Annotated in this window: 48 protein-coding genes and 2 pseudogenes (2 of these 50 cut by a window edge); 28 read left to right on the top strand and 22 right to left on the bottom strand. The window is 38.7% G+C overall.

Annotated features, from left to right (window positions below):
• The 3 genes from I6F45_RS10775 to I6F45_RS10785 form a co-directional block, all read right to left on the bottom strand.
• Positions 1-507 carry the start of a TonB-dependent receptor gene (locus I6F45_RS10775; RefSeq protein WP_197160440.1) on the bottom strand. The gene continues 1,638 nt to the left of window position 1, outside the view, so 507 of the gene's 2,145 nt are visible here — the first part of the coding sequence; the start codon lies at positions 505-507; its stop codon lies off the left edge, out of view.
• Positions 508-579: 72 nt separating this feature from the next.
• The gene (locus tag I6F45_RS10780) at positions 580-1,650 is read right to left on the bottom strand and encodes a PepSY-associated TM helix domain-containing protein (RefSeq protein ID WP_165728418.1); all 1,071 of its coding nucleotides are present in this window, start codon (positions 1,648-1,650) and stop codon (positions 580-582) included.
• A 57-nt stretch (positions 1,651-1,707) separates the two neighbouring features.
• Entirely contained in the window at positions 1,708-2,583 is an 876-nt protein-coding gene (locus tag I6F45_RS10785; protein ID WP_165728417.1) for a cation diffusion facilitator family transporter, read from the bottom strand.
• Between the two features lie 252 nt (positions 2,584-2,835).
• Here I6F45_RS10785 and I6F45_RS10790 point away from each other — a divergent pair, with 252 nt between their 5' ends.
• The 8 genes from I6F45_RS10790 (at position 2,836) to I6F45_RS10825 (ending at position 13,059) form a co-directional block, all read left to right on the top strand.
• A complete protein-coding gene (locus I6F45_RS10790) occupies positions 2,836-7,599 on the top strand; it encodes a PAS domain-containing protein (protein ID WP_197160442.1) in 4,764 nt (1,587 codons plus the stop codon).
• A gap of 12 nt (positions 7,600-7,611) precedes the next feature.
• Positions 7,612-8,094, top strand: coding sequence for a GNAT family N-acetyltransferase (locus I6F45_RS10795; RefSeq protein WP_197119907.1), 483 nt, complete (start codon positions 7,612-7,614; stop codon positions 8,092-8,094).
• 80 nt (positions 8,095-8,174) lie between these two features.
• The gene (locus tag I6F45_RS10800; protein ID WP_197160444.1) at positions 8,175-8,681 is read left to right on the top strand and encodes a hypothetical protein; all 507 of its coding nucleotides are present in this window, start codon (positions 8,175-8,177) and stop codon (positions 8,679-8,681) included.
• A gap of 15 nt (positions 8,682-8,696) precedes the next feature.
• Positions 8,697-9,347 carry a superoxide dismutase gene (locus tag I6F45_RS10805; protein WP_197160445.1) on the top strand — a complete coding sequence of 217 codons (651 nt, stop codon included), beginning with the start codon at positions 8,697-8,699 and terminating at the stop codon, positions 9,345-9,347.
• 35 nt (positions 9,348-9,382) lie between these two features.
• On the top strand, positions 9,383-10,735 hold the full coding sequence (locus I6F45_RS10810; RefSeq protein WP_197160446.1) for a DNA-3-methyladenine glycosylase 2 family protein: 1,353 nt from the start codon (positions 9,383-9,385) through the stop codon (positions 10,733-10,735).
• Positions 10,735-11,205 (top strand): methylated-DNA--[protein]-cysteine S-methyltransferase, encoded by a 471-nt coding sequence (locus I6F45_RS10815; RefSeq protein ID WP_197160448.1) that lies wholly within the window; start codon positions 10,735-10,737, stop codon positions 11,203-11,205. The genes I6F45_RS10810 and I6F45_RS10815 overlap by 1 nt, the downstream gene beginning before the upstream one ends.
• 75 nt (positions 11,206-11,280) lie before the next feature.
• Complete coding sequence (locus tag I6F45_RS10820) at positions 11,281-12,123, top strand: amino acid ABC transporter substrate-binding protein (RefSeq protein ID WP_165740471.1); 843 nt, start codon at positions 11,281-11,283, stop codon at positions 12,121-12,123.
• Positions 12,124-12,465: 342 nt separating this feature from the next.
• Positions 12,466-13,059: a thymidine kinase gene (locus tag I6F45_RS10825; RefSeq protein WP_007582344.1), complete on the top strand. Its 594-nt coding sequence runs from the start codon at positions 12,466-12,468 to the stop codon at positions 13,057-13,059.
• On the opposite strand, the gene ltaE is transcribed toward I6F45_RS10825, so the two are convergent.
• Together ltaE and rlmF are read right to left on the bottom strand one after the other, a co-directional pair.
• The gene (ltaE, locus tag I6F45_RS10830; protein WP_197160450.1) at positions 13,033-14,037 is read right to left on the bottom strand and encodes a low-specificity L-threonine aldolase; all 1,005 of its coding nucleotides are present in this window, start codon (positions 14,035-14,037) and stop codon (positions 13,033-13,035) included. The genes I6F45_RS10825 and ltaE overlap by 27 nt on opposite strands.
• Before the next feature lie 40 nt (positions 14,038-14,077).
• Positions 14,078-15,010, bottom strand: coding sequence for a 23S rRNA (adenine(1618)-N(6))-methyltransferase RlmF (gene rlmF, locus I6F45_RS10835; RefSeq protein WP_197160452.1), 933 nt, complete (start codon positions 15,008-15,010; stop codon positions 14,078-14,080).
• Positions 15,011-15,138: 128 nt separating this feature from the next.
• Here rlmF and I6F45_RS10840 point away from each other — a divergent pair, with 128 nt between their 5' ends.
• Positions 15,139-16,050, top strand: a complete 912-nt coding sequence (locus tag I6F45_RS10840; RefSeq protein WP_197160454.1) for an alpha/beta fold hydrolase — start codon at positions 15,139-15,141, stop codon at positions 16,048-16,050.
• On the opposite strand, the gene I6F45_RS10845 is transcribed toward I6F45_RS10840, so the two are convergent.
• The 3 genes from I6F45_RS10845 to I6F45_RS10855 all read right to left on the bottom strand — a co-directional run bounded on the left by I6F45_RS10845 (position 16,037) and on the right by I6F45_RS10855 (position 20,625).
• Positions 16,037-17,470 (bottom strand): tetratricopeptide repeat-containing sulfotransferase family protein, encoded by a 1,434-nt coding sequence (locus I6F45_RS10845; protein ID WP_197160456.1) that lies wholly within the window; start codon positions 17,468-17,470, stop codon positions 16,037-16,039. The genes I6F45_RS10840 and I6F45_RS10845 overlap by 14 nt on opposite strands.
• Positions 17,471-17,560: 90 nt before the next feature.
• Complete coding sequence (locus I6F45_RS10850; protein ID WP_010553992.1) at positions 17,561-20,143, bottom strand: TonB-dependent receptor plug domain-containing protein; 2,583 nt, start codon at positions 20,141-20,143, stop codon at positions 17,561-17,563.
• Positions 20,144-20,454: 311 nt separating this feature from the next.
• Positions 20,455-20,625 carry an oxidoreductase-like domain-containing protein gene (locus I6F45_RS10855; RefSeq protein WP_010553991.1) on the bottom strand — a complete coding sequence of 57 codons (171 nt, stop codon included), beginning with the start codon at positions 20,623-20,625 and terminating at the stop codon, positions 20,455-20,457.
• 112 nt (positions 20,626-20,737) lie between these two features.
• On the opposite strand from I6F45_RS10855, the gene I6F45_RS10860 reads away from it, so the two are divergent.
• Complete coding sequence (locus I6F45_RS10860; RefSeq protein WP_007582356.1) at positions 20,738-21,160, top strand: hypothetical protein; 423 nt, start codon at positions 20,738-20,740, stop codon at positions 21,158-21,160.
• Positions 21,161-21,247: 87 nt separating this feature from the next.
• Positions 21,248-22,612, top strand: coding sequence for a leucyl aminopeptidase family protein (locus I6F45_RS10865; protein WP_010553989.1), 1,365 nt, complete (start codon positions 21,248-21,250; stop codon positions 22,610-22,612).
• A gap of 38 nt (positions 22,613-22,650) precedes the next feature.
• Here the strand turns inward: I6F45_RS10865 and gloA2 are convergent, their stop codons facing one another.
• Together gloA2 and I6F45_RS10875 are read right to left on the bottom strand one after the other, a co-directional pair.
• Entirely contained in the window at positions 22,651-23,037 is a 387-nt protein-coding gene (gene gloA2, locus I6F45_RS10870; RefSeq protein WP_197160458.1) for an SMU1112c/YaeR family gloxylase I-like metalloprotein, read from the bottom strand.
• Between the two features lie 70 nt (positions 23,038-23,107).
• A complete protein-coding gene (locus tag I6F45_RS10875) occupies positions 23,108-24,187 on the bottom strand; it encodes a ketoacyl-ACP synthase III (RefSeq protein WP_008133848.1) in 1,080 nt (359 codons plus the stop codon).
• Between the two features lie 153 nt (positions 24,188-24,340).
• On the opposite strand from I6F45_RS10875, the gene I6F45_RS10880 reads away from it, so the two are divergent.
• The 6 genes from I6F45_RS10880 (at position 24,341) to I6F45_RS10905 (ending at position 28,719) form a co-directional block, all read left to right on the top strand.
• The gene (locus I6F45_RS10880; RefSeq protein WP_197160460.1) at positions 24,341-25,648 is read left to right on the top strand and encodes a metal-dependent hydrolase family protein; all 1,308 of its coding nucleotides are present in this window, start codon (positions 24,341-24,343) and stop codon (positions 25,646-25,648) included.
• Between the two features lie 8 nt (positions 25,649-25,656).
• The gene (locus I6F45_RS10885) at positions 25,657-26,061 is read left to right on the top strand and encodes a nuclear transport factor 2 family protein (RefSeq protein ID WP_197160462.1); all 405 of its coding nucleotides are present in this window, start codon (positions 25,657-25,659) and stop codon (positions 26,059-26,061) included.
• Between the two features lie 61 nt (positions 26,062-26,122).
• On the top strand, positions 26,123-27,364 hold the full coding sequence (locus I6F45_RS10890; protein WP_197160502.1) for a sensor histidine kinase: 1,242 nt from the start codon (positions 26,123-26,125) through the stop codon (positions 27,362-27,364).
• Positions 27,361-27,888, top strand: a complete 528-nt coding sequence (locus I6F45_RS10895) for a response regulator transcription factor (RefSeq protein ID WP_197160464.1) — start codon at positions 27,361-27,363, stop codon at positions 27,886-27,888. The genes I6F45_RS10890 and I6F45_RS10895 overlap by 4 nt, the downstream gene beginning before the upstream one ends.
• Positions 27,889-27,915: 27 nt before the next feature.
• Positions 27,916-28,338, top strand: a complete 423-nt coding sequence (locus I6F45_RS10900) for a thiol-disulfide oxidoreductase DCC family protein (RefSeq protein WP_197160466.1) — start codon at positions 27,916-27,918, stop codon at positions 28,336-28,338.
• A gap of 102 nt (positions 28,339-28,440) precedes the next feature.
• Entirely contained in the window at positions 28,441-28,719 is a 279-nt protein-coding gene (locus I6F45_RS10905) for a peptidylprolyl isomerase (protein WP_008171402.1), read from the top strand.
• Between the two features lie 526 nt (positions 28,720-29,245).
• Here I6F45_RS10905 and I6F45_RS10910 read toward each other — a convergent pair.
• On the bottom strand, positions 29,246-32,203 hold the full coding sequence (locus I6F45_RS10910) for an NACHT domain-containing protein (protein WP_197160468.1): 2,958 nt from the start codon (positions 32,201-32,203) through the stop codon (positions 29,246-29,248).
• Positions 32,204-32,336: 133 nt separating this feature from the next.
• A pseudogene (locus I6F45_RS10915) lies at positions 32,337-32,474 on the bottom strand (IS4 family transposase); the annotation flags it as partial.
• Between the two features lie 148 nt (positions 32,475-32,622).
• Between I6F45_RS10915 and I6F45_RS21615 the strand changes: the two are divergent.
• Together I6F45_RS21615 and I6F45_RS10920 are read left to right on the top strand one after the other, a co-directional pair.
• Positions 32,623-32,941, top strand: a pseudogene (locus I6F45_RS21615) (hypothetical protein); the annotation flags it as partial.
• 144 nt (positions 32,942-33,085) lie between these two features.
• On the top strand, positions 33,086-33,565 hold the full coding sequence (locus tag I6F45_RS10920; protein WP_197160470.1) for a hypothetical protein: 480 nt from the start codon (positions 33,086-33,088) through the stop codon (positions 33,563-33,565).
• A gap of 562 nt (positions 33,566-34,127) precedes the next feature.
• On the opposite strand, the gene I6F45_RS10925 is transcribed toward I6F45_RS10920, so the two are convergent.
• The 5 genes from I6F45_RS10925 to I6F45_RS10945 form a co-directional block, all read right to left on the bottom strand.
• Positions 34,128-34,793 carry a DsbA family oxidoreductase gene (locus tag I6F45_RS10925; protein WP_197160471.1) on the bottom strand — a complete coding sequence of 222 codons (666 nt, stop codon included), beginning with the start codon at positions 34,791-34,793 and terminating at the stop codon, positions 34,128-34,130.
• Between the two features lie 121 nt (positions 34,794-34,914).
• Positions 34,915-36,135, bottom strand: coding sequence for a M24 family metallopeptidase (locus I6F45_RS10930; RefSeq protein ID WP_197160472.1), 1,221 nt, complete (start codon positions 36,133-36,135; stop codon positions 34,915-34,917).
• A 73-nt stretch (positions 36,136-36,208) separates the two neighbouring features.
• Entirely contained in the window at positions 36,209-36,820 is a 612-nt protein-coding gene (locus tag I6F45_RS10935; protein WP_165728372.1) for a flavin reductase family protein, read from the bottom strand.
• Between the two features lie 9 nt (positions 36,821-36,829).
• Complete coding sequence (locus I6F45_RS10940) at positions 36,830-37,552, bottom strand: SDR family NAD(P)-dependent oxidoreductase (RefSeq protein WP_197160473.1); 723 nt, start codon at positions 37,550-37,552, stop codon at positions 36,830-36,832.
• A complete protein-coding gene (locus tag I6F45_RS10945) occupies positions 37,549-37,947 on the bottom strand; it encodes a thiol-disulfide oxidoreductase DCC family protein (RefSeq protein WP_197139333.1) in 399 nt (132 codons plus the stop codon). Before I6F45_RS10945 ends, I6F45_RS10940 begins: the two co-directional genes overlap by 4 nt.
• Before the next feature lie 120 nt (positions 37,948-38,067).
• Here I6F45_RS10945 and ppc point away from each other — a divergent pair, with 120 nt between their 5' ends.
• A complete protein-coding gene (gene ppc, locus I6F45_RS10950) occupies positions 38,068-40,713 on the top strand; it encodes a phosphoenolpyruvate carboxylase (protein WP_197160474.1) in 2,646 nt (881 codons plus the stop codon).
• A 159-nt stretch (positions 40,714-40,872) separates the two neighbouring features.
• Positions 40,873-41,799 (top strand): cytidine deaminase, encoded by a 927-nt coding sequence (gene cdd, locus I6F45_RS10955; protein ID WP_197160475.1) that lies wholly within the window; start codon positions 40,873-40,875, stop codon positions 41,797-41,799.
• Between the two features lie 185 nt (positions 41,800-41,984).
• On the opposite strand, the gene udp is transcribed toward cdd, so the two are convergent.
• Positions 41,985-42,740 carry a uridine phosphorylase gene (gene udp / locus I6F45_RS10960; RefSeq protein WP_007582384.1) on the bottom strand — a complete coding sequence of 252 codons (756 nt, stop codon included), beginning with the start codon at positions 42,738-42,740 and terminating at the stop codon, positions 41,985-41,987.
• A gap of 464 nt (positions 42,741-43,204) precedes the next feature.
• Between udp and I6F45_RS10965 the strand changes: the two genes are divergently transcribed.
• The 7 genes from I6F45_RS10965 to I6F45_RS10995 all read left to right on the top strand — a co-directional run bounded on the left by I6F45_RS10965 (position 43,205) and on the right by I6F45_RS10995 (position 53,328).
• Positions 43,205-44,314: an arginase family protein gene (locus tag I6F45_RS10965; protein ID WP_166420019.1), complete on the top strand. Its 1,110-nt coding sequence runs from the start codon at positions 43,205-43,207 to the stop codon at positions 44,312-44,314.
• Between the two features lie 129 nt (positions 44,315-44,443).
• Positions 44,444-45,133 carry a transporter substrate-binding domain-containing protein gene (locus I6F45_RS10970; RefSeq protein ID WP_197160476.1) on the top strand — a complete coding sequence of 230 codons (690 nt, stop codon included), beginning with the start codon at positions 44,444-44,446 and terminating at the stop codon, positions 45,131-45,133.
• Positions 45,134-45,282: 149 nt separating this feature from the next.
• Complete coding sequence (locus I6F45_RS10975) at positions 45,283-46,584, top strand: hemolysin family protein (protein WP_007582388.1); 1,302 nt, start codon at positions 45,283-45,285, stop codon at positions 46,582-46,584.
• 289 nt (positions 46,585-46,873) lie between these two features.
• A complete protein-coding gene (locus I6F45_RS10980; protein WP_010553970.1) occupies positions 46,874-48,043 on the top strand; it encodes an efflux RND transporter periplasmic adaptor subunit in 1,170 nt (389 codons plus the stop codon).
• A 12-nt stretch (positions 48,044-48,055) separates the two neighbouring features.
• Complete coding sequence (locus I6F45_RS10985) at positions 48,056-51,190, top strand: efflux RND transporter permease subunit (RefSeq protein ID WP_007582390.1); 3,135 nt, start codon at positions 48,056-48,058, stop codon at positions 51,188-51,190.
• Positions 51,187-52,605: an efflux transporter outer membrane subunit gene (locus tag I6F45_RS10990; protein ID WP_197160478.1), complete on the top strand. Its 1,419-nt coding sequence runs from the start codon at positions 51,187-51,189 to the stop codon at positions 52,603-52,605. Before I6F45_RS10985 ends, I6F45_RS10990 begins: the two co-directional genes overlap by 4 nt.
• Positions 52,606-52,701: 96 nt before the next feature.
• Positions 52,702-53,328 carry a TetR/AcrR family transcriptional regulator gene (locus I6F45_RS10995; RefSeq protein ID WP_007582392.1) on the top strand — a complete coding sequence of 209 codons (627 nt, stop codon included), beginning with the start codon at positions 52,702-52,704 and terminating at the stop codon, positions 53,326-53,328.
• Between the two features lie 66 nt (positions 53,329-53,394).
• Here the strand turns inward: I6F45_RS10995 and I6F45_RS11000 are convergent, their stop codons facing one another.
• The 4 genes in view from I6F45_RS11000 to I6F45_RS11015 are tightly spaced (at most 53 nt apart) and all read right to left on the bottom strand, a layout consistent with a single transcriptional unit that may run on beyond the window.
• A complete protein-coding gene (locus tag I6F45_RS11000) occupies positions 53,395-54,507 on the bottom strand; it encodes a HupE/UreJ family protein (protein ID WP_007582393.1) in 1,113 nt (370 codons plus the stop codon).
• Positions 54,504-55,529, bottom strand: coding sequence for a hypothetical protein (locus I6F45_RS11005; RefSeq protein WP_197160480.1), 1,026 nt, complete (start codon positions 55,527-55,529; stop codon positions 54,504-54,506). The genes I6F45_RS11000 and I6F45_RS11005 overlap by 4 nt, the downstream gene beginning before the upstream one ends.
• A gap of 53 nt (positions 55,530-55,582) precedes the next feature.
• Positions 55,583-56,092 (bottom strand): Ig-like domain-containing protein, encoded by a 510-nt coding sequence (locus I6F45_RS11010; protein ID WP_024607522.1) that lies wholly within the window; start codon positions 56,090-56,092, stop codon positions 55,583-55,585.
• Between the two features lie 11 nt (positions 56,093-56,103).
• On the bottom strand, positions 56,104-57,671 hold the 3' portion of the coding sequence (locus I6F45_RS11015) for a DUF4331 domain-containing protein (protein WP_197160482.1). 25 nt of this gene lie beyond the right edge of the window; only the last 1,568 of its 1,593 coding nucleotides appear in the window; the start codon falls outside the window, past its right edge; the stop codon is at positions 56,104-56,106.

A 57,671-nucleotide genomic window follows, 5' to 3' on the forward strand; every position in this document is an offset into this window, starting at 1 on the left:
ACTAATCTCCCCTTCAGGCTTACCATCACTGCGAGCCTGTTTTGTTATGTAGTTAATAATGCCACCTGAGGCACCATTACCATAAATAGACGTTGCGCCTTTTATGACTTCAATGCGCGCTATGGCACTTGCATCAAGCGTTTTTACGCCTAAAGAGCCATTACGAAGAGGGGTTGATTGCGGTACGCCATCAATCATTATTAATGGCGCGCGGCCGCGTAGTGTTTGTCCTGAATTACTTGAACTGCCGGTATCGGGAGCTAGCCCTGGAACCATTTGCGCGAGTAAGCTTCCCAGTTCTGAGCTTACTTTTAAATGCTGTTGTATTTGTTGCTGATTTATAACGGTAATCGAGGCAGGTACTTCGTCTATGCTTTCTGATATGCGGCTGCCAGATACAATGACATGCTCTAACTGATCAGAAGTGTATTCATTTTTATTATTTTCATTTGCTAACGTGTTAGTACTTATTGCAACAGCAATAAGGCAAAGCGAAGTTTTTAACATAGGGTGTCTTAGTTGATAATAGTTCCCGTAATGGTAATTATTATCAACTAATGACGCAAGTGTTAATGAGATTTATTTCCATTTATGGCGTTTTAACCAAAAATACACACCGCTTACAATAAAAAATGCGAGTGAAAGGGCTATTAATAACCATAAAAACTGCACAATAGGGCCTGCAAAATCACCAATGTGAAACTTATACTTAAAGTTCCATGTTTGTGTTGTGAAGTTGGTTTTACTGGCGTCAAATGAGTTTAATACTTTACCAGTAAATGGGTTAGTCCAAACCCAGCTGTAAGCGTGGCTTTCGCCAGGGTTTTGCATTCTCAGTGCTATTGCTTCGTCGGCTTTTTTAGGTAAATAAATTCTATATACTTTGCCATCTGGAAATACGTTCTCTGCATTTTTAATTGCTTTGTTATAGTCTAAAGTAGCCTGAGAGGGCTGTATTATTTTCGGTGCTTTAGGCCTTTGTTCTACTTTATTAAACGTTACAAATTCTAATACCGATTGAGTTTGTGTTTTCCAATTAAATGCCATGCCAGTAAAGGCAATAAGTACCAGCGGTATAAAAAAGTAAACACCCAGTACGGTATGTAATTGATACATGAGCACTCTAAATTTGGCTTTTGGTTTTATAGCTAAACGCTTAATTCTGTTTTTAGGTTTTACCCATAAATAAAAGCCGAGTAATACATTTATTAAAAGTAGCAATGCACACACCGACATCCAATTTCTAAAGGTTTTTTCACCCTCACTGTCTTCAAACAACAGCCAACGATGTAATCCCATAGCAAACCCATAAATCGTATCGGTTGATTCATAGACGTTTAGCACTCTCCCTGAGTAGGGATCAACACTGGCGTAGTATTTATTAGCTAACCTAAATTGCCATGCGGCGTTTGGCGCTTGTTCGGGCATAAAAAAGGTGATTTTTTGCTTAGTTTGAGCTTGTACATTTTGTATAAGCTCATCGTAAGGCATTAAATTTGCTTGTGGTGTTACTTGCCATTTTGCGGGTTCTATTAAGTGCTGTATGTCTTTTGCATAAATCATAACAGCACCGGTTAAGCTCACTATTAATAAAAATAGTCCGCTAATAAGGGCAAGGCCTAAATGAATTCTACGTAACCAAAGTTTCAAAAACGGTATCTCATTATGAGTTAATGGCAATATTGTAAATGATAATACGAGCTGTTTTCAATTAAATAGTTGTGTATTTGGTTGGATTTCTATTATGCAGTTTTCGATATTAAAATTGTCGTGTAAAAAGCTTTTTACGGCTGGCAAATCAATTGCTTGCTGAGTGCTAATAACAAGCTCGCAGTAGTTTTCTTTATCGTCTAGTTGCCAAAGCTTAATACTGGTTACAGATTCGATATTAAATTCACTACCAATAGCATGTGATATAGCATGTGTGTCGATGTTATTGGGTGCTGCTTGCATTAAAATTTTGCAGCTTTGCTTTAATAGTAAAATGCCATGATAAATTACATAGATAGAAATAAGTACAGTGGCAATTAAATCGACAATGTACCATTGGTATAAAATAATTAAGGTGCCCGCAATAATTACCACAATAGACGCCATTGCATCAGATACGTTATGGATAAAAGCCGCCTTTATATTTATGCTGTGATTTGCACCTGCTCGGTAGGTTAAAAATGCGGTTGCTAAATCGATTACCAATGCTATTGCTGCCACCCACACAACTATCCAGCCATTAATTGGTTGAGGGTTTAAATAGCTCGAAATGGCTTCAAAAATTAAATACACGCCAATTAATATTAATGTACTGCTATTAAAAAGTGTGGCGAGTATTTCTGCGCGTTTATAGCCAAAGTGATGAGTGCCGTCAGCAGGTTTATTACCAACTTTACGTGCAACCAAGGCTATAAATATAGCGGCAGCATCACTTAAATTATGAAGGGCATCGGCTATAAGTGACAAACTGCCCGAAAATATCCCGCCAATAACTTGGGCTACGGTTAGCAATACATTAATAACCACAGCAACGGTGAGTTGTTTATTGCTTTGGTTTTCGTCTACATGACTATGTGAGTGATCGTGCGCCATAATGCTCTCAAATGCTTTGATTGAATATTGCTTATATCATGGGTGATTTAAAACAGCTACAGGAGTTATAGTGTAAATGAACGCAATTGTAAGTTAGTAATAAAGACGTACTTTTTTTGAATGCGCGAATTTAAGATTGTAACGCTAAATGTCGATTTTTTAAGGAGTTTACAGCTCAAAACTTGCGTCTTTATATATTTAGTGCATTAATGTAAGTAATATTAAATGATTAAAAGCTGCTGGGTATTAAGCATGGACAAAGGTTTAAACTTTGGTGAATTAACAGGTAAAGGACAATCTGTTCGAAGTAAGTTAATTATAACCTTTATAATTATAGCCTTAGGGCCACTTTGTATACTTACTTGGTTTAGTCTTGAACACGTAAATCGCACCCTTAAACAAAATGCAGACACTGAACTAAACGAGCTTAATAATATAGGCAAGCAATTTGCTGATATTTGGTTTGCGGACCATGTTAAAGACTTATATTTGCTTAGGACACAGCTTGATATTAGCCCTGCTAAAAAGCAAAAATTAATCAGTCAATTTGTTGAGCAGTACGACTTTGTTAATAATGTAGAGCTTATTGATGTAGACCTCGTTAATTCACTCCCCAAATCCCCCTTTTTTAATGTTATTAAAGACCAACGTTTTAACGACATTCGTTCTGGTATTAAAAATACAGGAGAAATTCAATTTCAGTCAATGACTGTCTCAGGGCGTGAGTATCATATTATTGGTTTACCGGTATTAAATGGCGAAAATAAGTTACAAACCATATTGCTCGCAGATATAAATTTAAACGGCTTATTGAATAATCTAAGTAAAATACACACAGCTAATAAAGACATAACATTTTATGTTATGCACAATAATAAAATTCAAAAAAGTAATAATACAGACGATGCCCAACCACTATTTTTCTCTCAGAATGGCTCACCAATACAACGTGTTTTTTCTTATAGTAATAAAGATGAAGCCACTTTATATGGGTATATTAATTCTTTAGAGTTTTTAAATGAATCTGGTTGGCAATTACTTGTATCAAAACCAAAAGACGTTGCATTGCAAGGATCTAATTATTATAAGCAGCTCGCTATATTAACAAATATGGGGGCATTACTACTTATATTAACGTCGTCGTGGTGGTTTGGTCGTCGGCTTTCTCGTCCTTTAATTAACTTAGCTAAAATTGTTGAAAACATTACCAAAGGTGATGTGGTTAAAGTGCCAATAATAAACGACAGCATAGAGTTTAATCAGCTTTCATTAGGCCTGCGTAAGTTAGTGGCCGTAAAAGCAGAACAGCAAAGCATACTGCAAAAACAACGCTCTGCACTTCAAATTGCATTAAAACAATTAGCTGAGCAAAAAAGCGCATTAGATGAACATGCCATTGTTGCAGTAACTGATCTGCATGGCACCATTACTTTTGTAAATAAGAAATTTTGCGAAATTAGTGGCTATGATGAATATGAATTAATAGGTCAAAACCATCGTATTTTAAATTCAGGAAAGCACGAAAAAGAATTTTTTAAAAATATGTATAAAACCCTCAAACGCGGAGATGTATGGAACGGGCAAATATGCAATAAAGCGAAGCATGGTGGTTTTTATTGGGTAGATACGACCATTGCGCCATTTTTAGATGAAAGCGGTAAACCGCAAAGCTATATTGCTATTCGTACCGATATGACATTTCTTAAACTGCAAGAACTAGAACTTGAGCAGCATAAAACACAGTTGCAGTTAGTGATAGATACAACTGCTGTAGGTATTTGGGATTGGTATATTGATACTAACGTAGCTGTTTTAAATAACCGTTGGGCTGAAATTATAGGGTATAAACTGAGTGAAATAGAGCCTTGTACAATACAAACTTGGTATAAATTTATTCACCCAGAGGATTTAATTGAATCAGACTTAAAGCTAAAAGCGCACTTTGCTGGTGAAACAGATTACTACGAAAGTGAAGCGCGTATGAAGCATAAAAATGGCCACTGGGTGTGGGTGCTTGATACAGCTAAAGTGGTTGAATGGAATAGTGATGGTTCGCCTAAGCGAATGATAGGTACTCACTTAGATATCTCAGATAAAAAAGCAACTGAACTTGAACTGCAAGGAAGCCGAGATAGATTTGCATCTTTGGTATCAAATATACCGGGTATTATTTATCGGTGTAAATTTGATGATAAATTAAGCACACTTTATATGAGTGAGCAAGCAAGTGAGATAACAGGCTATTCACCTGATGAGTTGATAGGCAATGATGCTCTAAGCTTTTTTGATTTAATATGCGAAGACGATTCTAAAAAAATAAAAGCTGAAATTTTACGCTGTGCCAGTGCTAAGCAGTCATGGTCTGTTGAGTATAGAATTACAGCTCGCGATGGCTCTTTGCATTGGGTAAATGAAAAAGGCCAAGCAATTTACGATGAAACTGGTAACGTTTTGTATTTAGATGGATTTATTTTAGATATTACAGAGCGATACAATACGCAATTAAAAATAAATCGTCAGCAAAGCTTGCTAGAGTCAATGAGTAAGCAAGGGCAGATTGGTGCATGGGAAATTGACTTAGAAGCACATACTCTTTATTGGTCTGATGAAGTTAAAGTTATCCACGAAGTACCAGAGGGATTTGAGCCGAGGATAGATACCGCAATTGATTTTTATAAACCAGGAGTGCACCGAGATACTATAAATACTTTGTTTGAATGCGCAGTAACATTAGGTGAAAGCTGGAGTGTTGAACTTATTATTTTAACCTATGCTGGGCAAGAACGCTGGGTTAAATCGATGGGGCAAACAGAGTTTAAAGATGGTAAATGTGTGCGTGTTTTTGGCTCATTTCAAAGTATTGACGCACATAAACGCCTTGAACTCGAAAGCGAAAAAGCAAACCGCTATAACAAAAATTTAGCCGCGCTTACAGTCGCACCTGAAGTGCAAAATAGTGATGTAGAGCAAGTTAAAAAGCTAGCGGTTAAATCTATGTGTGAAGTGCTAAATATTGCACGTGCGTCGGTATGGATTTTTAACGAACAACGAGACGTGATGGCGTGTCATAGCTTATATATAGATGGGCTAGGGTTTGTAGATACAGATGCTGTTTTAACTGCTAAAGACTATCCTGCATATTATAACGCCATTTATGAGCAAAACTTAGTGGCTATTGATGATGTTTATACTCATCCGGCAACTGTTGATTTTATAGAAGCGTATGCAAAACCACTCAATATTAAATCAATACTTGATGCAGTTATAGCAACAGGCGATGGTAATTTAGGTATTTTATGTGCTGAAACTGTTGGCGAGCACCACTATTGGACGCAAAGTGAAGAAACGTATCTTCGATCATTAGCTACTTTAGTGGGAAGTACTTTAATTTCTCAGCAACGTAAAGTAATCAGTGAGGAGCTTAAAGTAGCGCTTGTAAAAGCAGAAGATGCAGCCATTGCCAAGAGCCAATTTTTAGCAACCATGAGTCACGAAATAAGAACGCCAATGAATGGTGTACTCGGTATGCTAGAGCTTGTTCAATTAGAGTCATTACCTAAACCAATAGAAACTAAAGTCGATATAGCCAAAACAAGTGCACATTCTTTATTGGGTGTCATTAACGATATTTTAGATTTCTCTAAAGCTGAAGCGGGTAAAATTGAGCTTGAAGAAATTAACTTTAATGCCCGCGATTTAATTGGTGAAGTTGCTGCCGCGCAAGCATTTACAGCTCAAGACAAAGGGATTGAAATAATTTTAGATTTGGTTGCACTTGAACCTTCGCAGTTATGCGGTGATCCTGGGCGAATTCGCCAAGTACTTACTAATTTACTAAGTAACGCCGTTAAGTTTACGAGTAAAGGCGAGGTTGTTGTAAGTGCGAAAGTTAATAAAGTGGCTCAAGGCTTAGAATTTATTGTCAGTATAAAAGACTCAGGTATAGGGATCAGTTTAGAAAAACAGCAGCAATTATTTACTCCGTTTTCTCAAGTAGATGCATCAACAACGCGTGAATACGGGGGCAGTGGCTTAGGGCTGGCTATTTGTAAGCAGCTTTGTGAGCTAATGGGTGGGGCAATTTCTCTTAGTAGTGAAGCCGGCGAAGGAAGTACCTTTACTGCCACTATAATGCTGACCCCTGGCGATCAAAAAGAGCGTTATATTCCTAATATTAATATGAAAGAGTTAACGGTTTTAGTTGTTGATGATAACGAAACAAATCGGATAGTAATTTTACAACAGCTTGAGCATTGGGGCGCTAAGGTTGCGCTTGCATGCGATGCACATCAAGCACTTGATATGTGCGCGCAGCAATATGAAAGCAAAAATTGTATGTACGATATTGCAGTGCTTGATATGCAAATGCCAGGAATGGACGGCATAGAGCTTTGTAAAGCACTAAAAGCACATGCACATTATAAATCAATGCCACTTGTAATGATGACTAGTATTGCTGGTATGGAAGGCGCTCAGCGTTATTCTGACGCTGGCTTTCAGGCATATTTTCCTAAACCTGTGACCACTGCCGATTTAATTTCTGCACTGTCGGTTATAACGAGTAATGATGCAGGCGAGACACTTCCACTTGTTACGTCAGGCTATATTTCGTCACTTAAAAAAGAAAAGGTGCAGGAATCTGCCCAAATACTACTTGTAGAAGATAATCCCATTAACCAACAGGTGGCTAAATTAATGCTCAAAAAGCTTAATTGTGACGTTACGATTGCCGGGAATGGTCAATTGGCAATTGATATATTAAAAGCGCATGATTCAGGATTCTTTAAGCTTGTACTTATGGATTGCCAAATGCCAGTTTTGGATGGCTTTGGGGCAACTGCAGCTATACGCGAAGGGGTCGCGGGTGAGCAGCACAAAAATATAAAAATTATTGCCATCACTGCTAATGCAATGGACTCCGATAAAGAGCGCTGTATAACTGCTGGAATGGATGATTACTTGAGTAAACCTATTCAATTAGATATTTTAAAAGATAAATTAGAGCTGTATATTTAAGGTCAAAATACAATGAGTAAACCCGTTATAATACGTGATGCAAAACCAAGTGACGCAAAAACAATTTTGCACTTTATTACCGAACTTGCCACATACGAAAAAGAACCTGATGCGGTAAAAACAGATGAACAAGCAATTCTAGATACTTTGTTTAGCGAAGGATCAACCGCGCACAGCATAATTTGTTTAGAAGGCGATGAGCCAATTGGTTTTGCAGTATATTTTTATAATTACTCTACCTGGTTAGGTAAAAATGGCCTGTACCTAGAAGATTTATATGTAAGCCCTGATAGTCGTGGCAATGGTGCAGGCAAAGCCATTATGAAGCACTTAGCTAATAATGCGATTAGTAATAACTGTGGCCGTTTTGAATGGGTGGTCCTTGATTGGAATAAACCCGCTATCGATTTTTACAATAGCATTGGTGCAAAGCCACAAAACGAATGGATTATATATCGCTTAACAGGGCAGGAATTATTAGATTTCGCTAAATAGTTAATGAAAATCATTTGCATTTGCGTTGTTGGGTGTGTAAGTTAAATACACACTCAATAATTAAATGTGCAGATGATTATATGATCTCAAGTCAAAAACAGCCCCAGCCAGATCTACTCTATCTTGAACAAGCATTAAGCCCTTGGCAGTCGAACATAATGCAAGGTAATTATGCATTTGAACAAGGTGCTTTACTCGAAGCACGCGATAAATACTTATTAGCCCAAACACTCGCAGATCATCTCCTTCAGCAGTTTTTATACGCTCAGATTAATAATAATGCCATTCATGCTATTGAGCATTGTATACCCGCACTTGTTGTTGCTTCACATAATTTAGCTGATACCTATATTGCTATGCAACAGCCTGAAAATGCATGTAAATGGTTATGCGAAGTACACTTAACACTCTCTTCATTAATTAAGCATACTCATTACGATATACAAAAAGTGAGTAAGCATCATTACATTAAAACTTCCTCTGAACTTGTATCATTTGCAAGACGCTATCATTTTTTACCTGAGCTAATAGAGCAAGTGAATTTTTGCTTATGCTCTAAAGACTCAACAAACAGCCTGCTACATTAAAATAAGGAGTAATTTATGGCGTTTACCTTGCCAGCACTTAATTATGAATACGATGCGCTTGAGCCTCATTTAGACAGCAAAACTATGCATATTCACCACACTTTGCATCATCAAACGTATATCAATAAAGCCAATGCTGCTTTAGCAGATACTGTATATGCAACCGCAAATGCTGAAAAATTACTTAAGGGAATAAACAGCCTGCCTAGTAATTTGCAAAAAGCAGTACAAGAGCATGTAGGAGGGCATTTTAATCACAGCTTATTTTGGCAGATAATGAGCCCACAAGGAGGAGGTGAACCTGAAGGTATTGTGGCCCAAGCTATAAATGAGCAACTCGGCGGTTTTGATGAATTTAAAGAGGAATTTACAGCCGCTGCAATTAGCCAATTTGGTAGTGGCTGGGCGTGGTTATGCGTCATGCCAGATGAAAAGCTGATTGTACAAAATAGCGCTAATCAAGATTGCCCTTTAATGCAAGGGAATATCCCTATTTTGGGACTTGATGTATGGGAACATGCCTATTACTTGAAGTATCAAAATAAGCGCCCTGAGTATATCGCTGCTTTTTATAATGTAATTAATTGGACTGAAGTTGAAAAGCGCTACTTAGCTGCTATTAGTAGAGTTCCGAATATGGCTAGTAAAGTGAGTTTTTTTCTATAAGCTAGACTCTATTAGGTTATTTTACAGAGCCGCTTATGGACAATTCACATTGGCAAAAAGCACGTCAGAGCCGCGATCCACGTTTTGACGGGCTTTTTTATGTTGCTGTTAAAAGTACGGGCATATATTGCAGACCAATATGCCCAGCTCCTACCGCACACGAAAAAAACGTCACGTATTATCAGTTTGCACATAATGCAGCCCAAGCTGGGTTTAGGCCATGTATACGATGCAGACCCGATAGCGCACCAGGCAGCGCTGCTTGGCAGGGTACAAAAACCACAGCTCTGAGAGCTAAGCAATTAATTGATCAGCACGATGAGCACGACTGCGAAAAATTAGCAGCTCGTTTAGGTATAAGCAGTCGTTATTTAAGACAGTTGTTTAAGCAGTATTTTGGCGTGTCGATTACGCAATACCGATTATTTAACCAGTGTCACTTTGCTAAAAAGCTGATTCAAGAAACACATTTACCTCTTACCGAAATAGCATTTGCCGCTGGCTTTAAAAGCATTAGGCGCTTTAATGATGCATTTTTACAGCAGTTAAATATAGCTCCCTCGAAGCTGCGCAGTGGCGATAAAAAACCAACGTCAAAACTCACTTTAACCCTGCCATTTAGGCCGCCTTATAATTGGCCTGCTTTGCAGGGCTTTTTACAACGGCGCTTGATAAAACCAATGGAGTGGATAACACAAACGAGCTACGGACGTACTTTTGCAAGTGAGGAATATAAAGGAAGCTTTACCGCTGAATTTATAGCGAGTAAAAACCACTTTAGTGTATCTATCAATATAGACAATACGGTGTACTTACAACCCGTTATAAATAATATACGCCGTGTGCTTGATTTAGATGCCGATATTAATTTAATTGAAACGCATTTAAGCGCCAATATTAACAATGCGTTTACAGTGTGTGAAGGGCTCAGACTTCCAGGGATTTGGTCAAGTTTTGAAGCCGGTATAAGGGCGGTACTCGGACAACAAGTGAGTGTTACTGCGGCGCATAATTTAGTAACAAAGTTAGTTGATGAATTAGGCGAAAAAGAGGGCGGTGTTATTTACTTCCCTACGGCTAAAATTGTCGCTAATAGTGATTTTGCATTTTTTAAAATGCCACAAGCACGCAAAAATGCGCTACACAACTTAGCCCAGTTTTGTGCTTTAAACTCCGAAAACGACGATTTAGACGAATGGCTTAATTTAAAGGGAATTGGTCCTTGGACAGTAAATTATGCAAAGTTGCGAGGGCAAAGCCAGCCCGATATATTACTTGATGGCGACTTAGGTGTTAAAAAAGCTCAAGCGGCGGCAAACCCTTTCGTACCTGCTAACAGCGCTCCTTTTCGCTCTTACTTAACTTTTCAACTTTGGCAGCAATTATAATGATCATTCAAACATCCATTTCGAGCCCTATAGACGACATAATTATTCAAGCGACCGAGAAAGGCGTGAGTTACGTTGGGTTTTATCCACCAGTTGAACACCCTCATACGCCATTTGAGCAAGTCGCTAACAAGGCGGTGCTTATTTGTGCTGCGCAGTTAAATGAGTACTTTGCAAAAAAACGCACTACTTTTGATGTACCACTTGATACAAACGATACAGCATTTCAACAAAGCGTATGGCAAGCACTATTAACGGTGCCTTTTGGGCAATCACAAACATACGGCTATATTGCAAACCAACTCAATAACCCAAAAGCAGTGAGGGCAGTAGGTGCTGCGAATGGTAAAAATCCGATTAGCATTATAGTGCCTTGCCACCGAATTATTGGCGCAAATGCAAAGTTAACGGGCTATGCTGGTGGGCTTGATAGGAAACTTTGGTTGCTGAAACACGAAGGATTAATGTAAATTAATTTAACGAATATTTTGTATGTTTAGTTCTACATACTACACTGTAGATTTAGTTTATAAATAAAAATCACTATGAAAATTAGAACGTTACTTTATATTTTTGTTTTGAAGTGTATTGTTTTTTGCGATGGCGTTACGGCCAAAGAATTACTTTTTTGTTATGAAGATAAAAATGCAGCACCACTATTTTTAGGTGTTGATAAGGCTATACCTATTGATCAACCTGATGCCTCAGTTGAGGTTTTAAGTTTATTAGATAAAGCGATTGATGGTGTTGAGATTAAGTTTGTTAGAAAACCATGGCGTAGATGCTTAAGCGATTTAGAATTTAATCGAGTTAATGCTGTTATTGCCAGTTACCGCAAAGGACGAGAAAACCTTGCTGTTTACCCTGTTGATCAGCAAGGTAAGTTACAAGATGACTATGCAGTAAGTGAATTTAGTAGCTGCCTTATAGGGCGTTATAAATTTCATAAAGAATGGGAGACTCGCGAAGTATTTCAAAATAAAGCATTTACGATAGCTATTCCTAATGGCTATGGACTAAATAGCGCGTTGAAAGAAGAACCATTTTTTATTCATAATACGTTTTCTAAAAGCAAAGCTTTTGAGTTGCTAGATAAGGGCGTGGTGCAGGCGAGCGTTGATATATGCCAAGTTGATGGTTTAAAAGTGTCGAGTTATCCGTATAAAGGTAATAACGTTAAACCGATTTACCCACCGTACGAAACAAGCCATGGTTATCTTATTTTTTCAAAACAATTCTACGAAGAAAATAACGCTCTAAGCTTGCAAATGTGGCAGTGGTTATCAAAATTTGAAAGTGCACCTATCTATATTAAATATTTACAAACACTTAGGGCCTGTTTATCTTTCGAGGTTGAATTTGCAGCAGACTGTTTGGTATTTAGGTAAGGCAGAGCCTATATATGTGGTTATTCCCCATAAATAGGCGATAACGCAGCATAAATGCCAAACATGCGCTGCCCGAAGGGTTCTGCCTAGGGGCAATTTACTCTTTGTTGCCTACATGGATGTAGGTAAGGGGCGTGAGCAGGACGCGGAAGCTTTGCTCGGTTTTTACTTAGCCCGCTAGGTTACAAACCTCACGCCGCGATTAAATAGCCCCTAGGTTGAACAAATTTTAATCCTGAAAGGTCAGCAGGCCCTAATAACCTCGTTAAATTCGCGTTTGTAAATTGGTATTAATTTAATATTAAGGTAGCATAAGCGCACTTTTTATAAAATGGCACTGCAATGGCTCAATTATACTTTTACTACTCTGCAATGAATGCAGGTAAATCAACCACGTTATTACAATCTGCATTTAATTATAAAGAACGTGGCATGGAACCTGTGATCCTTACTGCTGCCATTGATGATAGACAAGGCGTGGGTAAAGTATCGTCTCGTATTGGCTTGCAAGCAGATGCGCATGTATTTGATGCTAGCAAAGATGTTTTTGATCTTATTCAATCACTCAACAATGATAAAAAACGCCATTGTGTATTAGTTGACGAGTGCCAATTTTTATCAAAAGAACAAGTAATGCAATTAACCGATGTGGTTGATGAATTAGGTATACCGGTATTGTGTTATGGCTTGCGTAACGACTTTAGAGGCGAGCTATTTATAGGGTCGCAATATTTGCTTGCGTGGGCTGATAAGTTAGTTGAGCTTAAAACTGTATGCCACTGTGGACGTAAAGCAAACCATGTACTGCGTACCGATGAAAATGGTGAAGCAATAGCCGATGGTAACCAAGTAGAAATTGGCGGCAATGACCGATATGTTTCGGTATGCCGCAAACATTATAAAGCCGCGTTAAATATGGGCCGACAAAGCATTTAAAAATGTATCAATATCTTCGCGCGTAATATCTAAATGCGTCACTAGCCTAAGCTGCTTGCTTGGGCTAAATAGTATACCTTGTTGTTTAAGTGCCTCAGCAATCTCTTCAATGTTTATACTGCTAGTGTATGTTGCGTAAACCATATTAGTGGTGTTACTCATATCTACAGTAAAGCCACTGATTTCACTTAATTGTTGAGCCAAATAACGTGCATTTGCATGATCGTCTTTTAAGCGCTCTACATTGTGCTCAAGTGCAAACTGCCCGGCAGCTGCAAGCATTCCGGCTTGGCGCATACCGCCACCAAGTACTTTTCTCCATCGTCTTGCTTTATTAATAAGTGCTGGTGAGCCTAATAATAAAGAGCCTACGGGCGCCCCCAAACCTTTAGATAAACAAATAGAAATTGAGTCAAAGTGCTTTGTGATTTCAGTGATATCAATATTTAGCTCAACAGCGGCATTAAAAGCACGTGCGCCGTCTAAGTGCAGCGCTAAATTATGCGTATTAACAAAGTCACGAGCTTGGGCTAAGTACTCAAGCGGGAGCACTTTTCCGCCTATGGTATTTTCTAAGCTAAGTAATCGCGTGTTTGCAAAATGGCAATCGTCTGGTTTTATTGCTGCAGCTATTTTACTGAAGGGGATGCTACCATCGGCTTCATTTTCAATAGGCTGTGGTTGCACGGACCCTAAAACAGCTGCGCCGCCGCCCTCAAACTTATAATTGTGAGCATTTTGGCCACATATGTATTCGTCACCTCGCTCACAATGCGCCATTATTGCAAGTAAGTTGGCTTGTGTACCTGAGCTACAATAAAGAGCAGCTTCAAAGTTAAAACGCTCACACGCATAAGCTTCTAGCTGGTTAACGCTTTCATCATCACCGTATACATCGTCACCAACCGGTGCGCTGTACATAATATCGCGCATTTCTTTTGTTGGTTTTGTAACTGTATCAGAGCGAAAATCTATCATGATTGCCTTATCCTTTTTATTGTTTTTAATAAAATTGGTACTAAGCCAGCTCGCTACAAATTTGTTCACGAGTTTCTTTATCAAAGTAGCTCCATGCAATAAAGCGGCTAATTTTTTGACCTTGTGCCATATCAACTATTTTATATTGTGCTATTGGGTGGGCTTTTAATACTTCTTCAAGGGCTGCAATATTATCTTTTTTAGAGACTAACGACGTAAACCACAGTACTTGCTCTGCAAAGTCTTCGCTCTCTTTAATCATGTTAGAGATAAACTGTACTTCACCGCCTTCACACCATAATTCATTATTATGACCACCAAAATTAAGCGTGCTACTGGGGGTTTTTCCTAGGTTTTTCCATTTACGTTCACTGCCTTTACTTGCCTCTTCTTCACTTGCATGAAACGGAGGGTTGCAGAGCGTTAAATGGTATAAATCTTTTTGATTTACAACGCCTTTAAAAATATGTGATGCGTTTTTTTGTTGTTTTAGGGTTATTTTTAAACTATTAAACTGAGCAATTTGCTTTGCTATTTTTACCGAAGCTGCATCAATATCAGTCCCTGTAAAATGCCACTTATATTCACTTGTACCAGTAAGCGGATAAACTAAGTTAGCGCCAGTGCCAATATCAAGCACTTTAATTTGCTTACCTAAAGGTATTTGTTGTTGATTATCATCACTTAATAAGTCAGCTAAGTAATGAATGTAGTCAACACGCCCAGGTATAGGTGGACATAAATTGTGCTCAGGAATATCCCAAAAATCAATATTATAATGTGCTTTTAAAAGAGCTTGATTGAGTGTTTTAACGGCTTTGTTATCACTAAAATCAATACTTTTAGTACCTGCAGGTGTGGTTATAACAAAAGGCAGTAGAGCAGGGTGCTCTGTTGTTAATAAATCGAAGTCGTACCCATTTTTATGTAGGTTACGAGGATGTAATTTTGAACGTGTATTATTTTCTTTCATGGCTTCATTTTAACAACAGATATAATGTGGTGATTGTAACAAATGCAGGTGGGTAAAGTGCAGACATTTCCTTTGGTATATCGAATATTACTGGTAGGATGAGTTGAAAATAATAAAAAGGAACCGCAGTGGCCATTTCTCAGCAATCAATAATTATTACTTTAGCTGATCAACAAACCCTCCATTTACGCCGTATTAGCGATGATAATCAGCAAGGGCCTGTTGTATTTTTTATGCATGGGGCTATAGAAAACGGTAAAATTTTTTACACGCACTCTAATAAAGGGCTCGCACCATTTTTAGCTGAGCATGGATATTGTTGTTATGTTGCTGATTTACGGGGCCGAGGTGATAGTAAACCGGTTATTTCAAGTGACGCTAAGTACGGGCAAACGGAGGCTATTTTAGAAGATATCCCTGCTTTTATTAATCAAATAGAGTTGATTGAAGGTAAAAAGCCCGATTATTGGGTCGCTCATTCTTGGGGCGGGGTATTAATGAATAGTGCGTTTGCACGTTTTCCTGAATATATTAACGATGTAAAAGCATGTGTGTATTTTGGCTCTAAACGCTCTTTATTTAATAACCATCCTCAAAAATTATTACAAGCCAATTTGATTTGGTACTTTATGGCGCCTTTGCTCGCTAAAAAACACGGTTATTTAAATGCAAAAGGCTATAAGTGGGGAAGCGATAACGAAACTCAAAAGTCGCATTATCAAAGTATGCAATGGGCTAAAAAGAAGCCATGGATAGACTCTGATGATCATTTTAATTATGCAAAAGCGCTAAACAGACTGCATTTACCGCCAACGCTTCATATTTCTGCAGTAAAAGATAAAGCATTAGCACAGTCAATCGATATTCAAAAATTTATGGACGAATCTGGGCCTGGCATTCAAAAAATGCAAATTTACGGTCGTAAACACGGACATAATTTTGATTACGACCATATTAATATGCTTACCCACCCAAGTGCGCGTGATGATCAATTTAAAGATTTACTTAATTGGTTTAGAGCGCATTCTAATTCTCATTAAGTAACTTTAGAAGAGGTGTTTTGTAGCGCTCCCACTTAGCGATTGCTGTGTTATTAATAGGCTGGCGAATAGCATGCTTACTCAACGTGGTTACTGGTTTTTTATGCTTATAAAACGCTAAACAGCGCTGTTCAAAATGACAGTTTAAAAAACCAAGTAACTGCGTTAGCTGCTCTTTTGGGTTGCTCACTAAATCTTCGTAACTGACATCATAAATTGGCATACTTTTAAAGGAGTACCAATGGCTCATCAGTTTTTCATACACACTATGGTAAAGCTTAAACTCAGGTAGTGAGCAAAAATAAGGCTCGTTTTCGGCAAAGTAATTAGTGAAAATAGAAAACGCAGTAGCATTAAAGTTGCGACTTAAGTTTATAAATTTGGCATTTGGAAATAGGATATATATTAGTCCGAGCGACTGATAATTACTCGGCAGTTTATTTATTATAAAAGGTCTGATGGGCGATGCTGTTTTTAATGTTGCGATATAAAGCTCGCGGGCTTTTTTGATTAAGTCAGGCGTTAAATGCGCTAAACATTGCGGGTAAGCAACTCCCGTTTTTTGCTCGATAAAAGCAACCGCGTTATTACTAATACTCGTACTTTCTCCTAGGCTCGAAAACTGACTATGGCTTGCCAACATTTGCTCCAGGAGGGTAGAGCCACTACGAGGCATACCAATAATAAATACAGGTGTAATATTACCTGTAAATTTTTTATCGGCAGAGGCAATAAATTCCTCGGTGTTGTATTTTATTATTTCATCGTAAAAAGGGATTAAATCTTTAGTGTTAAATTCACTTAATTTTCTTTGTAATTTATTTGCCAATATAAAATAATTAAATGCTTGCTCGGTATCTTCAAGTGCATCGTAACTGTTTGCTAATGCGTAGTAACACACCATTTTTAAACGTAAATTGCTCGTTTGAGTTAGTAAGTGGTGCAAATTACTTACATAATTATGCTCTTTATCAAACCGGCCTAACTGCACAAGTTCAAATAAAATATAAGCTGTTACAGGGTATACCCCAATACTGAGTGCATGAGCAAAGGTTGTATGGGCTTTATCTAACTCGCCATGTGTTAAATAGTGCTGTGCTAAGTAATAATGAGGCTCTGGGTTATGACTTGCTAATTTTTTTGCGTATTCGAGCACCGTTAACGCATCGTTTGGCGAATTAACACCGTTAAATGCATCAGCAAGGGCATGTAATGGTTCAAGCATATGAGGCATGCGCTCACACGCTTTTTGGAGTAAGTACACGGCAGCGTCATAACGCTCTAATCGTAGGGCAATTCTGCCTAAGCCAAATAAAGCTTCACCATTTTCGGGATTACTATTTAATAGCGTTTTAAAATGAAACTCAGCTTCTTTGAGTTTATTTTGTTGAAATAATTGGTTGGCTTTATTAAGTAACATAGTTAGACATTATTATTATTTTTATTAACTATAAAATTAAAAAGGCGAAATGTCTTTAACATTTCGCCTTTGGTTCTTCATGAAAATAGTTTAAAAAGTATATGTTGCTTTAGCGTAGTAAAAGCCACCGTTAATACCAAACGGAGATGTTTCGTAGAACTGACCACCCCAGTTGTTATTAGGGATACCCGTTGCATCTGCAAAATCAAGTTTTTCAGCATCTTGGTCGAATAAGTTTTGAGCGCCTACAGAGAAGCTAACTGATTCATTTAAGAAGTAAGTTACTTCAGCATCAATAGTGACTGCAGCATCTGCTGTTTTAGCTGTTGCATCATAATCAACGTGAACACCTTGGTATTCGCCGTAGTAGTTTGCACGAGCAAATGCAGAAACTGATTCCCATTGTTGAGACAATGTGAACGTTGCACGATGGTTAGGTAAATCTTCTTCTAAGCGTTTAACTTTAAACGCACCTGTAATCTCACTAAATTGAGTTACTTCAGTATCATTCCAGTTATAAGCAAGACTAAATGTAGAGCTACCGCCCATTAGTTCAGCAGTATAGTTTGCAACTAAATCGATACCTTGAGTTGTTGTATCAAAGTCATTTGTAAAAAAGCTTACCTGAGCAAGACCTTGTACATTAGGAACTCCAGCGGCTGTAAGTGTATCTTTATCTGCTTGGCTTAAGTTGATTTTATCTGATTGGCTAATACGGTCATCTACTTGAATGTTGTAGTAATCAAGCGTTAAAAATAACTCGCCGATTGTGTATACAGCACCAAGTGTATAGCTTTGTGATTCTTCCGGCTCAAGCTCTGTACCACCTAATTGCACTGCAATAGGGTTTGTTGGTGGAAGAAGCGCTGAATCTTGTAATACACCGCTGTCTAAGCTTGTTTGTACGTTACTTACGTTAGCTTGACCAACTGTAGGTGCACGGAAACCGCTACTTACAGAACCACGAATATTTAAATCTTCAGTTAAATGGTATTGAGCCATTACCTTGTAGTTAGTTGTAGTACCAAAGCTGTCGTAGTCTTCAAAGCGAAGCGCTACGCCCATTAAAAAGTCTTCAGTAAAGGGTGCTTCAACATCAACATACGCTGCATAGTTACGACGAGAAAACTCACCTGCTTGTGATGGTTTAAAACCAGGGAAGCCGTTAGAGCCAATACCAAAACCTTGTGCTGTTAAAGGGCCTGCTGTGTAAGATTCTTCATCACCAGAAATGATAGTGAATGTTTCTTCATGCCATTCAAAACCACCGGCAATGTTTACATCATAAGCTAAACCAAAGTCGACACCCTTTGATAAATCAAAGTTAAAGTTTTTCTCTAGCTGTTCATATTTACCCGGACTGAAGTCACGTGGCGTATCCGCACCTAAAGAAGCATTAACCGTGTCATAGATGAAGTAACGTGATTCATTTAAACCCACAGTACCGCTTAAGTCATAGTAAGTATCTTTTAAGAAACCACCAGTGAATCGCCCTTTAGTACCAATAGTTAAAGACGTATCAGTAATGTTGCCGCCAAAGTTAGGTGTAAAGCCACCTGGAAGCGTTTCGTTAAAGGCAAAACAATCTGGGTTGTTCGCTACACCATTTATATAAGCAGGATCATCTAATACGTTGCCATCTGTTATTGCAATAGTAGGACAGTTAGCGCTCATATCAGGTGTTAAATCTGCAACAAGTAGTGTTTCGCCACCATCATTTGAGTAAACGCCAGAACGTGTTTGCGGGTTACGGTAGTAAAAGCCACCACGTACATCACGTTCAGAGTAATTACCAAACATGTAAAATTCAGAATCGTTTGTTAGCTCTAAACCTACGTTACCAAAAATTGTAATATCGTCGTTTACTTCTGGTGCGCCCCATACTTGTGCAAGAGAAGATACATCAGGAACACCGGCCGCTGAAAGTGCTGCGGCATCGGCACGTTGAACTGAACGGCTTGTTGCATCAGCTGTTTTATATTGAAAGCTTAAGTTAGCAAAGCCATTGTCGGTAAACGGTAAACCCACGTTACCCGACACTTGTGTTGTATCGCCGTCGCCTTCATAAAATTGACCATGGCGGATTTCTAATTTACCACCTTCAGAAGCGTCTTTTAGTTGGAAGTTCATTACACCGGCAATCGCATCAGAACCATACTGAGCTGCTGCGCCATCACGAAGTACTTCTACTTGTTTAATAGCAATGCTTGGAATAACTGAAATATCTGCGCCTTGCGCGCCATCGTTAATACCACCGCCTAAAAATGCAATTACAGAAGCACGATGACGACGTTTGCCGTTTAAAAGAACCAATGTGCTGTCTGATGGTAAACCACGTAAGTTAGCTGGGCGAACAAGAGAGGCCGCATCACTAATAGGATTTTGATGTACGTTAAAAGATGGCACGGCACCTTTTAAAAGCTCAAGCATGTCGGTATTGCCTGATCTTTCTAATTCTTCGCCGCCAATAATATCGATTGGAACTGGTGAGTCACCGATTGAACGTGGAGCTGAGCGCGTACCTACTACGGCAATTTTCTCTACGTTTTTATTTACTTTAGTTTGCTGTTGCTCGTCTGCTGCAATAGCAGAACCCGAAAAAAACAACCCTGCAGTGGTTGTAGCTAAAGCAAATTTGATTGCTTGGTTTAGCGCATTATTTTTTAATTTCATTCTAATTTTCCCCAGTTAGAATAATTCTTATTTTTGATGCTAATTTCACATCATTTATTTTTAACTTAATTTTTTGTTTCACATAAGTTTGAGGGTTTAGCTCAAAAGCCTAATCAATTAAGCTTACTTTTTGTGAAGTCCTATTTACAGACTATAGGTAAAAAACGGGAAGGGCAATTACTAATTAACCATTTGATAACAAAAAGATTCAATTTAAGAAAAAAATGCAACAATGGTGCAAAGTAAAGCTAAAATGAACTAAATAAGTGCAAATAGGGTTGTTGAGAGGAAAATTAATGCGTTATCAGTATTTAAATGTTATTTATTTGTTTCTTTTTGGTGGGGTTTTCAATGTTTTGTGCACATCGCCAAGTTGCTAATTTTTCTTTATATTCATCCCACACGCAGGGGCAGCAACTGCCACCACCACAACATTCATCAGATTTTGGTTTTTCAGGTTTTTGCGGTAGTTGGTTTGTCATATTCAGTGTTGTTGTATGTATTTAATACTAATTTGGTGCAAAGGATAAGTTAAAGGATGTTGTAAGTAAATTATTCTTTGTGAACCCGTGCTGCTGTGTGAAAATAAAAGTTATGCGATTATATAAAGTTATTCACCGTGCACCTTGGCGGGTAGTTAAAATTAGTAAAAAACGCCAACAGCTGCGTTTTCGCCGTGCTATGGTGGCGCTTAAAATTGCACTTGCGCAAGAAAAACAAGAAACCAAAGAAATGCTCTCTATTTATAGGCGCTACACTCAAGGCCAAACAAGTAAAGAGGAGTTAAAACGCGCCAATGAACAGTTTGTTGATATTTTAAAAGGGTTAGGGCTCGGTGTGTTTGCAGTATTACCTTTTGCCCCGCTTACAATTCCTTTAGTTGTTAAATTAGGGAGTTTAGTGGGAGTTGATGTACTGCCAAGTTCGTTTAATATGAACAAATCTATTAAAGAACTTGATGCTAAAATAGATCAAGAAAATCAAAAGCAAGAATCCAAAAATAGCTTAAAAAAGTAGCTAAAATCCCTTCAAATTAGCGATACCTTTTAGGTGCGCTTATTGATATGCTCTTAAGTACCATTTTTATATTATATGAGCTTTTTAATGAGTGCATTACTACGTCATACATCTTCTGGTATTCCTTTATCTTTTATTCTTAAAAACGAATTATCTGACTGGCAAGCACAGCAGCCTGCATTTATACAAAATTGGTTAACTAATACAGGTTTCGAAAAGCAAGGTGTTGCTTTAATCCCTGATGCTAAAACGGGCGAGTTAAGCCAGGTATTTTGTTTAATGCAAAGTAGCGATGATTTTTGGGCTGCGGGTAATTTAGCAAATACACTTCCTACTGGTACTTATCAAATTCAAGGTGAGAGCGCTTTTGTAGAGCAAGTTGCTTTAGGGTTTGTGCTTGGTGGTTACGAATTTAGTGAATATAAAGAAAAACCAACAGCAAAAGCGCAATTAGCCATTAGCGATAAAGCGTTGTTTGAGCGTATTAGCCAACAAGCTGATGCTATTACACTTGCACGTGATTTAGTTAATACGCCAGCGGTAGATATGATGCCGCAACATTTATCGCAAGTAATGGAAGATTTAGCTGCAACTTACAATGGCGAATTTTCACAGTGGATTGGCGATGAGTTACTAGAGCAAAACTACCCGACTATTCACATGGTGGGTCGTGCAAGCGAAAATAAACCGCGTTTACTCGATTTAAAATGGGGTGCAACAGATGCTCCATTAATTACACTAGTAGGTAAGGGCGTATGTTTTGACTCAGGTGGACTTGATTTAAAACCAAGCTCTGGCATGCGTAACATGAAAAAGGACATGGGCGGTGCCGCGCATGTTATTGCTCTAGCACAGCTTATTATGGCAGCTAACTTACCAATTAGATTACGAGTGCTTGTACCCGCTGTTGAAAATGCGGTATCGCGTAACGCGTTTCGTCCAGGCGATGTTGTTAAAACACGCAAAGGCATTATGGTCGAAATTGATAATACAGACGCAGAAGGGCGCTTAGTATTGTGTGATGCATTAAGCGAAGCACAAAACGATAATCCTGAGCTAATTATTGATTTTGCTACCCTTACGGGTGCATGTCGTGTTGCCTTAGGCACGGAGCTTCCGGGCTTTTTCTCAACAGAGCGCGATGTAGCAAATGGTATTATTGATGCAGGTTTAAGCGTACATGACCCTGTTTGGCAACTTCCGTTGTTTGAGCAATATAAAAGCTTACTAAAAAGTGATGTAGCCGATATGGCAAATTGCGCAAGTACACCGTTTGGTGGTGCTATTACTGCGGCGCTTTACTTAAAAGAATTTGTTGAGCCAACAACACCGTGGGTACACTTTGATGTAATGGCGTGGAACTTACGTGCATTACCAGGTCGTCCAACGGGTGGTGAAGCATTAGGTATTCGTGCTGTATTTAACTACTTACAAAATCGTTTTAATAAATAAGTTTTTGATTCAATAGTAAGAACTTGAGCTTATGAGTTTTAAACCTCATAAAGCTCAAGTGGCAAGTTATCTGGATCGGCAAAAAAGGTAAACTTTTTGCCGGTTATTTCATCCACTCTAATATCCTCAACGTTTACTTCGCACGACTCTAAATACGTTTTTGCAATCTGTACATCCGCTACCTTAAAAGCTAAATGTCTTAAGCCGTGTGCTTCGGGATAGCTTGGTCTTGCGGGCGCTCCATCAAACGAAAATAGCTCTATTTGGCTACCATCTGGCATGGCTAAATCTAATTTATATGAATTACGATCAGCTCTAAAGTGCTCATTAATAACGTTAAGTTTAAGTACATTGCTATAAAAGTGTTTAGAACGTGCATAGTCACTGCAAATAATGGCAGCGTGGTGAATACCTAAAAGTTTCAAATTTAATTCCTTAAAAAGCAAAAACGCACTTAATTAAGTGCGTTTTATATGTGACTTATTACATGTTGTGTTAGCTTGGCTGCGCTTCTTTACATGCTTTAACTGCCGGTGCTACAAGTTCTAAACCGGTTTTATCACATGGCGGTAAAGCGGCATCGCTTACACTAATAGGCGTTACGCGTTCGCCCCATTTTATGTAACTTGCAGCCCAGGTAAGGCCTGCACCAAATGCAGCAGACATAATGTTTGAATGCGGTTTAATTAACCCTTGCTCAACGGCTTCACATAACGCAATAGCAATCGTAGCAGCAGAGGTATTACCATACTCACCAATGTTAACCATTACTTTTTCGTCAGGTACTTTTAAACGATGCTGAATAGCTTGAATAATACGTAAGTTAGCTTGGTGTGGAACGAGTACATTAATGTCATCAAGGCTCAAATCGGCTTGTTTAAGTACATCGTCGCACGCTTCGCTCATGCCTTTGACAGCACGTTTGAAAATTTCACGACCTTCAAATAATAAATCAGATGGACCAATTGGCTCATATTTATTTAAATCACTACCAAAGTTAGTGATGTGTAAAATATCGCGGTCTTCACTGTCGCAACCAGTTTTGGTTGCTAGTAAACCAGCTGGCGTATCTGCCGCTTCAAGTACGACAGCACCTGCGCCATCGCCAAATAAAACAGCGCTGTCGCGACGTGCCCAGTTTACATACCAGGTCATACGCTCAGCGGCAATGACCACTGCTTTTTTGATCATACCCGCTTGAATTTGTGCTGTAGCAGCTTGCAATGCATATAAAAAGCCCGAACATGCCGCGTTTGTATCCATTGCGGCAGCGCCTGTTGCACCAATATTTTTTTGCACTTGTGAGGCGGTATTTGCCACAACAGTAGAAGGTGTACAAGTGGCTAATATAACTAAATCAATATCTTTAGGGTCAACGCCTGCGCACGCAATAGCATGCTTAGCTGCAACGGTTGCCAGCTCGGCGGTACTTACATGGCTCACTCGGCGAGATTTAATGCCAGTACGCGTGGTTATCCACTCGTCGGTGGTATCAACTATTTCACTAATTTCATCGTTGCTAATGCTTGCTGGTGGAATGCATTTACCCCAACCAGTGATATGTGCGTAAGGCATAGTATGTTCTCTTAAGGTGGTCTGACATGTATTACTAATGGGTGAGTTATACCAAAAAACGGCTTTCAAGACTAGTTTATAGCATGTTTTGTATCGTAAATATTAGCAATTACAGGTTATTTAGGGTAATGCTAGTATAAAAAAGGAGCAAGTATGAAAACAACACTAATAACAACATTCACTTCAATAACGCTGGCATTAATAACAAATGGAGCATTTGCTCAACAGCATAAAATTATTTATGCGGGCAGTTTACTTACATCCGAGGATCAAAAAGTAAAAACAGAGCAAACGCTAGTCATAACAGATAATACAATAACAGCCATTAAAAACGGCTACCTCACAAAAGCAGAACTTAACCTACCTGACGCCGATATTATCAATCTTAAAAATCAATTTGTAATGCCTGGTCTTATTGATATGCATGTTCACGTTACGTTTGAGCGAGATGCTAAAGCAAACCCTCATCGCTGGGCAACAGAATATGACGCCGATTATGCTTTGCGCTCAATTAAATATTTACAACGTACGCTCGATGCGGGTTTTACATCAGTGCGAGATTTAGGTAGCGATCACAAAGTTATATTTCCGCTAAAACGTGCTATTGAGCGAAATGATATTAACGGCCCTCGCATTTTTGCAGCGGGTAATACAATATCGCCTACCGGTGGACACGCAGATATGCACGGTTATCGAAAAGATATTACAGATGCAGTTACAGGCGGGATTGGTATATGTAATGGCGCGGATGATTGTAGCCGTGCGGTACGCGAGGTAATTAAAAGTGGCGCTGATGTAATTAAAATTACTGCCACGGGTGGAGTACTAAGTAATACCGCTGCTGGTGTTAACCAACAACTTACAGATGCAGAGCTGATTGCAATTGTTGATACTGCTCATCACTTGGGTCGTAAAGTTACAGCGCATGCACACGGTACACAAGGTATAAAAGCGGCCTTAAAAGCCGGTGTAGATTCTATTGAGCATGGCTCTTATTTAGATAAAGAGGCAATAAAGTTATTTAAAAAAACGGGAGCTTATTTAGTACCGACGCTTTTAGCGGGGGCAACGGTAAGTGAAGAGGTGCTAACAAATCCAAATATGCCACCGGCAATAGCCGACAAAGTGCGTGAAGTGACTCCAAAAATGCAAGCGTCGTTCAAGCTTGCACTGAAAAATGAGGTTAATATAGCTTTTGGAACAGACTCTGGTGTGTCGCGTCATGGGCTCAATGCTAACGAATTTAGTTTAATGGTAAACAATGGAATGAGCGAAGCCCAAGCTATTAAATCAGCAACTATACATGCAGCTAAACTGCTGGGGCAAAGCGCACTCATTGGCGACTTGAGTGTTGGTAAACAAGCAGATATTATCAGTGTGAATGGCTCACCGCTTAAAAATATCGACGTACTTAAAAACGTGCAATTTGTTATGAAAGCCGGGCAAGTTTATAAACAATAGGGAAGGTTATGAGCAGCAAAATAAAAGTGTCGTTGTTTAATCATTTGATTGACGCTGAGCGCCAGTTACTAGACCCAGAAGTTCGCCAATCTGAGCGCGCATTAGATGCTTTACTCGATGATGAATTTATCGAAATTGCTGCCAACGGCACTACGTTCAATAAATACCAAGTGCTTACCCGTTTACCTACCGAGGTTGTACCACAATTTTATAATCAGCATTTTAAGGGCCGAATGCTGAGCGATGATGTAGTACAACTAAGTTACCAAGCCGCTTATAGACGCTCTGCTCGCGCTGAGTTTAATTACTCGTTACGTATGTCGCTTTGGCGCCAAACTAATAAACAATGGAAAATGGTGTTTCATCAAGGAACGCCTTGTGCACCGTTTTCAATTTCGATGGATGATGATTAAAAATCATATACCCGTTAAAATAACCTTATTAAACATTTGATTAGGCAATTACCTCTTGTTAATGCGAACCGACCCCACTATTAGTCGACTATTAATGCTGCGAAGCGGCGCAATTGCCGTGCAGTTAATCGCTGTGCTTAGCGTTTATTTTTTACTAGAATATCAAATTGCGTTACTGCCTTTACTGATTGTTATTGCGTTAGAGGCTGTTTTTCAGCTTATTAGCCTGTTTGCTTATCGTAATGTGAGCCGCGCTAAACCTGTGGGTATGTTGATGCAGCTAACTGCAGATGTATTATTTTTAACGGTTTTGCTTTCGCTAAGCGGCGGTGCAACTAATGCATTTGTATCGTTGTTATTGCTCCCGATAATGATAGCTGCTGTTACGCTGCGAGAAAAAGGATTAGCTTATATTGCAGTATTAGCCATTGCCGCATACAGTTTTTTACTGATAAAGATGCCCGATCACAGTATGCATCAAATGAATATGAGTGGTCACTTTATTGGCATGTGGGTTAATTTTGTTTTAAGTGCTAGCGTAATTGCATTAGTGATTGGCGCAATGAGCAGGGCACTTAAAGAGCGAGAGCGTATTATTGCAAATGTGCGTGAAAAACAATTACGTAACGAACAGCTTGTTACCTTAGATGGCGCTGCTGCGCAAATAACTCATCAACTAGCGACCCCTATAGCAAACTTACAGTTACTCTTTGAAGAGTTATTAGAAGATCAACCAAACAACCCTATTGTTAAGCACATGCAAGCGCCGCTTACTCAGTGTAGTACACAGCTTAACGACTTTAGAAAACTCTCAAGGCAGTTACGCCTTAAAAATTCACAAGAACATGTAACGGTAAAGCAACTGCAAACACAAATTACAGACACACTTTTACTGCAATACCCTGATCAGCACATTAAATGGATTACGCCACCTATTGCGGCAACGCTATTGAGTGATGCGATGTTATTACCCGCTATTTTAAATTTATTGCAAAACGCCGCGCTTGCTAATCAAAAACAAGGTCAAACTCAATTAGAGCTGAGTTGGCAGCAAGATAACTTACATAGCGAATGCGTTTACTTGTTAATTCGTGATTTTGGCCGTGGCTTTTCGTCACCGCAATTAGCAGAGCTGGGTGGGCAACTTATGCCAAGCGATCAAGGAATGGGGCTTGCTGTGCTTTTATCAAATGTTACTTTTGAGCGTTTAAATGGCTCACTTACCTTGTTTAACCATGCAGGTGGCGGTGCTGTCGCCAAAGTTAAACTCGCTATTGTAAACACTGAGAATAACGCCTCATGAAGTTACTTATAATTGAAGACGATATTAATTTAGCCAGCACACTTGCAAGGCGCCTAACTAAACAAGGCTTTACTTGCGAGGTGGCGCATAACCAAAGCGATGCGTTACTTGTTGCGCGCAAACTATTGCCCGACTTTGTTTTATTAGACATGAAACTAGGTGACGATAACGGACTTGCACTCATAAAGCCGCTGCGTAGTTTACTTGCACAAGCACATATTGTTTTACTAACTGGGTTTGCAAGTATAGCAACCGCAGTAGAGGCAATGCGTTTAGGCGCAAACGACTACCTTACAAAGCCGGTTGATATGGCAACATTATTAAAAGCGCTTAACACCGAGCCTGTGGCATCGGCATCGAATGTTATCGATGATGCAGTTATGTCGCCGGAGCGCTTAGAGTGGGAGCATATTCAACAAGTGCTTCACAGCAATAATGGCAATGTGTCGGTTACCGCACGGCAACTTAATATGCATAGGCGCACGTTACAGCGTAAATTACAAAAAAAGCCGGTGCAGCAGTAGTTTAGTACTTAATTTAAGGAAGGTGTTATGAGCGATGATGCAGCTACAATAATGCTTAATCAAAAAATTATATTATTCGACGCGCAATGTAAGCTTTGCAGCGCGTGGTGTAATTTTATTATTACTCACGATACACAGACTACTTTTAAATTATGCAGTGTGCAATCTCCAAAAGGTGAATTGCTATTAACGCATTTTGGTTTTTCAACAACTGAGTATGCCTCAATGGTTTACCTAGAAAACGGCAAAGCGTATACACAAAGTCACGCTTTTTTTAACGTTGTTAAGCAACTTGGTTACCCATACAAACTAGCAAACGCATTTAGTATTTTGCCAAATAGGTTTAATAATTGGTTATACGATAAGGTTGCTTTAAACCGCTATACCTTATTTGGCAAATATCAGTACTGCAGAATTCCCACCCCAGATGATGCTAAACATTATTTATAAATTAGGCGTTAATACACTGTAGTATAAGTAGATGCTAGGTTTATGGGGTTGTGTTAAAATCGCCGCGTTTAATTTTAGCTAACGGTATAAAAGGCTTTTTTCATGGCAAACACAGCACATGCACTTCACATTTTGGTTAAGCACAAAGAGATTGCAGAAGATATTATTAAGCAATTAGGTAAAGGTGCAAAGTTTCAAACCTTAGCTAAAAAATACTCATCATGCCCATCGGGTAAAAAAGGCGGTGACTTAGGTGAATTTGGACGCGGACAAATGGTCCCACAGTTTGATAAAATTGCATTTAAAGGTGCAATTTTAGAACCCCACCTAGTTAAAACTAAATTTGGCTGGCATGTAATTAAAGTACTTTATCGTACTTAATTACTCGCAATTAAATACGTCATCCTCGGTAAATATAAAATAAGAGTAGTAATGCTTGCTATACGTTACTTTTAACTGAGTTTGACTGACCAATTTGGGCATTGACGCCGTTTAGGAAGCGTTTATCTAGCCACCCATTGTAATCTAGTTTATTTCATTTTTAGCTAACGATTTGCAAAGTAATTAGAGTGGCTGTCATTCTAATTTTTACTTGCAAGAGTTTATCTAAATCTAATGTCAGCTATCAGCAAGGATAGCTGACATTAGAATATTTATCCTAAGGTGCTAACGCCCCCAAAGTTATTTCGCATGCTTATAAATCAATGGAAAATTTCACTCAGCCACAATATCTTAAATTTAATGATTAAATGGCTCATGCCGCTATTGTTAAAAAAGTTGAGTTACAATTTCTACTTATCGATACTGATTATAGCGATCAATATAGAATATTACTTGGTCAAAAATACTAAGAAAACAGCATACATGCTTGGTTTGAGTTTTTATTGAATAACCATCAAAATTTTTATCAACTTAGTAATTCAACAATTTGTTCGAACTCAAGACAGCTATCATTTTCTTCCATAATTTTTCTTAAATTACTATACTTAGGATTGATATAATACTTTTTATCAGGTTTACTATTCTTACTTTTAACATACTTTGAAAGAATGACTTCACACTCTATTAAACGACTAAAGAACATTGCTCGATGTTTTGTTTGTCTATGAATATTGAGAACTAATTTTTCTCTAAAAGAGCTATTACTCCAAAATAAACTTAATACCTTCTTTAAATTAGCTCCTATATCCTCTTGATTATCATTACTTTTACTTACTATCTCGTCTAAAATAACACCTAAACCTGAAGTGTCACATGAATCAGTTTGAAAGTTTTCAGCACTAAGATTAGTTTTTAAGCCAGAACGATGAAGGGGCTTCTTAAACCATGAGTCCTTAAAACAAGATTTAGAGTTAAAATTGCATGCAGAGAAGTATTCATAGTTTTCGAAATAACAATTTTTAAATTCGAGATCACTGAAATCAAATGTTGGTTTAATATTACCAGCAGGGTGAAGATCAATTAAATTAAAGTCACTAATTTGGTCGGCTCCATTACCATGTATTAGTTTTAGTAAATTAGTATTACTCTTTCTATCTTTAGACTCACTTATTGATAACAAGAATGTAAATAATGCTGAACTTACCTTACGTAAATCATAATCCGAGAAATAGTTTAACTCCTTAATTTTTGAGTTGATGAACTCCCAAATGAAATCTTTTAAAGAATCTTTTACTTCCCGGGAAAGCCTTTCTTTTACATTAAATACAAAACTTCCGTCATAATTTAAATATTCCTTAATAATATTGATAATGTCATCTTCAACACTATCAATATTCAAGCTATTAAAAAATCTAACTAGTGCAATTACTTTGAAGTATTCATTAAAGAAATCATATCTAAACTGTAATGTATTATTTACAGTATCAAAAGCTAAAAGAGGATGTGCTTTAAATTTGTCAACAGCCGCTTCTGTAAAACTAGCACTAATAGCATTATTAACTTGGTTAAAATGTTCGCTATGTACAACACCATTGAATCTATGTGCTATATAAATAAATAATTCAACTTGTTTATCTATATCTGTGTTGTTTAATTTAATTATTTCTCGTTCACATACCTTGAATATAAGATAATCATTTGTATGCTCTAACTTCAGTAAACTTGAAGATTTACTTTCTTTTGAACTCACGTTACTTAGCAGATTATCCTTTATCATATCTAAAACATAAGGAATAAATATATCTTCACCTTCATTACTAAGAGCGAAGCTATCAGCCTGTGCCATTGCTTTTTTAACTTTACTAGGTTCTTTAAAATGTTTACTAAAATATTTGTTAGCAAGCACTTTATCAAACGGTAATAAAGAGATCGTGTCTATATTAGATGAAACAATCTCTTCACTCCAAAAATAGTCACGGCAAGTTATAATTACTTTGGTCTTAGCAAGGTTTTCTGAATATCCTGTAAAAATAGACTCTATCAGCTTAGCTATATTAAATTTCGTGCCAATTTTTGCAATAACTTCATCTATACCGTCTAATGCAATAATTAAGTCTCCATGATCAACGGAAAGCTCAAGTAAATTACGATTAAACCTATTTTGTACATCATTTTTTTCAGCTACAATTTGATAAAAATCAAAAATATTATCTATTTTTGGATTTCTCATTATTTCATTAATTATTTCATGAGAACTAATGAAAAGTATATTTGTAGAATCCTTATTATTTTTATGAATAGAATCAAGAAAGTGTTTCACAACTGTGGTTTTACCAATTCCCCCCGCACCTTTAACAACAAGTAATGGCGCATTTTCACTTTGATACCACTCAGCCAAAAGGATATCAGCAGTTTTTTCATGTGATATGGTAGTGTAAGGTTGAATATAATCATTGATATTAAAGCCCCCTTGATGAAAGATGTCAGGGTCAAACAAATCACTGTACAACTTTTTAAGAGCAAACTCTTCTAAATAATAGACCTCTATATCACTACATTCAGCACTAAACATTTGTTTCAAACGATTCTTATCTACTTGCCCTTTTCTTTTATTTAGCTCATCAGTAAGAAGTATGGTTTTCCCTTCTTTGAGGCTATATCTAGCTTTAATATCTTGGAAGGACTTAGTTTGAGTTGTATAGGCGGTAAAATATATAAAATTAACACGTTGGACGTACTCTCCAGATATTTCAAAAATTTCATATCTGAGTCCAGATGTATTACTTATCTCTTTAATTGGGCAATTAATTGTAGAATTAGGGAAAAACTTTGCTTTAAATAACTCTACTACCTTTTCAATACTTGTTTCTTTTAACGGGTAATGAAAAGAGCCTTGGCTTTTAATCTTGCTAATTAAAATGCTCGACTCATCTCTACTTGCATTTACATTTTCAGGTGAACCATCTGGCTTGTTCTTTCTAACGGGGATACTCCCTTCTCTAAAGCTCTCATTGCCCTGAAGTAGTTTGGTAAGTTCTAAAATATATGGAGCGATTCCAACCCTGATAACAAGAACTTCATGCCCTTTAATTTCAGTTGTGCATACTTCGAAAAATGACTCTATATTATCTAATGAATGAGATCCGTTGTATTCAGGAATACTTCTAAAGCTATTTTTTAGTTTTTTGATAAGTGTATTTTTAAATTTAGGCAAATCATTAAATATGGAAAGATTTTTATCGTTTATATCTATTTTAAAGTTCTGTGTTAATTTTGTTGTTTCATCAAAACCAATGATAAAATATTTTGTACCACTTCCAGATGCTTCTGAATTGAATAATGCGGCAAAGTCTTTTAAAAACTCTCCCCACCCTTTTCCTATTTTATTCGTATCTGATTCAGGCCAGTACCAATAAGATTTATATTCTAACCAGATTTTTTCATCTTCATTTTCAAGCAATTGAGAAACAATACTATTTAACATCTATAATCCTTTAAATCAAAAATTCAATGATACGCTTAATATCCTATGTTTTAATAATACATTTAAAATCATTGGATTACATTAAGTCTATCTCTTTTTATGGTATTTTGTACCTCTGTGGGGTCCCCCCCCCCCCAACAAGCAACCTCATTATTTGAGCTAAACTACCATTGAAACTGAGTTGGTATGGTAAATAATCACTTTTTAATGTGTGGCACATTTTTACCATCTGGTATCGCACCATATTATAAGTAAGCAATACTCCCCACAACGAAATTAACGTGACACTCATCTTAATTGGGATAGCTTTGCTTGTTCAGTTAAGATGCCTGTCTTGCTTAATTTAGTTTGGCGAATTGGCGTGTCTTGGGGTATTAAAAATTAACAAAAATTAACAAGACACCCATCCTAAGTTTTTTCGAAAAAGCCAACAAAAACAGCATGAAGAGTGCATTATTATAAATAATGAATCACGCAAAAAGCTGAGCTATGTAGACAAAATGAAAGTAAAAATAGATAGCCCAATGGGGCGACGATAGCTGTTTATTAAAGAATGGCAAACGACTAGGCTGTATTGAACCGGCTTTCCTTCAAATAAAAAACGGAATGTTACAGTGAATAAAGGAATGAATAAATTGACCTTACGGGGTCAAACAAAAGTGAATGCCTTACTTCACGCTGCGGCAACTGTATTGTCTTGTTCATAATATAGAAAAATTGCAAAACATGATGCATTAAGAAGGGTAAGCCCTTTTACCCTAAATAAAAGCCACTCAAACACGCGAAATCCCTTCCAAAACACCAATTGAAACAACACCAAACCAGCTTTTTATATTCTATGAAAAACACAGTAATCGATTGAACCAAAATAGGAACTCAGCTATGGTTTATTTATCAATAAAAACAAATAAAAAACGAGTTAATCTACAGGCTCGTTATATTTCAGGGAAGGTTTGGGTGTATAAATTAAGTTTTATATTTTTTATTCTATTTAGTAGTTTTGTTAATGCTTGTGGTGAAGATACTGAATATTCTCCGATATTTGAATTAGGTGAAGTGAAGGAAAAATATATCAACCCATCAAAACTTTTTATCCCCATGCAAGTTAATAAAATGGAATTAGCAACCGTGCACTTTCAAGTTGGTAAAGACAATGATTTGGTTTTACCTATTCAGTTTTATGCAAATGCAGAATACCCAGAGATACATAAAGAAGGTTATGCTACTGTTTTTCATACCATCACTGAAGCTAGCATCCCAGATATTACTGTACATGCAAATTATAAATACCCAATTGGTCCAAAAGGCGAAATATCCTTTTGTATCCATTCGGAGAGCTTTAAGCTTTCTGAGTTAAACTGAAATATAACAAGAGACTATGGCGTCAACACAGAATTAACGTGACACCCATCTTAATTGGGATAGTTTTGCTTGTTCAATTAAGGTGCCTGTCTTGCTTTATTCTTCTATATAAATTAGCTGTTTATGTGCGTCGACACTCAAATAAGTTACTGTGTCGGATGGCGCTTTGCTTATCCTACCACCATTTTCAAATATATTTAAAGAGTGGTGGTTACCCTCTCTGCCAGGCTAGTTGTCTAATATTGAATATTCGTTGGGTTTAACTTAAATTTTTACGCAGACGAAAATAGCGTTGCCTGAGCGTTCTGCCCTTCAGCTGAAATTAGTTGAGAACTACAGATACCCATCCTAATTTTTATAAAGTGAAGTTCATTTACGAGAATCTTAGAGGCTGTGTTAGAGATAAGTCGCTTGTGATGTTACGAATAATCACACGCATTCAGTGCTGTATGTTGTCGATAAAATATCAAATAAGTTTATAGTAAGTTGATTATTGTTCGCTTGCCTATACGCAATAGAAAAGGCTGCAATGTGCAGCCTTTTGAAGTGTTAAACAACAATTTTACTCGCAAGCGTCTTGCTTGGCTTCTTCTTCACTAATTTGTTTTAGTGCTTGAATGAATGAGTCGCTTGGTTGTCCGCCAGTAAGCGCATATTTATCGTTTATGATAAATGTAGGGACAGAAGTAATACCCATCTGTTTAAAGTTGTCTTGCTCTTGGCGTACGTCTTGTACGTATTTGTCTGAATGTAGAATGCCGCGCGCAGTTTCTTTATCAAGACCTACATTTTCAACAACGTCCAGCAGTGCTTCTTCTTGATTTAAGTATTTTAAATCAGTGAAGTGCGCTTCAAAAAAGGCGAGTTTTAACTCGGTTTGCTTACCTTCTTCACGTGCCCACATTAATAAACGATGCAAATCAAAGCTGTTGATCATGATGCGTTTGCCATCAAAATTAAAGGTAAATCCAGCACGTTGACCTGCTTCGAACATGTTTTTACGATTTTCGTCGCCTTGCTCTTCACTTAGGTTGTACTTTTGCATTAAATGTTCGTTTAAATCCTGACCTTCAATTGGCATATCTGGATTTAGTTCAAAAGGATGCCACGTAATATCTGCGCTCATTTCGCCTTTAAGTTGCTCTAGTGCAGTTTCTAGGTTTTTATAACCCACTACACACCAAGGGCACATTACGTCTGAAACGATATCAATTTTAAAGTTTTTCATATTTATCCTTTTGAGGATTGCTTATAACTAAGTATAAAAAAGGATATTGGGACGAAGTATGCATTATCAATCCTCAAACTAAAAAGAGCAGCTAAACAGCTGCTCTTGAAGGTAATCAGTTTTAAGTGTTAAGCCCAAATGGGTCGTCGATGCTATGGCTAGGCTCTGTAAACCAATGAGGGCCGTAGTCGGTCATATAAAAATGATCTTCTAAACGCACGCCAAATTCATCGGGTATAACTAACATTGGCTCGTTACTAAAGCACATGCCTGGGGCTAGTGGGGTTTTATCACCGCCAACTAAGTATGGCCATTCGTGAATATCTAGCCCAATGCCGTGACCCGTTCGATGCGGGCAACCCGGTGTTTGATACAGCGGGCCTAACCCTTGCGCTGCTAAATAGTTACGTGCGCCTGCATCTACGTCTTCGCAGGTAGCACCAATTTGTGCTGCATTAAATGCGGCCATTTGCGCTGCTTTTTCGTGATCCCAAAACATGCGTTGGCGCATTGTTGGCTCGCCAAATACATAGGTACGGGTTATATCTGATAGGTAATCGTGCACTTTACAGCCGGTATCAATTAATACCATATCGCCTTTTTTAAGCACTTGCGCGTCTTTAACACCGTGCGGAAAAGACGTTGCAACACCAAATAAAACAATACAAAAATAGTTACCTGGCGCGCCTACTTTTTGATGTGCTTGCTTTATAAAAGCTTCTACTTCGGTGGTGGTTATTCCCTCATAAAGCATGCTTGCTGTGGCTTGATGTACGGCTAAGGTCATATCCATCGCGCGCTGCATTAAGCTAAGCTCGTGAATTGATTTATGCATACGGCAATGCGCTGTTACAGGTTGTGCGTTTATGAGTGTTAAACCTGTTTGCACTTTATTAATGCCGTCGAATATAAAAAATTGCGCGCTTTCATCAATGCCAATGGTTGCGTTTTCATTAATGTTTAGTTTTTTTAGTACTTCGACAAAAAGTGCATAAGGGTTTTCGTGCTCTTGCCACCCATGAATAGGCCCATCTATTACTTTAAACCCGTTTAATGAGCCAATCTCAAAGTACGGTGCTATATATTGCACGTCACCAAGGGCGGGTAATATTGCGCCAACCATGCGCTCGCTCGCGTACCATTTCATACCTGTAAAGTAGGTTAGGTTGGTGCCAGCGTTTAAATAAATTGCATCTATGTTGTTTGCAAGCATATACGCTTGCGCCTTGGCTATGCGCTCTAAATGTTCGTCAGCAGCAATAGGGGTTAGCGTTTGCGTCATATTACTTAGGCTTGCCAGCGCTTGCTCGCTTGATTGTGTACCAATACCTATGGTGGTCATGTTTTTCTCCTTGGTTTTTAGGCATTGTGCGCAATGTGAAAAGGGAATTCAATTTTATGAGATAACATGCATGCTAAGGTTTTTTTGCATAAGGCAGGCGCATTAATTTATTACTGGTGTGGTAGCTATCAAGCCCGGTTACTGCCACTGTTTCTATTGCTTGTAAATCTAAAAAGCCATCACTTTGTAGTGCCGCTTTATCTACATATACATCCATAATTTCGCCAATAACAAGCTCGGTACCATTGATGGCTAAATGTTGGTTTTCTACAAATTTAACCGAGTACTTTAAACGGCTTTCTTGCACAAAAGGCGCTGCAAAGTCGTTTAAGTACTCAGGTGTTAAGCCTGTAGCGTCAAACTCAGACTCGTCTTTATCGTAACGGGCTGAAGTTTGATGAGCTTGCTTATAAATCGACTTATTCACTTGATTAATGGTGTAAGTGCCCGTTTGTAAAATATTTTCAAACGTATGACGCGGCACACTGTGAGGGCGCATAATCATTGCGACTAACGGTGGGTTAGCCCCAAGGTGAATAACCGAACTTACAATCGACAAGTTGGTATTGCCGAGTAAGTCTTGCGTGCCAATTAAATTAGCGCTTTTAAAACCCGAAAGAGAATTAATTAAATGTGTACGGGTATGTTTTTCAAGTGCGTCTATTTGCGCTTTAGTAAAATGCATTAAAAGTCCTTACCACGGTATTGTAGAGCCTTGCCAGTCTAAATAAGCAGGCTCACCGTTTAGTTTTAAATCAGGGTTATTGTTTGTTAATTCAAATAGTTGCTTGGCTACAAATTCAGGGGTAAATAATTTGCCTTCAGGTACATTCTTTTGAAAGGGCTTTGAAAGTGCTGTATCGGTAGTGCCAGGGTGAAACAGAATGAGTTTGGTATTTTTAGCACGACGAGCAAGCTCTATAGCAGCGGTTTTAAATAGCATGTTAAGCGCCGCCTTAGATGCGCGGTAAGTATACCAACCACCTAATTTATTGTCGTTTATGCTGCCTACGCGCGCACTTAATGCAGTAATAGTACACTGCGTTTTGTGGGTTAACAGCGGCAAAATACTCTGCAAGCAAAGTATGGGAGTTAGGGTGTTTGAATTTAGAAGTTGGCTAAAATACTCAGCGTCTAAATCCTCCATCTTTTTTTCAGGCATATGGGTTTCGTTGTGCAGTGTACCATTGAATATAATAACTTGTTGTATATCGGCATTTTGCTCTTTTAGGTAATTAGTAACGCGCGCTAAACTTTGTTTTGTGTAGTCAGTATGCAGGTGGACAACACTTGAGCCAGATTCAATACTTTTTGAACTAATACAAACGATCTGATGAGTAGGCGTGTTTATTTGTAGATGTTCTATATATGCATTTGCTATGGCACTGCTTGCGCCGAATAAAACAATAGTTTTCATTTATCACCTTTTGCTTTTAGTCCACATTGGCCATTACTGCACTGAGTATTTGGCATTAAAAAGCGACTGATGGGGTGCCGATACTTAGCAAATAATAGGTATCCGCAGTCAGCGAAAAAGCGAATTATTGGCAAGCGAAAAATTTTCAACCAGCCGTGTTTACCCACTATTTTCCATGCTTCGTAAGTTATATCAAGCCCATAAATCATTTCACCTGATTGCTTTTGAGCTTGAAGGTAGTTCATTGCTTTGTCTTTATCAATATACGGGTAGCGCTCACTGAAGTCGCTCGCGTTAAGATCTTCAAGCGTAATTAAGTTTTTGTTATCAGCGTGTTTTAGTTGCTGCATTTCGGTACTACAAAGAGGGCAGTTACCATCGTAAAAAATGATCATGTGAATGCTTTGTGATTATTTTATATATACTTTTTTACGACAAGACATTGCAAATGGATCTATTAAATATCTCTTCATGATGATATTAATAGTGTCCTACGAAAAAATGGAGACTGATAAATGAGTGAACAATACGCCGCCTTGCGAGGTAATGTAAATTTACTAGGGCAACTACTAGGACAAACAATCAAAGATGCCCAAGGTCAAGCGATTTTAGATAAAGTGGAAGAAATTCGTGCTTTATCAAAATCATCTCGCAGTGGTAACGAAGACGACAGACAAGCGCTAATAGATGTTTTACATGCGCTTAGTGATGAAGAGCTTTTACCGGTTGCCCGTTCATTTAATCATTTTTTAAACCTTGCTAATGTAGCAGAGCAATTTCATACCGTTTCGCGTTTTAACGACGTTGGCCTTGGTCAACAAAACCCTCTCACTCAAACATTAAAAACGTTAGCTACAAAAGCAGAACAAGGCCAGTTAGACAGTAATCATTTGGCCGAAACACTCTCAAAACTCCACATAAACTTAGTATTGACCGCCCACCCAACCGAGGTTACGCGCCGTACTATTATTAACAAACACGTTGAACTTAGTGATTGCTTAGCATCGCTTGAGCGAAAAGATAACTTGCCGCAAGAGCGTGACAATATTTTAAATCGTATTGAACAGCTGATTAGCCAAGCTTGGCATACCGACGATATTCGTCGTTCTCGCCCAACGCCTGTAGATGAAGCTAAATGGGGCTATGCAGTTATAGAAAATAGCCTTTGGCACGCCGTTCCGCGTTTTTTACGTGAGTTTTCAGCTAATGTTAAAGACCAGCTCAGCTTGGAGTTACCAATAGATTACAGCCCAATTGAGTTTACGTCTTGGATGGGAGGAGATCGTGATGGTAATCCGTTTGTAACTTCGCAGGTTACAACAGAGGTACTTGATCATGGTCGTTGGATGGCACTTAATTTATACATTCAAGATTTAAAAACATTATGTGCTGAACTATCAATGTCAGATGCCAGTGATGAGCTTATTGAGCTTGCAGGGCAAGAGTTTGAACCTTACAGAGCAGTAATTAAAAAGCTTAAAAATCAAGTTGCAGAAACAGTGGCGCACTTAGGTGCTAAAATTAAAAATAAGCGTAGTGATTCACAAGACTTAATTACTAATATTAATCAGCTTAAGCACCCAGCAGAGGTGTGCTACCGCTCATTATTAAAGTGTAATATGAAAGTAGTTGCCGATGGCCTATTGCTTGATTTATTGCACCGTATTAATAGCTTTGGTTTGCGTTTAGCTAAACTTGATGTGCGCCAAGATTCATCTCGTCACGGCGATGTGTTTTCAGAGCTGACTCGTTATTTAGGTTTAGGCGACTACAACCAATGGCAAGAGCAAGACAAACAAGCGTTTTTACTTGCCGAGCTTAACTCACGCAGACCGCTTATTCCAAAACATTGGCAACCAAGCCCAGATGTGCAAGAAGTGCTTGATACCTTTGATGTAATTGCCAAGCAAGACGAAGAAACATTTGGTTTGTATATTATTTCGATGGCGCGAACAGCATCAGACATTTTAGCAGTACAGCTATTGCTAAAAGAAAGCGGCTGTAGCTTTGATTTACCTGTAGCGCCGCTGTTTGAAACACTCGACGATTTAAATGCAGGCAGTGATGTAATTACTACATTGCTTGATAATGTTTGGTATCGCGGGCACATTAAAAACACGCAAAATGTGATGATTGGTTACTCTGATTCAGCCAAAGATGCCGGCATGATGGCAGCAGGTTGGGCGCAGTACGAAGCAATGGATAAATTAGTACAGCTTGCTGATGCACGCGGTATTGAGCTTATTTTATTCCACGGACGTGGTGGTACAGTAGGACGTGGTGGTGCACCCGCTGCGCAAGCGCTTCACTCACAACCGCCTGGTTCATTAAAAGGGGGTTTGCGTGTAACAGAGCAAGGCGAGATGATCCGCTTTAAATTTGGTTTACCCGATGTAGCACTGCAAAGCTTAAATATTTACGCTGGCGCAGTTCTGCAAAGTAACTTATTACCGCCGCCGGAGCCAAAACCGCATTGGCGCGAAGTAATGAAGCTAATAAGTGAGGAGTCATGTGAGCATTACCGTAATGTAGTTCGCCATGATGAAAACTTTGTACCTTACTTTAGAATGGCAACACCTGAGCTTGAACTGTCTAAGTTACCGCTTGGCTCGCGTCCTGCAAAACGTAATCCTAATGGTGGCGTTGAAAGTCTACGTGCTATTCCATGGATTTTTGCGTGGAGCCAAAACCGTTTAATGCTTCCTGCATGGCTAGGTGCGTTAACAGGCTTAAAAGCTGCGCTTAATAAGTACGGCGCAGAAACCCTAAACGAAATGAGCTTACAGTGGCCGTTCTTTAGATCGCGCCTAGAAATGCTAGAAATGGTATTTAGTAAAGCCGATTGTTGGTTGAGTGAGCATTATGATAATGCGCTGGTGGAAGATATGTACAAACCACTGGGTGTAACACTTCGTAAAGAGCTTCAAGAAGCCATTAGCTTGGTACAATCACTTAGCCCGCAAAAAAGCCTACTAGCCGAACAACCTTGGATTAAGGAGTCGATTAGTTTACGTAACCCGTACACCGATCCACTTAACTTACTACAGGTTGAGCTTTTACGTCGTGCTCGCTCAGAGGAAAAACGCAACGAAGGTGACATTGATAATGCATTAATGATCACGATGACAGGTATTGCAGCAGGTATGCGTAATACCGGCTAACATGTTATTTTGTTAGGTATACCAATTAATTATTTTGTTGGGTATATCAGTTAAAATTAAAGGGAGCACGCGATGTGCTCCCTTTTTTGCGTTTAATAACCTAGCAATTAGCGGCTTAACCTTTTAAACTACTTAGCCATTGAATAATTAAAAAATGTTATGGCTTCAGCAACTTTTACTGTACAGCAAGATACAGCACTTACAAATTCTCACATCACATTAAACTTAGCGCAAACAGCGTCATTACGTAGTCAATTAAAATCACAACATGGCATATTAAATTCTAATAATATTAAAGCGTTATGCGCACAACTCAATGTGTCTGATGATGCATTATTACAAGGTTTAGTACCTTTGGCTTCTGAGTATGCTGTTGCGCCGATATCAGATTTTCATGTAGGCGCAATTGTTAAAGCACTTGATGAAAACGATGAGGTAAACTTTTACTTTGGTGCAAATGTAGAGTTTGATCATCAAGCATTGAGTTTAGTGGTTCATGCAGAGCAATCGGCTATAAATAACGCATGGTTAAACGGCGCTAAAAAAATAGTTAAAATAGCGATTAGCGATGCACCGTGTGGATACTGCCGCCAGTTTATGAACGAACTCGCTGATGCGAAAGAGTTTGATATTTTATTGCCAGAGCAACACTTTAAATTGGCAGAATTACTGCCGCACTCGTTTGGGCCGACTGATTTAGGTAACGCGTTTAGCTTGTTTAATCCAGAGCCTCACCAGCAAGTATTTGCAAATGATCAACTAGATGAAAAACTAGCAAGTACAGCATTAAACGCATACGTACCCTATAGTAAAAACTTTAGTGCAGTAAAAATTAGTACATTTGAAAATGGTGATTTTTACGGAAGTTACGCAGAAAACGCAGCGTACAGCCCAAGCTTGTCGCCACTACAAAGTGCACTTAGCCAATTATTTATCGCAGGGCTTAGCTTTAACGAAAGTACAGTAAAATCAATTACACTTTTAGAAACCGCAGGCCATGAAAACCAAGAGGGTGTAGCACGTGCTGTACTTGCAAGTTTTAAAAATCTACCGGCAATAGAAGTAATTAGCGCTCAGCTAAAATAACCTCTTAAAAACAATAAAGCACAGGCAAAGCTGTGCTTTATTAAAATGCGCCATTCTATCGAATTAAATAACTCACTAACTGCGTTAAAAATTATTCATATAAGACAACTATACTTCATAATTTTTGCCTTGTTACTGAGCCATTTTCTTATCGTTATAATAGCCCATTAATAATAGAATCCGTATTAATCAAGTAATACTTTAGCCGCTTCTAATACTACCGCTACAGATTTACGCTCAATTTCACCATGGTCAACATTTGGTATTTCTTGGCGAGTACGATTAACAAGTACGCCTGCTACACATGCTGCTTGTAAACCAAGGGCTGCACACATAGTGAATAATGTTGCTGATTCCATTTCGTAGTTCATCACGCCCAGTTTTTGCCACTCTTCGCAGCTACCTTGTAGTGATTTAGGAACGTAACCAGAATGCGTATCGTAACGCTCTTGTCCTGGATAAAATGTATCGCTTGATGCTGTAATACCAATGTGGAAATCGATATTTAAGTTTTTACATGCTTGTACCATAGCTTGTGTTGCATAAAAGTCAGACACAGCAGGGTAGCTAAGAGGAGCAAAATGCTGGCTTGCACCGTCTAAACGTACAGACGCTTGGCTAATTAAAATTTCGCCTTCGTTGATATGTGGCTGAATCGCACCGGTTGTACCAATACGTAAAAATTTACGCACGCCAAGTTGTGCTAATTCTTCTACTGCAATCGACGTAGATGGACCACCAATACCCGTAGAACAAACAACCACCGAATGGCCGTTTAGTTGACCTAAGTAAACATGAAACTCACGAGTTTGAGCAAGGCAGGTTGGGTTGTCTAGGAATTGTGAAATGCGTGCAGCACGATCTGGATCGCCCGGTACAATCGCAAGTTTTGCACCTTTAAGATCGTCAATACATAGTCCTAAGTGAAATACCTTTTCCATAGCTAAGCCTTTTTATAATAAATTGTGTCAATCTAGCATCATTGCTAGAAACGTTTATCAAGTACAGGACGATTGTCCGTTTTATCTTAACTCCTCCAATTAAACCTTAATAATTTTAAGTACTCATTTGATTTATTCACCAACTATGAATATTCAATCAAACACTTATATTCGCAGCTCCGTTACGGTGTTGACTTGTTCAAGCAGACATAATAAGTATCACTCAAGCGCGTAACTACAATTTAAAAGTTGATTGCCGAATCATTTAAATACCATTTAAATTCATTTGCTTATGGCTTTGTTGATTGCATGAAAGTAAACGTATTTATTTACATTAGGCACTCACTTATTTAGAAAAACGAAATTTATTTGAAGTTTAGGCATTTTTAGTAATTTTGCATAACTAATCAAAAGTAATCGAAACTAATTAGCTGCGTACAGAACAAAAACCGAAGGAGTTTACTATGAGCACACAATTTGAAGCATTTAAAAACAAAGTTGAACACTATTTATGTTCACCAGGCGATGGTGTATTTACAGTAAACACTGCTAAAGAGCGCAAAGCCGCACTACGTAATAAGCTTTATGGGCAAACCGAAAACGTAGATTCACTTTGGCGCGACTCTTTAAATGAGCTACCAAATTCTCCACATAAAGCCGTAATGTTAGGTATTAGCTCAGACTGTGGCGGTGGTATTTTACGCGGCGCAAATTGGGGGCCGTTATTTGTGCGCTCAGCATTAATTGATCAGCAGCCGCAGTGTCATTCGTTTGATTTAGGCGATGTACGTGTAATCCCACATTTACTTCACGATAAATACTTAAACGATGCAACTATTTCTAATTGCCAAAAAGCCCTATACGGTAATGAAGATAACGACTATTACGTAAGTCCGTTATCAATCACAGAGGATGTATGCGACAGCTTTTACGCAACATTTAAAGATAAAGGCATATTTGGTATTGGTGGCGATCACTCAATTAGTTACCCACTTACTAAAGCGTATTTAAAGGCAAAACGTGAGCAAGGTAAGCGTACCGCTATTATTCACTTTGACGCGCATACCGACTTACTTGTTGAGCGCTTAGGCATAGATTTATGTTTTGGCTCGTGGTGTACACATATTTTAGAATTTTTACCGGCACCGCATCATTTAATTCAGTTTGGTATACGCTCAAGTGGTAAGCCAAAAGCGCATTGGGAAAGTACATTTGGTGTTAAGCAGCACTGGGCACATGAAATTATTGAGCGCGGTGCAGCGGCCGTTGCTGCTGATGCAATTGCACAGCTAAAAGCCGATAACGTTGATGAAGTTTACGTAAGCTTTGATATTGATGCGCTTGATGCCGAGTTTGCATCAGCCACAGGTACGCCAGAACATAATGGTTTAACACCACAGCATGCGCTTGATATTTTATCAGCTATTGCGGATGAGTTTCCGATTACGGGTGCTGATATGATGGAAATAGCCCCCTTTACCGACAGCTCTTTAGTGGGTCAATCAAGCTCTGAAACAACACTTAGAGAAGGCGCCAAAATTTCAGCATTTTTAATTAGTGCGATGAACAAGTAAGCTGTAGGTGCTATAAATACTAGCACTATCAGCGTATAAGTGTGCATTACATGACTAAAAACTAGCAGTTCATAAAGCCTCAGCTATATTTATTAAACACATATAATGAGTTGGTTGAGGCCTCACTGAATGAAATTATTGATCTTTTTATTGCTCATTAGCTGTATTAAAGTTGATGCAACTGAAATTACAATAGTAACGGAAGTATTTCCGGACTTTCAGTATCTCAATGAAGATAATAAACTCGTTGGCCGTTCTGTCGATAAAGTTCATAAAGCGCTAGAAGGCACTGGTATAAAATACACTATGTTGGCGCATAGTTGGGCCATATCTTACAATGCAGCGCTACGCGATAAAAACACCTGTATATTTTCAATTGTTCGACTACCTAATAGAGAAAGTAAGTTTAACTGGGTAGGCGAACTGGAAAGCTTTGATTCTGCTATTTATGGTCTAAAATCTAGAGGTATAAAGTTAAATACTCTCAATGATGCTAAAAAATATAAAATAGCAGTACTGCGTGATAACTTTAGTCATCACTATTTGCTTGAAAGGGGCTTTAGTGAAAGCAAGCATTTATTACTCATCGATAGCCTAGATAAAATAGATAAACTTATAAGCACTCGTCACGATATTCTTGATTTTGTTGTTCTTAGCAAAAAGCAATTTAGCTATCGAATAAAAACTGAGCCAAGGCTTGAGCTACTCGAGCCATTACTAAATCTAAATACAGCTCAATCTCCATTATTTTTTGCTTGTAATATAAATATGGATCCGGCCTTAGTTGTTCAATTAAAAGTCGCCTTTAAAGGCAATTAAACAGTTTAAAAAAAACAGTTTGATCAATGTAACCTCATGAAATTAAATTACTTTAATATATTTTATAAATATAAATTGCCGCATTTTAAAAACCGATTATAATCCAGCTGCTTTTTGTTTAAAAAAGCACTAACTTTTTGGAGCGTTAAATGGGTGATTTAATCGGGATTAGCTTATTGATCTTGATCAGTGCGTTGTTTGCTATGTCAGAAATAGCAATTGCAGCGTCGCGTAAAATAAAACTGCGAGTAATGGCAGATGAAGGGAATATAAAGGCAGCAGCGGTACTAAAGCTACAAGAAAATCCAGGGGCTTTTTTTGCCATGATCCAAATAGCACTCAACGCGATAGCGATATTGGGTGGTATTGTGGGCGAGCAGGCCTTATCGCCTTATGTTGAAAGTGTGTTGGTATTGTTTTATCAAGGTGCGCATTTAGAAAAAATTAGCTTTTTATTCTCGTTTTTTACTATTACATCCTTGTTTATATTGTTCGCCGATTTAATGCCAAAGCGTTTAGCGATGATCATGCCAGAAGCGGTCGCTGTTAGAGTGGTTACAATAATGCGCTGGGTTACCTTTGCATTAACCCCGCTGGTGATGTTTTTTAATGGTGTCACTAACTTTGTGCTGCGCTTATTTAAAGTACCCGCTGAGCGAGAAGACAATGTGACAACTGAGGACATTGTTGCCATGATGGAAGCAGGTGCTGCATACGGTAGTTTGCAAAAGCAAGAGTATGAATTAATTGGCAATGTGTTTGACCTAGAAGCGCGATTTTTATCAAGCGTAATGACACCACGCGACCAAATTGTATATTTTGATTTAAACGAATCTAGCCATGATATTGCGACTAAAATTATTGACCATCCTCATAACCACTTTTTAGTGGTGTCAGGAAATTTAGATAAGTTGCATGGCTCTGTTGAATCTAAAGATATTTTACGACAAGTACTAAAGGGCGAAGCTGCCAATATAAACGATGATCTCATTGATAAAGATGTTTTTTACTTACCCGAAACATTAAGCTTATCTGAAGCTTTAAATGCGTTTAAAAGTGCAGCAAAACCATTTGCTGTTGTCGTAAACGAATATGCACTTTCGGTGGGTATTGTAACGGTAAAAGATTTAATGAAAGGGTTTATGGGTGATTTAATTACTCATCAAGGCGACGAATTAATCATAGAACGCGATAAAAATTCATGGCTTGTAGATGGCTTAACCCCAATTACCGATTTAGCAAAAGTACTTGATATAGAAGAATTTCCTGACCAGATGCACTATGAAACGGTCGCTGGCTTTTTAATTTACAATATGAAGCGAATACCTAAACGTGCGGAGCATTTAACTTTTTCAGGTTTTAAGTTTGAAGTTGTTGATGTAGAAGGAATTAGGGTAGAGCAGTTGTTAGTTTCAAGGGTTATTAACCCGCAGAGTGCTAATATCCTTTAAAATAAGGTGTGTGCTTTAGTTTTTATATAAATAGCCAAGCTGTATTTGCTTGGCTTTTTTGTGTCTGTTAAAAACTTCGTTTCTAAAATGGGATATTATTTCAATATGTTAGGTTGTTTTATTTTCATACAGTCTTGATTCTATTTTCATCTAATTAACATTAAATGCAACCTAAGACGTATATTGTACTGAGGAGTGTAAGTTTGTGTAAATTTCTTCTAATTAAGATTCATTATCAGCGCGTTTTAATTTAGAATGATCGTTCACTCTAAACTAAAAGGTATTTAACATGCAGCGTTCCCGCATCGCTTTATTTGTATTGTCAGCCCTCGTCGGTTCTGTTGCTTTAACTGGTTGCGATCAGGCTGCTGAGCAGTCACAAGCTTCAGCTCCTAAAGCTGTACCAGTGGGTGTACTTACATTAAAAAGCCAAGCGCTTACTCTCAAAAAAGAACTTCCTGGTCGTATCAGTGCATTTCAAATTGCAGAAATTCGCCCACAAGTAAGTGGTATTGTGCAATCTCGTTTATTTGTTGAAGGTAAAGAGGTTAAACAAGGCCAGGCTCTGTATCAAATAGACCCTGCGACATTTGAAGCAGACTTAGCAGCAAGTGAAGCAAGTGTTGCACGTGCTCAGGCGAGTATTTCAAGTAGTAAAGCTAAAGCATCTCGTTTTAGCGAGCTTTTAAAAATAAAAGCGGTAAGTCAGCAAGACTTTGATGAAGCAGATGCCGCATACAAACAAGCAAAAGCAGAATTATTAACGGCTAAAGCGCAGTTAAAATCGGCGCAAATTAACCTTGATTACAGCCATGTGTCGTCACCAATTAGTGGTCAAATTAGTAAATCAAGCGTAACTGTAGGTGCACTAGTTAGTGCTAACCAAAGTACTGCACTTGCTACAGTGACTCAGTTAGATCCAATTTATATCGATTTAACACAATCAAGTAATGAGCTTACCAAACTTAAAAAAGCAATATCATCAGGTGCTCTAAGTGTTGATTCGACTAGCCAAACTGACGTTGAACTTATTATGGAAGATGGCTCTGTTTATCCTCATAAAGGCACATTGCAGTTTTCTGAAGTGACAGTTGATCCAAGTACTGGCTCAGTAATACTACGTGCTAAATTTTCAAACCCAGAAAAATTATTACTGCCAGGCATGTATGCCCGAGCTTCTATTGTGGAAGGTGTTAAGGCGGGTGCTATTTTAGCTCCGCAACGTGGTGTTAGCCGTAATTCAAAAGGCGAACCAACAGCAATGGTTGTCAGCAAAGATAACACAGTAGAAAGCCGCGTATTAAAAGTAGATAGAACGATTGGTTCTGATTGGCTTGTTACTGATGGCTTAATGGATGGCGATAAATTAATAGTTGAAGGTTTACAAAAAATCCGCCCTGGTGCACCAGTGAATCCATCTGAAATTCAATCGTCTACTAAAGCCGATCAAGCGCAATAACGGAGAGTTTTAATGTCACGATTTTTTATCGATAGACCGATATTTGCTTGGGTACTCGCTATTGTAGTGATGCTTGCAGGTATTTTGGCGATTAGGAGTTTACCTATTTCGCAGTATCCTTCAATTGCACCACCTGCAGTGAGTATTACTGCAACGTACCCTGGTGCATCTGCACGTACACTTGAAGATACGGTAACGCAAGTTATTGAGCAAAAAATGAAAGGACTTGATGGCCTGCTTTATATGTCATCTACTTCTGAGTCGAGTGGTTCTGCTACGCTTACACTTTCGTTTAGCGCTGAAACTGACCCTGATATTGCACAAGTCCAAGTGCAAAATAAACTAGCAACAGCGACTCCACTATTACCAGAAGCCGTTCAAAGGCAAGGTGTTGTAGTTGCAAAGTCAGCGCGTAACTTTTTAATGGTTTATGCTTTTGTGTCTAAAGATGGCAGCATGACCAATATTGATATTGGCGATTATGTTTCATCAAACGTGCAAGATATTGTCTCACGTGTTGAAGGCGTAGGTGAAGTGCAGCTGTTTGGTTCTCAGTACGCGATGCGTATTTGGTTAGACCCTTCAAAGTTACAAAATTATAAGCTGACACCTGCTGATATTAGTGCATCAATTAGTGCGCAAAATGCACAAGTATCTGCCGGTCAACTTGGCGGTATGCCTGCCGTTGATGGTCAGCAACTTAATGCAACAGTAACGGCTCAAAGTCGATTACAAACGCCAGAGCAATTTGAACAAATATTGGTTAAAACCAATCCAGATGGCTCTTTTGTACGTCTAGAGGACGTTGCTAGAGTAGAGCTTGGCGGTGAAAGCTACCGCGTTGTTGCTCGTTACGATGGGCAACCTGCATCAGGATTAGGTATTAAATTAGCCAGTGGTGCTAACGCACTTGATACTGCCGCTGGAGTTAAAAAAGCGATTGAAGAGCTAAAACCGTTTTTCCCTGAAGGGTTAGATGCTGTTATACCTTACGACACAACGCCGTTTGTATCGTTATCTATCGAAAAAGTTATTCACACCTTAATTGAAGCTGTTGTACTTGTTTTTGTAGTTATGTATTTGTTCCTACAAAACTTTAGAGCAACACTTATACCAACAATAGCAGTACCAGTGGTTTTACTAGGTACGTTTGGTATTTTGTACACCTTTGGTTATTCAATAAATACGCTAACGATGTTTGCGATGGTACTTGCCATAGGCTTATTGGTAGATGACGCAATCGTTGTTGTAGAAAACGTTGAGCGCTTAATGACCGAGGAAAAACTCTCGGCACTTGAAGCTACGCGTAAATCTATGGATGAAATTAAAGGCGCGCTGGTAGGTATTGCCATGGTGCTTTCTGCGGTATTTATCCCAATGGCATTCTTTAGTGGCTCTACCGGTATTATTTATCGTCAGTTTTCTATAACACTGGTATCGGCGATGGGGTTATCTGTTTTAGTTGCTCTTATTTTAACGCCTGCATTGTGTGCAACGCTTTTAAAACCAAGCCATGTACATAACAATGAGACGTTATTTGGCCGATTTTTTACAGGCTTTAACCGTGGTTTTGATAAAACAAATTCAGGTGCACAAAGCTTTGTAGGCCGTATGCTTACGCACTCTAAACGCTACTTACTTATTTATGGCGTGATTGTGGGCGGTATGGTTTATGTATTCTCAAGCTTGCCAACAGCATTTTTACCTGACGAAGACCAAGGTATTTTGTTTAACCAAGTATCATTACCGGCAGGCTCTACAACACAGCAAACGCTTGAGGTTGTTAAAAAGGTAGAAAATCACTTTTTAAACGATCAATCTGAAGCCGTAAACGGTATTTTTACCGTTACTGGTTTTAGTTTTGCAGGCTCTGGCCAAAACTCAGCAATTGCCTTTGTTAACCTTAAACATTGGGATGAGCGTCAGCGTGACGAGTTATCTGTTCAAGGTGTTGCAGGTAAAGCAATGGGGTACTTTTCAACGATAAAAGAAGCGTTTGTGTTTGCATTCCCGCCACCTGCAATTGTTGAACTGGGAACTGCTAATGGCTTCAATATTTTCTTACAAGACCGTGTAGGCCTAGGGCATGACGCACTTTTGGCTGCACGAAATCAGTTATTAGGTTTAGCAAGCCAAAGTCCAATTTTAGCGGGCGTACGTCCAAATGGACAAGAAGATATGCCAGAACTACAACTTGATACAGATTTGGCAAAAGCCGAAGCGCTTGGTGTGTCGCAAAACGATATTAACAGTACACTTTCGACAGCATGGGGTAGTAGTTATGTGAATGACTTTATTGACCGTGGTCGAGTTAAAAAAGTGTATATGCAAGGTGATGCACAATCGCGCATGGTGCCTGAGGACCTAAATAAGTGGTATGTGCGCAATGATAATGGCGATATGGTGCCGTTTTCAGCGTTCGCTAGTGCTTACTGGACGTATGGTTCGCCACGTTTAGAGCGTTACAATGGTTTTTCAGCAATGGAAATTCAAGGTAGTGCAGCGCCGGGTTACAGTACAGGCCAAGCAATGGATGAAATGGAGCGTTTAGTTAAACAGCTGCCTAATGGTATTTCGTCTGAATGGACCGGTATTTCATTCCAAGAGCGCTCTAGTAGTGGCCAAGCGCCATTATTATATGGCTTATCGCTGTTGTTTGTATTTTTATGTTTAGCTGCACTTTATGAAAGTTGGTCGGTACCATTTGCGGTAATGATGATTGTGCCACTGGGTATATTTGGTGCAATTATGGCGGCGCTTGGTGGTGGCTTATCTAACGATATTTACTTGCAGGTAGGCTTGTTGACCACCATTGGTTTGGCATCTAAAAATGCGATACTGATTGTAGAGTTTGCGATTCATAAAATGGATGATGGGCTTGGCTTAGTTGATGCGGCTATTGCAGCTGTACGCTTACGTTTACGTCCAATACTCATGACTTCGATGGCCTTTATTTGTGGTGTTTTACCACTTGCAATAGCCTCAAGTGCGGGTTCTGGTGCGCAAAATGCGTTAGGTATTTCGATTATTGGCGGCACACTCGCATCATCAATATTAGTTGTTGTATTTGTACCGTTGTTCTTTGTGTTAGTTCGCCGTGTATTCCCTGGTAAAACTAACGAGACAACGAAGGAGAGTGCAGAATGAGTATTAAAACATTCAGCCTAAGTGCAATTGCTTTATTGGTGCTAAGTGGTTGTCAATTAGCGCCAGAGCAAAAAGACCTTGCTCTACCAGTATCTGATGCTTATGCATCAGGTACTGAGCAAAGCGCTGCGCAGCAATTAAATTGGCAGCAGTTTTTTAATGATGAAAAACTACAAACCTTAATTACGCAAAGCCTTGAGCATAATAAAGACATGCAAATTGCAGTGCTTAATGTGCAGCGTGTTCGTGGTTTGTATCAAATTGAAGACTCTGCTTTGTATCCGTCGCTTGATTTAAATGCTTCTGGTACGCGCCAGCGTTTACCGGCTGATTTGTCGGGTACTGGCGATGCAGCTATTAGCTCGCAATACAGTGCAACAGTGGGCATTACGTCTTACGAGTTAGATATTTGGGGCAAAGTACGCAATCAATCAGCGCAAGCACTCCAAAATTTATACTCTACAGAGCTTAGCCAATACAGTACGCAGGTGTCTTTAATTTCAGAGTTGGCAAATGCGTGGCTTAGTTACGCGACGGACTTACAACTGCTAGAGCTTGCAAAAGAAACGCTCACCTCTCAGCAAGAGTCATTATCGCTTACGCAAAAAAGCTTTGATTTAGGTGCGACGTCTTCAATTACCCTTGAGCAGCTTAAAAGCACAGTTGCCACGGCAAAAGTAGACATAGCAACATACAAACGTTTGTTAAAGCGTGATAAAAGCGCCTTAGATTTATTAGTGGGTAAATCTGTTTCAGCTGATTTACTGCCTAGTAAAGACCTGACTAACTTGATCAGCATGCCAGAAGTGCCGGTCGGTTTACCGTCTGACCTGTTATCGCAACGCCCTGATATTAAAGCCGCTGAGCATTTAATGCTTGCTGCAAATGCCAATATTGGTATTGCACGTGCGGCGTTTTATCCAAGTATTAGCTTAACAGCCAATGCCGGGTCTGCTTCAAGTGATTTAAATGGCTTGTTTGATTCAGGCTCGGGGACATGGAGTTTTGTGCCGTCAATTAGCTTACCTATTTTTAATATGGGACGTAACCAAGCAAATCTTGATGTGGCAAAAGCCGATCAAGCAATTGCGGTGGCAACGTACCAGCAAAAAATTCAAAATGCGTTTCGCGAAGTTGCCGATGCACTTGCTGATAGAGAAGGTTACCAAGAGCAATTAAGTGCGCTTGATATGCTTATAAGTAGCCGACAAATCACGTTTGATTTATCAAAAATGCGTTACGAAAAAGGCGCAGATAGCTACTTGCAAGTACTTGATGCTCAGCGTACATGGTACGGCGCGCAGCAACAGTTAATTTCGGGTCAGCAAGCGTATCTTGCAAGTCAAATTAATCTGTACAAAGCGCTTGGTGGCGGATGGAACGTAACCAGTGAAACAGCTCAGGAAGAGAAATAATATTTGCGGCTTTTAAAGCCGCATTACATATTTATATAGCGAGACTATTTATAGCTCTTGCTTTACTGAGTTTATGACTTGGTAGTGGAGTTGAACATGAAGCCTAAAGCAAAAAGGCAAACAGATCCCGCGATAGCACTGGCTAGGCGCGAACAAATACTAACAGCTGCTGCAGAGTGTTTTCGCCGAAAAGGTTACCACGGTGCAGGCATGGCTGAAATATCTAAAACGGCAGGGATGAGTGCGGGCCATATTTATAATTACTTTGAAAGTAAAGAAGCCATTATAGAAAGCATTATTGAAAAAGACATGGAAGAAATGTTTTCTATCTTCCAACAGTTTGAAGATCACCCAGGTGATGTTTTAGCAGCTCTTTTAGATGGCTTAAACATTGGTGTGCAAAGGCACATGGACACAGGGGCATGTGTAGTTGATTTAGATATGATGGCTGAAGCAGGTCGAAATGTTAAAGTAGCTTCATTGCTACGTGATATGGATACTCAAGCACGCGGGCGCATGAGACAGCTTTTAACAAGCGAGCGAAGTGCGCTCAAAGACATTGATGAGCTTGAACTTGAAAGTCGAATTAATGTTATTTTTTCGATGATGGCAGGGTTATTACTTAGAAAGTTACTCTACCCAGAGTTAACCGAAGAAACAGTGTTAATAGCGCTTCGCCCTGCGATGAAAACATTACTGATGCCATTTGATAAAGCGCAGTAACGCTCAAAATAAATAACCAAAAGTAAGCTAGCCAATACTTTGGCTAGCTTTTTTATTTTAGTCTATTTAAAAGCGCTCGATTGACCACTGAAGTGCAATGATTGCGATAGCAACGGAGCCCATTGGCATTAACCACTTTTTATACCAAGTGTAGTGTCGTACATAAATGAGTATTGGTAAGGCTACTAGTAAGATACTAAGTTGACCGATTTCGACGCCTAAATTAAACGCCAATATACTAAGCAGTTGATAGTCGCTCGACAAGCCAAGCTCGCCAAGTACGCTCGCAAATCCCATCCCATGTAGTAAACCAAAAGCAAAAGTAAGCCAACCTAAACGAAGTACCAACGGCCACACATTATTTAATGCTGCAAATAAAACCGATATAGCAATTCCAAGCTCTACCCAGCGGCTATTTGGTGAGACTAAGTTCATAGCTGTTGCGGTAAGCGTAATAGAGTGCGCAAGCGTAAACGCGGTTACTATCCATGCTGTGTGTTTAATAATTTGTTTTTTAGAGCTAATACCTTGCCATGCTTTATCGCTGCGTTTTAAAACACAGGTAAGTAACAGGGCGATTAAAAATAAAATATGATCAATACCAATCCAAATATGTAAAACACCCTGATACACGTATTGATTAAACGTACTTAAATAACTTGTTTGCTCAAAGCTGAACGTTTGTTGTGCCTCGTTGATATTAAATACACGAGATACACCGTTTATATTTACGATGGATTTATGATTGGCATCGGTATTAAAAAAAGCAGAATAAGAAAGAGAAATTGCTTCATTGTCATCACAGCTAAACAGCAACGGAATAACCAAATAAGGCTGGTTAAAATGGTTATCTAGCTGATAGATACCTTCACTTTTTAAAGGGCATGATTGCGCGTTTTGCGTGATATTTAAATTTTCTTCAATGAAGTTATTAATTGAGCTGCGTTTTGCTTTTATTTCTGTCCACGAAATTTGCCCGTTTTTATCTAAATCCAGAGGCACTGCGTGCTCTAAGTCGGCTATATTAATTTGCCAGGTACCCGTGTATTGGTTTTTGTTGGTGTCGTTATTGTTCTCGCTATTTAAGGTTATATAACTTGTACTTAGTTGATGGGCAAAGCTGTAAGTTGAAAAAATGCAAAGCATTAAAGTGAGTATAAATAGATAAGGCGTTTTCATAGTGTATCTCGTTGCATCGCTTTTGCTTGAATAAGTAATTGCTCATCGGTGCTCATTTTAGCCTGCTGCCAATTAATATGAGCCCAGTAAAGTGCTTTTTCGCGATTTGGTTGTACATCAAGGTAATATTTAGCTAAGTCACTTGCATGAAAAGAATCTTTGCGAAGCTCTCGTAGTGTAACTCTTTGCGCCATTGTATTTTGCCATTTTTTATCGCGTTTATTTAGCTTTTTTTCTGCGATTGAAAGTCTTAGCAAAATAGCATCCTCTAAATTACTTTTATCAGGAAGCAGTACGCTTAATGTATTTAATACTTGTTGTGGTTGATTTAGAGCAATTTGAATATCGGCCCATAAAACAATAAGGCTCACAGGGGCTTGAACTAAATCTACACTTTGTAAGTGAGACAACGCTTGTTTGTAGTTATTTAAACGGTAGCTCATTTCACTTAAAACATGGTTTGTAGCTAGGCTAGTTTGATTATTATTTATAATTTTTACTAATGCTTGGTAGCTGTCTAAAACGCTTTCATGTTGGCTTTGTACATCGAGTACACAGGTGCTAGCAGTAATAGTGCTTACTTTCCCAATTAAGGCTACGCAGTGTTTTTTTGCGCGTATAAATTCACCTTGGGTCATCAATATATTGGCCAGCAACAAATGGCTATTACTGTGCTTTGGCTCTGTAATTAAAACGTTGTTAGCAATAGTGATGGCTTCGTCAAAGAGGTGTTCTTTTTGTAAAACGCGAGCATATAAGTAACCAATTTGAGATGAGGGTGTGTGTTTATATAGCTGGGCTAAACGGGTTTTAAGTAGCCCCTGTAAACGCTCTGTTTGGCCTACATATTGGCTGTTAGTGACTAATGTATTTATTTCCTCAACAGACAGAGAAGCACTAAGCGTTGAATTACTGTTAGCAATAACTGCATCATCTTTTGGAGTAAAAGGCGCAGCGCTTAATGCAAAGGTCGTTAGGCATAAAGTAATAAATGCGACGGACTTAAAAATTGATAAATGCATTATAAATATCCTTTGAAAAAAGCCATCCATGGCCTGTCAGCTTAATTACTTGGTTAGTTACCGTTTGTTGAAATTAATCCATCAACATCGGTATCGGTGTTTGTAAACACCCGACCGTTAACAGTTAACGGCTCTGCATTTGGGGCTTGATTAAATGCATCGGTTGCAAATTGAGCAAAGTCGACTTGTAGTGCGTCAATTGTAATGTTCACTGTTGCAGTTACTTGCGAATTAACGCCATCACTTACACCAAACATAAAACTATCTGAACCTGTCACTTCTTTATTCGGTGTATAGGTAAAGTTACCATCGCTATTAAGGGTAACAGTTCCGAGAGTTGGCTCACTTGTTAACGAGTAAGTAAGCGAATCGCCATCATTGTCGGTTGCGCTAAGCATATCGGTAATGCTTACTTCAGTTTGTGTAGTTAGCATTGCATCACTTGCTGTAGGCGCTGTGTTTACAACCGGAGTAGGCTGTTTTTTATCATCATCGCTACTACATGCTCCCAATGTTAATGCACTGAGGAGAACACAAATATGGGTAGTTTTTAAATTACGCATTATTTTACTCCTTATTTAGAGCCAGCAAGCGGTGTTGCAAGGTATGGGAATGATGAATCCATCATTGTTGCATCAATAGGTGCGCCGTCTGTAAATGGCACTGTGCCTGTATTAGCATCCTCTGGTGCACAAAGTCCTAAATCAGTGTCTTCACCACTTACAGGGATAGGATGACATAAACGACCCATCACAACACGAAGTGCTATATCAACCACATCATCACCCGGGCGACGACCATTTGGGAAGCCGGCTAAATCATTACCCGCTACACCAAATGCAGATTGATCAGCTTGCGCTGTTGCTGCAATGCCTGTATTTAAACGCAGCATTTCTGAAGGTGTCACAGTTGCTTGCTGATTAACGCCTGCAAAACCTGTTAAAAATGCAGTGATTAAATCAGTACGCGGGAAGTTTGTGGGTGCCAGTGTTTCTAAGTTTGCGCCAAGGGTCGTATTAACAGCATCTTTAAATAAAATGTTTAATAACTCTGGTAGTGCTGGATGAGATACATAATCTAAAAATTGTGCATCATCTTTAGGGTGAGCAGTGGAGAATGTATCTTTGTCTTTAATGCCAATTACAAGCTCGTTTACAAGCGGGCTACCCAAGCGTGAAACTTGTGTTAAAGCACCACCATTAACGGCGTTATTAGCAAATTTAGCATTAGGGTTTAATATGCGAGCTTGAGGTAGGCTTGCTGTTGTCCACGAACCTATTACGCCGTTACCTTCACCAACAATACAGCTTTTAGGTATTTCGATAGCGATTGACGTTACGTTTTTATCTGCAAGGTCGTCGTTATCAGCTGATTGTGTTATACCACCTGGAAAACCACCGCCGTCACCAGCACCAGGGGCGCTATCACCCTCTACAGGTACATAGTTAACTAAATCAAATGTTTTGCCTAGGTTAACTACAAATGGGTCTTTACGTTGTCCTACAAAAACTTGTGCCATGCTTTCACAGTTAGGAATTGAAACCTGATACACAAATTGGTCAGCGTAAGTTTGGTAATCGCTCATTGAACCAAATGTTTTATTGCCCACATAATCAAGTGGTTTAGAAAATGTACTTGAGTTGGATGCTGTGTTGTTTAGTAGCGTTGTTTCGCCAGTACGCTGTGCGCCACTAATCATGCTCATTGTGTATGATTCGCTAAAATTTGCAGCGCTGTCATCACCGGCAGATACACCGCCTACATTTTTAAGTGGTACAGACACGGTGCGTTGATTACCTTCAGGTCCAACAGTTAATTGCACACCTTGGTTATCATTAGGAAGCATGCTTTTAAAGTTAAACGCAAATGTAATATCTTCAACAGCATCGCCGTCGTTATCTATATGAATGCTGTAGGTAGCATCTGGGTCCATTGCAAAGTAATTAGGACCGCCGTATGCATCTTGCAGCGGGATATAGTTAGCAATTAATGTTACAAAATCATCACGACCTTGCTCGTAACTATTAAATACATAAAAATCGGTTGAATCTAAAGTCGGGAAACGGCTTATATTTGGCGCTTCTCTGTGGCTTGATGCTTCACTTGGTGCACTTACAAACGTACTACATATTACTACTGCGA

Source organism: Pseudoalteromonas sp. SWYJZ19 (genome assembly GCF_015864375.1).
Lineage (GTDB): Bacteria > Pseudomonadota > Gammaproteobacteria > Enterobacterales > Alteromonadaceae > Pseudoalteromonas > Pseudoalteromonas arctica.

What these genes read in the sequence shown, in the direction of transcription:
- I6F45_RS10785 (WP_165728417.1), bottom strand. Translation starts at nt 2,583, where the DNA reads ATGGCGCACGATCACTCACATAGTCATGTAGACGAAAACCAAAGCAAT.
- I6F45_RS10790 (WP_197160442.1), top strand. Translation starts at nt 2,836, where the DNA reads ATGGACAAAGGTTTAAACTTTGGTGAATTAACAGGTAAAGGACAATCT.
- I6F45_RS10795 (WP_197119907.1), top strand. Translation starts at nt 7,612, where the DNA reads ATGAGTAAACCCGTTATAATACGTGATGCAAAACCAAGTGACGCAAAA.
- I6F45_RS10800 (WP_197160444.1), top strand. Translation starts at nt 8,175, where the DNA reads ATGATCTCAAGTCAAAAACAGCCCCAGCCAGATCTACTCTATCTTGAA.
- I6F45_RS10805 (WP_197160445.1), top strand. Translation starts at nt 8,697, where the DNA reads ATGGCGTTTACCTTGCCAGCACTTAATTATGAATACGATGCGCTTGAG.
- I6F45_RS10810 (WP_197160446.1), top strand. Translation starts at nt 9,383, where the DNA reads ATGGACAATTCACATTGGCAAAAAGCACGTCAGAGCCGCGATCCACGT.
- I6F45_RS10815 (WP_197160448.1), top strand. Translation starts at nt 10,735, where the DNA reads ATGATCATTCAAACATCCATTTCGAGCCCTATAGACGACATAATTATT.
- I6F45_RS10820 (WP_165740471.1), top strand. Translation starts at nt 11,281, where the DNA reads ATGAAAATTAGAACGTTACTTTATATTTTTGTTTTGAAGTGTATTGTT.
- I6F45_RS10825 (WP_007582344.1), top strand. Translation starts at nt 12,466, where the DNA reads ATGGCTCAATTATACTTTTACTACTCTGCAATGAATGCAGGTAAATCA.
- ltaE (WP_197160450.1), bottom strand. Translation starts at nt 14,037, where the DNA reads ATGATAGATTTTCGCTCTGATACAGTTACAAAACCAACAAAAGAAATG.
- rlmF (WP_197160452.1), bottom strand. Translation starts at nt 15,010, where the DNA reads ATGAAAGAAAATAATACACGTTCAAAATTACATCCTCGTAACCTACAT.
- I6F45_RS10845 (WP_197160456.1), bottom strand. Translation starts at nt 17,470, where the DNA reads ATGTTACTTAATAAAGCCAACCAATTATTTCAACAAAATAAACTCAAA.
- I6F45_RS10850 (WP_010553992.1), bottom strand. Translation starts at nt 20,143, where the DNA reads ATGAAATTAAAAAATAATGCGCTAAACCAAGCAATCAAATTTGCTTTA.
- I6F45_RS10855 (WP_010553991.1), bottom strand. Translation starts at nt 20,625, where the DNA reads ATGACAAACCAACTACCGCAAAAACCTGAAAAACCAAAATCTGATGAA.
- I6F45_RS10860 (WP_007582356.1), top strand. Translation starts at nt 20,738, where the DNA reads ATGCGATTATATAAAGTTATTCACCGTGCACCTTGGCGGGTAGTTAAA.
- I6F45_RS10865 (WP_010553989.1), top strand. Translation starts at nt 21,248, where the DNA reads ATGAGTGCATTACTACGTCATACATCTTCTGGTATTCCTTTATCTTTT.
- I6F45_RS10875 (WP_008133848.1), bottom strand. Translation starts at nt 24,187, where the DNA reads ATGCCTTACGCACATATCACTGGTTGGGGTAAATGCATTCCACCAGCA.
- I6F45_RS10880 (WP_197160460.1), top strand. Translation starts at nt 24,341, where the DNA reads ATGAAAACAACACTAATAACAACATTCACTTCAATAACGCTGGCATTA.
- I6F45_RS10885 (WP_197160462.1), top strand. Translation starts at nt 25,657, where the DNA reads ATGAGCAGCAAAATAAAAGTGTCGTTGTTTAATCATTTGATTGACGCT.
- I6F45_RS10890 (WP_197160502.1), top strand. Translation starts at nt 26,123, where the DNA reads ATGCGAACCGACCCCACTATTAGTCGACTATTAATGCTGCGAAGCGGC.
- I6F45_RS10895 (WP_197160464.1), top strand. Translation starts at nt 27,361, where the DNA reads ATGAAGTTACTTATAATTGAAGACGATATTAATTTAGCCAGCACACTT.
- I6F45_RS10900 (WP_197160466.1), top strand. Translation starts at nt 27,916, where the DNA reads ATGAGCGATGATGCAGCTACAATAATGCTTAATCAAAAAATTATATTA.
- I6F45_RS10905 (WP_008171402.1), top strand. Translation starts at nt 28,441, where the DNA reads ATGGCAAACACAGCACATGCACTTCACATTTTGGTTAAGCACAAAGAG.
- I6F45_RS10910 (WP_197160468.1), bottom strand. Translation starts at nt 32,203, where the DNA reads ATGTTAAATAGTATTGTTTCTCAATTGCTTGAAAATGAAGATGAAAAA.
- I6F45_RS10920 (WP_197160470.1), top strand. Translation starts at nt 33,086, where the DNA reads ATGGTTTATTTATCAATAAAAACAAATAAAAAACGAGTTAATCTACAG.
- I6F45_RS10925 (WP_197160471.1), bottom strand. Translation starts at nt 34,793, where the DNA reads ATGAAAAACTTTAAAATTGATATCGTTTCAGACGTAATGTGCCCTTGG.
- I6F45_RS10930 (WP_197160472.1), bottom strand. Translation starts at nt 36,135, where the DNA reads ATGACCACCATAGGTATTGGTACACAATCAAGCGAGCAAGCGCTGGCA.
- I6F45_RS10935 (WP_165728372.1), bottom strand. Translation starts at nt 36,820, where the DNA reads ATGCATTTTACTAAAGCGCAAATAGACGCACTTGAAAAACATACCCGT.
- I6F45_RS10940 (WP_197160473.1), bottom strand. Translation starts at nt 37,552, where the DNA reads ATGAAAACTATTGTTTTATTCGGCGCAAGCAGTGCCATAGCAAATGCA.
- I6F45_RS10945 (WP_197139333.1), bottom strand. Translation starts at nt 37,947, where the DNA reads ATGATCATTTTTTACGATGGTAACTGCCCTCTTTGTAGTACCGAAATG.
- ppc (WP_197160474.1), top strand. Translation starts at nt 38,068, where the DNA reads ATGAGTGAACAATACGCCGCCTTGCGAGGTAATGTAAATTTACTAGGG.
- cdd (WP_197160475.1), top strand. Translation starts at nt 40,873, where the DNA reads ATGGCTTCAGCAACTTTTACTGTACAGCAAGATACAGCACTTACAAAT.
- udp (WP_007582384.1), bottom strand. Translation starts at nt 42,740, where the DNA reads ATGGAAAAGGTATTTCACTTAGGACTATGTATTGACGATCTTAAAGGT.
- I6F45_RS10965 (WP_166420019.1), top strand. Translation starts at nt 43,205, where the DNA reads ATGAGCACACAATTTGAAGCATTTAAAAACAAAGTTGAACACTATTTA.
- I6F45_RS10970 (WP_197160476.1), top strand. Translation starts at nt 44,444, where the DNA reads ATGAAATTATTGATCTTTTTATTGCTCATTAGCTGTATTAAAGTTGAT.
- I6F45_RS10975 (WP_007582388.1), top strand. Translation starts at nt 45,283, where the DNA reads ATGGGTGATTTAATCGGGATTAGCTTATTGATCTTGATCAGTGCGTTG.
- I6F45_RS10980 (WP_010553970.1), top strand. Translation starts at nt 46,874, where the DNA reads ATGCAGCGTTCCCGCATCGCTTTATTTGTATTGTCAGCCCTCGTCGGT.
- I6F45_RS10985 (WP_007582390.1), top strand. Translation starts at nt 48,056, where the DNA reads ATGTCACGATTTTTTATCGATAGACCGATATTTGCTTGGGTACTCGCT.
- I6F45_RS10990 (WP_197160478.1), top strand. Translation starts at nt 51,187, where the DNA reads ATGAGTATTAAAACATTCAGCCTAAGTGCAATTGCTTTATTGGTGCTA.
- I6F45_RS10995 (WP_007582392.1), top strand. Translation starts at nt 52,702, where the DNA reads ATGAAGCCTAAAGCAAAAAGGCAAACAGATCCCGCGATAGCACTGGCT.
- I6F45_RS11000 (WP_007582393.1), bottom strand. Translation starts at nt 54,507, where the DNA reads ATGAAAACGCCTTATCTATTTATACTCACTTTAATGCTTTGCATTTTT.
- I6F45_RS11005 (WP_197160480.1), bottom strand. Translation starts at nt 55,529, where the DNA reads ATGCATTTATCAATTTTTAAGTCCGTCGCATTTATTACTTTATGCCTA.
- I6F45_RS11010 (WP_024607522.1), bottom strand. Translation starts at nt 56,092, where the DNA reads ATGCGTAATTTAAAAACTACCCATATTTGTGTTCTCCTCAGTGCATTA.